We start from the raw sequence: 57,671 nt of genomic DNA on the forward strand, positions 1-57,671 counted from the left end.
AGCTCATGCCCTAAATAAGCAGCATCGGCAACAAATTGCTGAGCTGTGTTTTGCTGCTTTTGATGAAGATCCTTGGAGTCAATATACTTTCATGCAAAATGCTGTTCATATAGTAGGCATATTGGATGATAACATTGTGTCACATGCTTTATGGACAGATCGAATTTTCACCTTAAAAGATGGTATTACTGTAAAAACTGCTTATATAGAATATGTGACTACTGATTTCAAGATGCGTGGGAAAGGTCTCGCATCTAAATTATTAAGATATTTAACTGATGTTTTAACTACTGTAGGCTATGAACTAGCGGCATTACAGCCTGAAGATGAGACATTCTATAAAAAATTAGATTGGATTTCGTGGTGGGGAGATTTATACATCAAGCATGAAACTTCTACTTATCTGACCGATGATTATGAAATTATGTTATTTCCGTTGAGCACTAAGCTGAAGGAGCGACTAACTCATAAGTTAGAAGATGATACTATTTGTGCCGATTGGAGAGAAGGTGAACTTTGGTAATTCTAATTACATAAAATATTGAACAAACATTAGCTTTAATGTTCAATAAGAAGATTAGAGTAGTCTTAATAATGTGAAACATATAGCCAGAGTTCATATTATTTCTTGTGTGGCTTATGGATAAACAAACAAATTTTTCCAATCTAATGTTTTGATTTTTAAGTAATTATTTATTAAAAATAAATCTATAACAAGAGACACTGTCCACTTGAGAACTCAGGTATTACTTAGCTTTTATACTTTCCTGTTTATTATAGAAGCTTATAATGATTCAGAATCATTCCAAATCTAATAAGGATATAACATGTCTACCGACCAGCAATTTCCAACACCCAATAATTTAGGAATAGCAGTTTATTCAAATAATGCAGAAGCTATTGGTAATACTCCTTTAGTTCGCATTAACCGTTTGATTAAAACTGGTGCAACCGTATTAGCAAAAGTGGAAAGCCGTAACCCTGCATTCTCTGTGAAATGTCGTATTGGAGCGGCACTAATTGCAGATGCAGAAAAGCGCGGCGTGTTAAAAGAAGGCATGCATATTATTGAACCAACCAGCGGTAACACGGGGATTGCACTAGCTTTTGTTGCAGCTGCTAAGGGTTATCCAATTACTTTAACTATGCCTGCAAGTATGAGCATAGAGCGCAGAAAAGTACTGAAAGCTTTAGGCGCTAATTTGGTTTTAACTGAACCTGCGAAAGGGATGAAAGGTGCAGTTGATGAAGCTATACGATTAGCATCTGAACAGCCAGAAGTTTATTTCTTACCTCAGCAATTTGAAAATCCAGCCAATCCACAAATCCATGTAGATACAACTGGTCCTGAAATTTGGCAAGCAACTGGTGGACAAGTGGATATTTTGGTTGCGGGTGTAGGTACTGGCGGCACAATTACTGGTATTTCTCGTTATTTCGAACAAGTTCAAAATAAACCTTTGTATTCTGTAGCCGTTGAACCTGCTGAGTCTCCAATTATTACTCAAACTAGAAATGGAGAGAACATTACACCTGCGCCACATAAAATTCAGGGAATTGGTGCGAACTTTATTCCAAAGAATCTTGATTTGGATCTTGTGGATGAAGTCTTACCAGTGACTAGCGAAGAAGCAATTCAGTGGGCAAGAAACTGTGCAACCCAAGAAGGTATTCTAGTGGGTATTTCAAGTGGAGCAGCTTTGGCTGCGGCGGCAAAAATTGCACAACGCCCTGAAAATGCTGGTAAAACGATTGTTGTTATTCTTCCAGACAGTGGCGAGCGTTATTTATCTTCTGTTCTGTTTGACGGTTTATTTGACGAATAAAATTAACCGCATAAAAAAGCCCATCTATTGATGGGCTTTTATTTAAGCTTATTTATAAAGCGCTTTTTAAAGCTTTTTGATGACGTTTAACAGACCGAGCATATTTTTTAGCTTTGTGCCGTGTCCAGAAGCTTCGCTCATATCCAGTTGGGCCAACATTATAATAAGCCGTAGCCTTAAACCAACTATCCGCTGATTGATAGTAATGATTTAAAATATATGCGCCACATTGAATATTTGTAGATTCATCATACAAATTACCAGCACAAGTTTGTTGCCAATAGCTGGGAATAATTTGAGTTAAACCTACTGCACCCGTAGGCGAGAGAGCATTGGTATTGTAACTCGATTCTTGTCTTATGACCGCGGCAAGTAAAAGAGGCGGCACATTATATTGGTCAGCACTTTGAATAATAAGTGGAGATAACCGATTCGCTGTGCTTTGTGGAACAGAATAGGCTTTTTGTAGACCTGATGAGAGCTTATTTGAACGCCATGAAAATGAACCACTATTCGGGCCTAAGCTGGTACACCCCGTCATTATTGTCATTAAAGCAATTACGAAAAATTTGAGACTCAAAATGTTTATTTGAGTCGGTTTAAAATAATTGTTAGATAAAGATGAGGTAAGCAAAATAGAAAACCGATAATCAAATTTCAAATGAAATCATGGTATTCAGCCATACTCATCGGATCAATATAAGTTCTGTTGCTCAGCACAAGCAAATAGTGAGAATTTTGTATAATTAAAATGAAAAAACCCCGACATCCTGTCGAGGTTTTTTCGTATTCAGCTTATGTAGCTAACTCCTGTCAACTACCGCTTCCTGCGTTCTTATTCTTCTTCAATGAGACATCCTGTCTCTCTATGTTTCATATATTATGAAAAAATACTAAAGTTGAATATCCGCAAATCGCTGCAAGTTTTGTACGTTTTAACTTACAGATCAACTTACTTAAATACGATGTCGACTAGTTTTTGTGCTATGGAAGCACAAATCAATACACTTGGAAAAGCCAATAGCCATGCAACAATCCAGGCGGATACCCACAATGAAAGGAAATGATGATTTAGTCCCACTACTTTCAAAGTTGAAATACCTGAAATTATAAAAGACATCATCCCTGATAAAATTAAGAGGAATAAAAGTTTCTGTGCTTTCATGGTCTTATATTCCTTGATAAGCATTTAAGGTCAATGCAAAATTTTCTCCAAATTGTTGAGCAGTTTTAATATCTCCTTCATCAAACTTATCGGCATTACTACCGTGTTCAGCCTGAGCCATTAAGCCTGACCATGAACCGAGACGGTTGGCTGCTTGAGTATAAGGAATACCTTGGTGTTGCTCAGGCATAATTGGGTTTCCAACCCATAACATGCCGTGTTGCATGCAAAAGGTAAAAAGTGAAATTAGTGTCGATTGTTTATCACCTGCGGGAAGGGAAGATACGGTAAAGCCAGCCGCTAGCTTTCCTTTAAATTTCTGTTTTTTCCATAATGGGCCTGTTGCATCCATGAGTTGTTTTAATTTGGAAGATACACCACCTAAATACGTAGGAGATCCCCAAATTAAGCCGTCATATTGAATTAGGGTTTCTGGGTTTTCGACAAGATCTTCGGCATTGAGTAAATCTACTTCAATATTTCCTTGGTTCAAGATGCCAGTTTGAATGTGCTGAGCAATAAATTGGGTGTGACCTTGGCGACTATAGTAAATAATGGCAACGGTTTTCATGGGCAGTTTCCTCTTTATTTAAATTTGAAATAGTTTTGCAGTGAGATATAAGCCACAACCAAAAACACTATGGTTTAGCAAACTTTTTAGACAGTTCAAAAAAGGATGAGGTGTTTTTGATGAAGCAAAGCCACTACCCATCGCAGGTTGCATAATAAAAAAAGGAATGAGAACGGTGACTACACCAAACAGTAGTGCTGAGTAAAACCGAGGATGGGCGAGCCAAGTTGACCCAACAATGAAAATAAAACTGAATGCGAAGATAATGCCGACACTATAGTGAGCAACCCAACCTAATAAATATTCACCTTTAATTTGAGAGCTTTTAGCAATAGATGGATGGATGAGTTTCCCTTGAAATATCGAGCCGACCCAGCGTCCGAGGAAGGCAAAGTTTAAGGTCGGGATTTTAAATATCTTTAGTATTAACAGCCATATATCCATAACTATTGTTGCGCCGATACCAAGATATAAAGTTTGAAAGAGTAAAGTAAGTGTCTTCATTTTTGCACCTTGCTTTTATACGTATGAAACGTGATAAATTTATTGTGCAAGTTCAAGTCAACTTGAAGTCAAGAGGGTATTATGGATATTGGTGAAGTTGCTAAGAAGGCAAAAGTTACAACTGCAACGCTACGTTTTTATGAAGAGAAGGGATTAATTAAGTCGATAGGGCGGCAAGGTTTACGTCGGCAATATGGGAAACAAGTGCTTGATCAGCTGGCACTCATTGCTTTAGGTCGTGCCGCAGGTTTTTCTTTAAATGAAATCGCCACAATGTTTGGACAAGATGGTAAACCAGATCTTGATCGGCAAAAATTAAAAGATAAAGCTGAACAATTAGAGCAAATGGCAAAGCGATTACATTTTATTAGTCAGGGATTAGAACATGCTGCTGTGTGTCCTGCTGAAAATCATATGGAATGTCCTACTTTTCAGAACTTTTTGAAAGCAGCAATTGCTGGAGAATATCCGCCAACCAAACTTTAACTAGTTTTTAATAAGAAGTTTAATTTTGTATTGAACAGCTAGGCTTGTCATATTTTCGCCATAAAGGTTTCATCTTTTTGAAACCAAAACTTCATGTAAGCTTGATTAAATTTGCTTAATTTTTTACCGACTGTATAAAACCATGAGCAAAAAAACTTTAGTCGCATTATTATGCTGTGCCAGTTTAGGATTGACTGCATGTAACGATGATAACGATCAAGAACAAACCTCACCCACTGAAAATGTTACTGAACCGACCTTAATTTCTTTTGCAAAGTTACCCGTAGAAACCTATGCTGCTGGACCAGATTCTGGAGCATATGTGAAAGGTGCAAACGGAATTTATCCTCCATTTAAAGGCCAACCTGTACAGGGCTTTTCTGCCGCATTAAAAAATGAAGACGGCAGTTATATGGCAATGGCCGATAACGGTTTTGGGACTCAAGATAATTCATCAGACTTTTTACTTCGTATCTATAAACTAAAGCCTGATTTCAAAACTAAAACTAAAACTAAAACTAAAGCTAAAGGCACGGGACAAGTTACTGTGCAAAGCTTTATCCAACTGCGTGATCCAAACAAGTTAATTCCATTTAATATCGTCAATGCTAATACAGCTGAGCGTTTATTAACGGGTGCTGATTTTGACCCAGAGTCGATGCAACGCACTAATGATGGTACTTACTGGATTGGGGATGAGTTTGGCCCTTATTTACTTCATTTTTCAGCAGATGGTGTGTTGCTAGATGCTCCAATTGCTCTGCCAAATCCATTAAATCCGACTCAAGAATTACGTTCACCACAAAATCAGTTTAATAAAGCGCAAATTAATTTTGTAGAGCCTTTGGTTCAGCAAAGTGGCGGTTTTGAAGGCATGGCAATTTCACCGGATGGCCAGTATCTCTATCCTCTTGTAGAGAAACCGCTTAAATCAATTCGAGAAACGGAACGACAATTGCTGATTTCTCAATTTGATGTGAAGAAAAAAGCGTATACAGGAAAATATTATTGGTTCCAGTTAGACAGTAAGGCAACCAATATTGGTGACTTCCAACTCTTTAATAATAATGAAGGCATTATTATTGAGCGTGATGCGACTCAGAATAATTTAGGCGGATATAAAAAATTAATCCGTATTAAATTAAATGATTCAGGTCAACCCGTCAGCCGTGAAGATTTAGTTGATTTAATTAAAATTGCCAATCCAAATTTACTTTATGGCACAGCAAGAGCAGGGGATATTGGGACAGAACAAGTTTTCGCTTTCCCATTTGAAACTATTGAAGATGTCATCATTGAAAATAGCACAACGTTGACTGTTCTAAATGATAATAACTTCCCTGGATCAACTGGGCGTAATGCTAAGCTGGCCGACGATAACGAAATTATTCAAATCCGCTTACCAAAAGCTTTATTCTAAGTTATATAAATAAATGGGTTAAAACTGCGGTGGGTTTTATTCTGCCGCATTTATTATAAGAATAAAATGTTGAATAAACTTTAATCAAATTAATTTCTATATGGTTGTTTTCGCATGTTTTATAAACAGGGAAAATGAATGAAATTCATGTTAAAATGATCGGCTTTCATCTTTAGATGTCTCTCCTCCATTTGCTAGCCGAGATTCGCAAGCCATGTCTACCGCTTATACTATGCAAACTGCGCCAAAAGCGCTGTTTGATTACGACAAATATTGGGCCTCGTGTTTTGAACCAGCACCATTTTTGCCGATGTCACGAGAAGAAATGGACCAACTCGGCTGGGATGCATGTGACTTTATTTTAGTATGTGGCGATGCTTATATTGACCATCCTTCGTTTGTGTCAGGCGTTATTGGCCGTGTTCTTGAAGCTCAAGGTTACCGTGTCGGAATTATTGCACAGCCAGACTGGACCAATGCTGAAAGCTTCCGAGTTTTAGGTAAGCCAACCATTGCTTGGGGTGTGACAGCAGGTAATATGGATTCGATGATCAACCGTTATACGGCAGATCGTAAAATCCGTTCGGATGATGCTTATTCACCGAACAATGAACCGAACAAGCGTCCTGACCGCGCAGCAACGGTATATTGCCAACGTTGTCGTGAAGCATTCCCAGACGTACCTGTGTTATTAGGTGGGATTGAAGGCAGTTTACGTCGTATTGCGCACTACGATTATTGGTCAGATAAAGTTCGTCGTTCAATTTTGATGGATTCTAAAGCCGATTTGCTTATGTATGGTAATGGTGAGCGTGCCATTATTGATGTGATGCACCGTTTGGCTAAAGGTGAAAAAATCCACGAGATTACAGATGTTCGTGGTACAGCTTTTATTATTAATAAACATAACAAAGCATCAAAAGCAAAGTTTGTTGAAGTTGCAAGTAATGATGTAGATACGATTGGACGTGTTGATCCAATTATTAACCCTTATGTTATGACAGAAGATATTGATGGCTGTGAAGTTGAAAAAGAAAAAGGCAACTCTTTAGCTCAATATCAAGACTTCCAAAAAGAAATCGTTGCAAATCCGATTATTCGTGAAGGCGACAAACTAGACGACGATACTCAAATCGTTCAATTAAAGCCAGCACCGTCAAAAGCTATTAAACATAAATTGCCTCCACGCGAGTTGGCGGTCATTCGTTTACCTTCTTTTGAAGAAGTGTCAAATGATCACGTGCTTTATGCACATGCAAACCGTATTTTGCATCTTGAAACCAATCCGGGTAATGCTCGTGCATTGGTTCAACGCCATGGTGAGCGTGATGTATGGATTAATCCACCTCCAATTCCTCTAACCACTGAGGAAATGGACTATGTATTTGATTTACCTTATGCACGTTTGCCTCACCCGACATATGGCAATGCACGTTTCCCTGCGTTTGATATGATCAAATTCTCGGTCAATATTATGCGTGGCTGTTTTGGTGGTTGTACTTTCTGTTCGATTACTGAACATGAAGGTCGTATTATTCAAAACCGTTCGGAAGACTCGATTTTACGTGAAATTGAGAAAATCCGTGACACAGCACCAAACTTTACCGGAATTATTTCAGACTTAGGCGGTCCAACAGCAAACATGTACCGTTTGCACTGTAAAGACCCTGAAATTGAAAAGAACTGCCGTAAACCTTCTTGTGTATATCCGGGTGTTTGTCAAAACTTGCATACCGATCATGCGCCTTTAGTACAGCTTTATCGTAAAGCTCGTGCAATTAAAGGTGTGAAGAAGATTCTGATTGGTTCAGGTTTACGTTATGACCTTGCGGTATTGAACCCTGAATATGTGAAAGAACTGGTACAACATCACGTTGGTGGTTATTTAAAAATTGCACCAGAGCATACCGAAAATGGCCCGTTGTCTAAGATGATGAAGCCGGGTATTGGTACGTATGATCGTTTTAAGCAAATGTTTGACCGCTTTAGTAAAGAAGCAGGAAAAGAGCAATACTTAATTCCTTACTTTATTGCCGCACATCCAGGTACTTCAGACTATGACATGATGCATCTTGCAATCTGGCTTAAGAAGAATGGTTTCCGTGCCGATCAGGTACAGACGTTCTATCCATCACCGATGGCAACCGCAACGACCATGTACTATTCAGGTAAAAACCCACTTGCTAAAGTAGCTCGCTATACTGAAAAGGTTGATATTGTAAAAGGTGAGAAGCGTCGTCGTTTGCACAAAGCATTCTTACGCTATCATGATCCAAACAACTGGCCATTACTTCGTGAAGCCTTAAAAGAAATGGGCCGTGTAGATTTGATTGGTAATTCAAAACAGCATTTGATTCCAACCTATCAGCCACAAGGTACTGCCGAAGGTGAATATAAGTCTGCACGTAAGAAGAACTCGTCTGTGGCGGGAGATTCAGCAAAACGTGGTCAGGGGCAATCTCACTCGGCAGCAGGGCAAAAACGTCCACAAAAAGGACAGGTTCTAACCCAGCATACAGGTTTGCCTCCTCGTGAAACAGGTGAGAAAAGACCGTTTGGTGGGAAAAGTAAACCACGATCTAAAGCACGCGGTTAATGATAAAACAGGCTCTTAAACGGAGCCTGTTTTGTTTTCAGAGTATATATTTAAATCGCATAGTGAGATTTTTGAGGTTTTAAGGTACAAAAAGAGTAACGAAAAATGATAATTTCCATAAATCTGACGAGCTGCACTTGATTGTTGTTGACTCTATGATTATAAATAATGTGAGGGTGGCTAAATTTAAGCCAAGCTTGATAACTACAAGTGAAATTACTAAGTGAAGCTTTTAAAAAACGGCTGTGTCGTTATCAATTAAAACAAAGTGTGATCTAGCAAAATCATTATAAAAAACTTAAAGGATTAGGCCCATGTATTATCTAATTACGATTTTATTATTATTTTTAGCTGTTGTGATGGCAGTGAAAAGTCTTTCGCGAAGGCATCAACACGATAGTGCCTTGAAGCGCCGTGCAGTATTAACCAGTCATGAGCAAATGACATTAAATAGACTACAAACAGTTTTGCCTAAATTTACCGTGCTAGCACATGTATCCTTTGATGCGTTATTAACTACAAAATATGCGCATACGCGTCGAAAATATCAAAATATGGCGGCTGATTTTGTTGTACTTGATCAAAATTATCAGGTTGTTGTAGTTGTTGTTCTTGGAGAAAGTGGTTTGCGTCGAGCACATCAACAATATGAACGTCGTCTATTACAATTGGCTGGTTATCGCGTGCTGCATTACAGTGAGGTGCCTGATTATGACGATCTGAGAAGAGATTTATTGACTTCAGAAGCAGAGATGGCAACTTTACATGCAACGCCTCAGCTAGAACGAATGTCAAATGCTTTTGTAAAGTCTTAAAAATTAGAGACTATAACAATTGTTGGGAGAACTCATTAAAGAAGATCTAGATAACATGCTGACATTAAAAATACTAAAAAATTGAGCAATATAACTAGAGATATTGCTCAATTTAATGTCGTTTTATGTTTATAAAAATTATGGAAGTACGGCAACAACTGTCATTTCTACAAGTACGTCCGGTGCATAAAGTTTAGACTCTACACAAGTCCGCGCTGGCGGATGTCCTTCACTAATCCATGCATCCCAAACAGCATTCATTGCTGCATAATCTTTGTCGATATCTTTTAGAAAAATTATGACAGAAAGAATGTGGGTTTTATCTGTTCCGGCTTCTGCCAGTAGACGGTCAATATTATCTAAAGTTTGTTGAGTCTGTGCTGTGACATCTACGCTCGTATCATCTGCGAGTTGTCCAGCTAAGTGTACTAAATTACCTGAAATCGCAACTTCGCAGTAGCGTGAAGTCACGTGTAAACGCTTTACCGTCATAAAAATGCTCTAGAGTGGCTTTATTTAATAGTATTGATTTTATGAAGAGTTGCTATGCGGGTGCAAGCGAGTAGAAAAGAATTTCAGTAGATTATTGTGATGAGGAAATCAGATCAACCATGTATCGGAAGTGCCCTGTAATATTCGGATTTGGTCGTCACGCCAATCACAGGACGATATGCCGAAAGTAAAGGTTGCTTTTGGCATGGCGCAAATACATGGATAATGAATATGCGCTGATTAGGTTACTCTAAACTTGGAGTAAAAGGGAATAGCTTTTGTTCAAAAGTTACTCTTCTGAGTGAAAATTAGACAATCACCAAAGGTTAAGTTGGAAGTCATCTGCTTGAGTTTGTAATTGATAAACTCCTATACCAATTAAGCGAAACTGGAAATGTTCAGGAATCTGCATTTCATTTAATAATAAAAATAAAACTTGGATTAAGTCTTGTAGCGACTGGATAGGTCTCTTAAAGCTTTTACTATGTTGTAAAGTCTGAAAATTCTTGAGTTTAAGCTTAATATTTACACCACGTGCATTGAGCTGTTTTTTCTCTAAGCTTTGCCATACTTTTTCGGCTAATCCCTGCCAGTAGGGCTGACATTGAACTAAAGTAAAATCACTATCGAAAGTGGTCTCTTTCGAAATTTGTTGACGCGCTCTTTCGGCTTGAACAGGCCTATGATCAATTCCTTGTGCATATAGGTAGAGCTGTTGTCCATATTTACCAAAGTGGTGAACTAAAACTGCTTCTTCAATTTTCTGTAAATCACCCAAAGTATGTAATTGAAGTTGTTGTAATTTTTCTTGAGTGACTTTGCCGACGCCAGGGATTTTTTTTAGTGGAAGGTCTTGAATGAAATTGGCAACCTGCGAAGGTTTGATTACACATAAACCATTAGGTTTGTTCCAGTCCGAAGCAATTTTTGCCAAAAATTTATTAGGGGCTACACCTGCCGATGCAGTCAGTCCAGTTAACCGAAAAATATCTTCCCGAATGTGCATGGCAACTTCTGTCGCACTTGTAATTTGTTTTAAATTTTCAGTGACATCTAAATAAGCTTCATCTAAAGATAAAGGTTCAATAAGCAGAGTATATTGCTGAAAGATTGAGTGAATTTGAGTGGAGACTGTACGATATTTTTCAAAATTTGGCTCAATAATAACGACTTGAGGGCATAGTTTTCTTGCCTGAGTCATCGACATGGCTGAATGTAAACCAAATTCGCGGGCAGGATAAGATGCAGCAGCAATCACAGCTCGCGGATGATGAGATGAAATAACAACGGGTAAATGCTTTAATTCAGGATGTTCCCGTAGCTCGACTGATGCATAAAAGGCATCCATATCGATATGAATGATTTTGCGCATATTATTGTGCTTTCATGATGCCTTGCTGCTGTAAGAATTGGTGCCACTCTTTGACTGAACCATCATAAACATTTAAGTCTACTGGCTTTACCATCCCTTCAATTTTACCCTGATTACTATGCTGCCAGAAGAGCCATTTTCTCTTGTCTTTAAGTTCAGGTTTTTCTTCGTAATCTCTGACCCAAAGTGGTGTATTAGGAAAACTACCGATTAACACAATGTGGTAAAAAGTTTTAGAAATATAAAAGATAGGCTGTTTGCCATAATGCTGTTTTAGGCGATCATGCATGATGCCTATTTCTTTAAGTAATTGTTCTTTGGTATGTGAATTAATACAGTTACCGTCATATTCCAGATCAATGACAGGTGGAAGCGCATCTGATTTTTTAGGTACCGTCGCAATAAAGTTATCTGCTTGTGTTTTACCATCACGACATAGACGATAAAAGTGATAAGCCCCTACATGTAGCCCATGTTCGCGAGCTTTGAGCCAGTTTTCTTGAAATTTTGAATCTTTGTAATCGCCGCCTTCAGTTGCTTTTAAATAGACGAATTGGAATTTTTCCGGCGATATTTTTTTCCAGTCAATATTACCTTGATGGTGAGAGACATCGAACCCTTGAACTGGATAATCTTGTGCAACGGCTTTTTGCTGATAGAACAGACCAAAATAAGCCAGAACTCCCATAACACATCCCAAGCCAATTCCGATAAAGGTATTGTACCGTGCTGTGAAAAAGGTTTTAGCCAGTTTGGTCATGCAAAACTCATTAAAGATTTGAAGCCGACATCATAACGTGATTTAAGAGCGAGAAACCACGCTAAAAATGCAACGACTTATACGGGGGTATTTTTTGGAATTTGCCAGAAAATAAGCGCTGTAATGACATTGATACAGCCGAGGCAAATTAAAGTGACATGGAATGCAGTGGTCACATGGTCAGCTCCATAATAACTAGTAAATACATTAATGAGTGTACCTGCCAGTGCCACGCCAATACTCATTGATAGCATCATGATCATCGATAAAAAGCTATTACCGCTACTTGCATCTTGTTGAGGCAAATCTTTTAAGGTGAGTGTATTCATACCTACAAATTGCAGTGAGTTTAATGTGCCAAATAAGAAAAAGTGCAAGGCTCTAAACCAAGTTGGAGTATCAACTGTCATGATGGCAAAAGAGGCGATACATAGTCCGACCAGCGTTGTATTGATGAGTAAAAAACGTCGATAGCCAATTTTTTGAATAATGGGTCTGACAATTGGCTTTGAAAATAATGAGCCTAAGACCAAAGGAATCATCATTAAACCAGCAATAAAAGGCTCAAAACCAAAAGCGACTTGTAGCATGAGTGGTAAAACAAAAGGTAAGGCATTACCACCAAAACGAGCAAAGAAATTACCTAAAATACCAATCGCATAAATTTTGTTTCTAAAGAGTCGACTGCGGAATAATGCATTTTGATGAGTGTGGGAGTGATAGGCATACCAAAGTGTTGCAATTATGCCGACGACTAAAAGTGAAATGCTGAACCAGTTTGAATATTCAGGTGAGGCTAGATGTTCGATACCCAAAGACCATCCAATCATTGCCACTACTAATAAGATGAAGCCGCCTAAATCAAATGTTTTGACCGAAGGTTCTTTTAAATTAGGCATGACTTTTAATGTCATTAAGATGCCTAAGATACCCATGGGAATATTGATGAGGAAAATCCAGTGCCAAGTTGCAACTTCAACTAACCAGCCACCTAAAGTTGGACCAGCCAAAGGCCCCAGTAAACCTGCAAGACTCATTAAGCTCATTGCGGCTAAGAACTGAGTTCGGGGAATAATCTTTAAAAGTGATAGTCTGCCAACAGGAAGTAGCAAGGCTCCGCCTACGCCTTGGATGACTCGGAAAAATAAGAGTTCGTTAAGGCTCTGAGAAAGGCCACAACCCAAAGAGGCTAGAGTAAAAATAACGATTGCCGATAAGAAAATATTTCTAACACCAAAGCGGTCTGCTAACCAGCCACTTAACGGAATGCAGGCGGCTACTGATAAAACATAGGCCACCACTACACTATGCATGCGTAGAGGGTCTTCATTTAAATGGTGAGCCATTGCAGGAATAGCTGTATTTACAATCGTTGTGTCCAAAGCCTGCATAAAAAAGCCAATGGAAACCAAAAGTACGAGTAAGCGATATTCAGGTTGCAAGGCTTGGTGAGTCGGCGTGGCATTCATAACATTTGAAAGTTAACGTTTTGGTCTAGTGTAAAACAAATTGAAAGTAAAAAAAGTAAGACAATGTTGATTACCCCTTTACTAAATCTAAGTGCTTTTGAAGAGGGCGGTAAAAATAGTTAAAACAAAAAAAGCGGCAGAACCGCTTTTTTATGGAGAGTAGGTAGATAACTAAACAACAAATCTTTTCGGCATTTTTAAATTTTTAATGACGTTATAAATTTGATTAACATCATCACATACAATTAATTTAGCACGGTGCTGAAGTGGGAGAAAACCTTCTTGAACCGCATGATCTAACTGCGCAATCAATGCATTATAAAAGCCATTTACGTTATATAAAATCATGGGTTTTTGATGTTGGTTGAGTTGGCCCCAAGTGGCTATTTCCAATATTTCTTCGAATGTTCCTAAACCGCCAGGTAATGCAATAAATGCACTTGCACGCTCTGCCATCATGGCTTTGCGCTCGTGCATGGTTTCTACAACATGTAATTCGGTTAAGCCTGCATGGGCTACTTCATAATCGAGCATAAATTCAGGAATGACACCGACAGCTTCTCCGCCATTTGCAAGAACGCTTTCAGCAACTTGTCCCATTAAACCAATACTGGCGCCGCCATAGACTAAACCGAAACCTTGGTCAGCAATTCCATGAGCGAGTTCAATTGCCTTTTCTCGGTAGATTGGATTATTTCCTGCACGTGAACCACAATATAATGCAATAAGAGGTTGTTTTGTTTTTACAGCTGTTATTGGTGAATCATTTACTGCCATTGTTAATACGCTATTCATTGCTTTATTTTTACCTTATCACGTTCATATTTCTTGTCTACACTAAGCAAAAGATATGACAACTTTATAAGCAGATTTATAGTAAAGACTTATGTTTTGTATGGGTTTGGTGAATGCCTGTCATGAACAAATAAAAATGATGAATTTATGTTAAATCTTGCCTATACTAAAAATTCGTTTAACAACATATGAACAAATATGGGTAGTGGTTGTAGTCGCTCCGTTTTAATTTCTTGTCCTAAAAAAACATTTTCCCTCCTTTGTATGGGCATGCCTGCTGTGTTGCCAAATAAAGATAAAATCCAGTCAGCACAGGAGCAGGATCGATGATCTTTGAATGGATGTCTGATCCCTCTGCTTGGGTGGGTTTAGCAACTTTAATCGTTCTTGAAATTGTATTGGGGATTGATAACCTCGTTTTCATCGCTATTTTGGCCGAAAAACTGCCACCAGAGCAGCGAGGCAAGGCTCGAAAACTGGGATTATTATTGGCCTTGGGCATGCGTATGCTCTTGTTGGCTGCTATTGCTTGGGTCGTAACACTTACTCATCCACTCTTCCATATTTTTGATCATCCATTTTCTGGTCGTGATTTGATCCTGCTGTTTGGTGGTGTGTTCTTGCTCTTTAAAGGCACCATGGAATTGCATGAGCGACTGGAAGGCAAACAACTCCAAAAAGAAGATAATCCAGTTCATGCTGCGTTTTGGATGGTTATTGTCCAGATTGTTGTGCTTGATGCGGTCTTCTCGTTAGATAGCGTGATTACAGCTGTAGGGATGGTCAAAGACAAGAGTGTCATGATGCTGGCAATGATTGTTGCTGTCGGAATCATGTTGTGGGCATCAAGACCACTCATGGACTTTGTGAATAAGCATCCAACGGTGGTTATTCTGTGTCTTGGCTTCTTGATGATGATTGGTTTTTCTTTGGTGGTGGAAGGTTTTGGTTTCCATATTCCGAAGGGCTACTTATATGCTGCAATTGGCTTCTCAATTTTGGTGGAAATTATCAACCAGAGCATGCGCCGCAATCAGGAAAAGATGGTTACAACCACAGACTTGCGTTACCGTACTGCCTCTGCCGTTTTACGTATGTTAGGAAGCAAAAGCAGTGGTTCTAGCTCAGATACGCAATCTTCTGATAAAGAAGATGTATTGGCTACACAAGCTTTTGCAGATGAAGTGTTTGATGAAGATAATGGCGTTTATCACAGTGTGTTAGTGCAAGGTGTTCTCGGTTTATCTGAACGTCCTGTAAAGTCTGTTATGACCCCAAGGCCTGAGCTTGAATGGATTGATTTAGACGATGAACCAGAAGTTTTAAAAGAACGTTTAATGTCAATGACACACTCTCGTTTGATTGTTGCACGTGGTGAACTTGATAATATTGAGGGTATTGCACTCACTCATAAAGTTCTAAATGGCTTTATTGAAACAGGTGTGGTCGATTTCCAAAAGCATTTACGTGAACCTGTTATTGTGCATGAAAATGCTCAAGTACTTATGGTGATGGAGCAATTACGTCAAGCACCGTTACAAATGGCAATCGTTTTAAATGAATACGGTTCAATTGAAGGTATTGCAACGCCAATTGATATTTTAGAAGCCATTGCGGGTGAATTCCCTGATGAAGATGAGCTAGATGCAGCCGCTGAGAGTTTGGCAGATGGTTCATTAATACTTGAAGGTTCAACAGACATTCGCCACGTATCCCTTTTATTAGGTCGTGATTTGGTTGATGAAAGTGAACAGTATTCAACTTTGTCGGGTTATTTGTTATTCCATTTAGGCCGCTTACCAGAAAATGGTGAAGCTGTTGAAGCAGATGGTTATCGCTTTGAAGTGATTACAATGGAAGGTCATAAAATCGAGAAAGTTCATATTGTTTCTATCGAACAAGATGAATCAAAAGATTAAATGACATTTTAAGTCTAGAAACATCATAAAATAGCTCAACTCTGAGCTATTTTTTATTTGAGAAACACAAAATGACTCAACACACTTGTCCATGTGGAAAAGGCAGCTATGCAGAATGTTGTGAGCCTTTACATTTAGGCATATCAAAAGCCCTGACAGCAGAGCAGCTGATGCGTTCGCGTTATAGTGCTTTTGCATTACAGCAAATTGATTATATTGTTCAAACAACCGCTTTAGGTCAGCAAACTGCGCTTGATAAAGATGCTATTGCAGACTGGAGTAAACAAAATCAATGGTTGGGTTTAGAGGTCGTTAATACCAAAGAAAAACTAGATAAAACCCATGCACAGGTTGAATTCAAGGCACATTATCATGATGGACAAAAAGCTCAGGTTCATCATGAAGTTTCACATTTTGTATATCAGCAACAACAATGGTTTTTTCTTGATCCCACTGTAGATATGCATGTCACTATGAAACAACCTTGTGTATGTGGCTCTGGAAAAAAATTTAAACAATGCTGTGCACAATTCATATAACTTTACCTTAAAATACGCGCACCGTTTGGCCTGAGGGAAAGGGCGATGTTACTCACCGTTATTTATATTATTGCGATTACTGCTGAAGCGATGACAGGCGCATTGTCTGCTGGGCGACGGAGTATGGACTGGTTCGGTGTCGTACTGATTGCCTGTGTGACTGCTTTAGGGGGCGGGTCGGTACGTGATGTATTACTCGGCCATTATCCTTTAACTTGGGTAAAACACCCTGAATATTTGGTTCTGACTTGTTGTGCTGCATTTGTCACAATTATTATCGCCAAATGGATGCGTCACTTACATAACATCTTTTTGGTGCTCGATGCCTTAGGCCTAATCGGCTTTACTATTATTGGTTGTCAGATTGCCTTGCAAATGGGGCATGGTTTTGTGGTATCGGCTGTAGCAGGGGTGTTAACTGGGGTTTCTGGCGGTATTTTACGTGACATTTTATGTAACGATGTCCCATTCGTTTTCCGTCGCGAACTTTATGCGAGTATTGCTTTTGTAGCAGTCATTTGCTACTGGGTATGCTTAGATTTGGGATTCAGTTTAGAGTTAACTGTTGTTTCAACCTTAATTTTCGGTTTTACCCTGCGTCTGATTGCGATCTATTTCGGCTTAGAAATGCCTAAGTTTATTTATAAAGATGACGATGCAGAATCAGCTTCATCAACCGATGAACATTAATTATGCAGAATGCGATGTGAGCATGCTATAACAATTAAATATTGTATTGCTCACTTATTCTTTCCAGTAGAGTTTTCTTATGGATCTGGTTTCACGTATACAAAATCTTCCAATTGGCAAATTCCACTACACATTATTGTGGGTGGTTGGGTTAGGTTGGATGTTTGATGCGATGGACACCGGTATCATTGCTTTTATCATGACAACGCTTGTTAAAGACTGGGCATTAACACCAGCCCAAAGCGGTTGGATTGTCAGTATTGGCTTTGTAGGAATGGCTATTGGAGCAGTTTGCTCGGGGGCTTTAGCCGATCGTTTTGGTCGAAAGACAATATTTGCCACGACCATGGCAATTTATAGTATCGCGACTGCCTTATGTGCCTTTGCTCCAGATTTAAAATGGTTATTGATTTTCCGTTTTATTGTTGGACTTGGACTTGGTGGGCAGTTACCTGTTGCGGTGACATTAGTGAGTGAATACATACCCTCACATGTACGTGGTCGTTTTATTGTATTACTTGAAAGTTTTTGGGGTTTAGGCTGGTTAGTGGCGGCGTTAATTTCTTATTTTATTATTCCTAAATTTGGCTGGCATATTGCATTTCTAATGGGTGGCTTCCCTCTAATTTATATTCTAGTGATTTGGAAAAAATTGCCCGAATCGATACCGTACCTGATTAACCGTGGTCGTATCGAAGAAGCGCATGCTTTAGTACAAAAACTAGAAGCTCAGGCGGGTGTCCAAATCGTTCATCACATTGAAGTTGTGCCTGTAGCCATACAACAAAAGGTCTCTTTTAAACAACTTTGGAGTGGCCCTTTTGCACGCCGTAGTTTAATGCTTTGGCTCATCTGGTTTGGAATTGTGTATTCCTACTACGGCATCTTTACGTGGTTGCCAAGCTTATTGGTGAAACAGGGCTATGACATTGTTAAATCTTTTGAATATGTTTTGCTGATGATTTTGGCACAGCTACCAGGTTACTTGGCAGCGGCATGGTTTGTAGAACGATTGGGTAGAAAAATTACACTCGCTTCATTTATCGGGTTTTGTGCACTGTCTGCATATTTCTTTGGACAAGCTGACAGCATAAACAGCATTATGTTTTGGGGCTGCCTCATGTCGTTCTTTAATTTAGGGGCATGGGGAGTGTTATACACCTATACGCCAGAACAATATCCAGCCAATATTCGAGCTTTTGGTTCGGGTTGGGCATCGGCAATGGGGCGTTTGGGCGGAATTTTAGCGCCAATCGTTGTTACCCATATGATGGTTGCAAAGCATGGGTTTAGCCATGTTTTCATGATGTTTACTGTTGTTTTACTTTTGGTCGCAGCCGTAATTTTAATACTAGGTGAAGAAACCCAAGGGAAAAGACTAGAGTCGATAGGCATGTAGTTTTGTCTAACTTTATAGCAAGTAACTAAAAATATAGAGAGATGAGACATAATTTGACGCTCAGGTGACAGACTCCCTCTTGTGTCTGTAACATAGCCCACTTAGCATAAGACTCATTTAAAATAACGACTGATTTGGAAGATAAGCTGACTATGACCAGCCTTGCGCATCAAGCGACAGAAAACCGCTCTGTAGCCGAATTTACTGAACAGGCTTACCTGAATTATGCCATGTACGTCATTATGGACCGTGCATTGCCGCATATCAGTGATGGCTTAAAGCCTGTACAGCGCCGTATTGTCTTTGCCATGAGCGAACTAGGCTTAAAAAATAGCGGCAAGCCAAAAAAATCAGCGCGTACAGTAGGTGATGTACTTGGTAAATACCATCCTCATGGTGACTCAGCATGTTATGAAGCGATGGTATTGATGGCTCAGCCGTTTAGTTATCGCTATCCTTTAATTGAAGGGCAGGGTAACTGGGGTGCACCAGATGATCCTAAGTCATTTGCTGCGATGCGTTATACAGAAGCAAAACTTTCTGCCTACAGTGAATTATTGTTAAATGAGTTAGGTCAGGGCACAACTGACTGGCAAGATAACTTTGATGGTTCATTAAAAGAACCTATTACGTTGCCAGCGCGTATTCCTAATATTCTACTCAACGGCACAACCGGTATTGCAGTTGGTATGGCGACAGATATTCCGCCACATAATTTACGTGAAGTGATTAAAGGAACGATTGCCTTAATTCGTAACCCGCAAACTTCAGATGAAAAATTGGCTGAATATATTCCAGCGCCAGATTTACCAACAAAAGCTGAAATTATTACTCCGCCAGAAGAATTACTCAAAATCCAGACTACTGGTCGTGGCAGTTACCGCATGCGAGCGGTTTATACCATCGAAAAAAATGAAATCGTGATTACGGAATTGCCTTATCAAGTATCGGGCTCTAAGGTGATTACTCAAATTGCCGACCAAATGCAGGCCAAAAAGCTACCATTAGTCGTTGATATTCGTGACGAGTCGGATCATGTAAACCCAACACGACTAGTAATTGTTCTTCGTTCTAACCGCATCGATGCTGAAGCGGTGATGAGTCACTTATTTGCCACTACTGATTTAGAGTCGAGCTACCGTGTTAATTTAAACATGATTGGTGAGGATGGTCGTCCTCAGGTTAAATCGATTCGTCGTATCTTGCTTGAATGGATTGAAATCCGTAAAAAAACGGTAACTCGCCGTTTAGAATATCATTTAAACCGAATTGAAAAACGCCTGCATATTTTGGCAGGTCTTTTAATTGCTTATCTTGATATTGATACAGTGATTCGTATTATTCGTGAAGAAGATCAGCCTAAACCTGTATTAATGGAACATTTCAATATTGATGAGATACAGGCAGAAGCAATTTTAGAACTCAAGTTACGTCATTTAGCAAAACTTGAAGAGATGGAAATCCGTCAAGAGCAGGATGAACTCGCAGCAAAAGCGGCCATTATTCGTGAGCAATTAGAAAACCCAGAATCTTTAAAAAATCTGATTATTGGTGAATTAAAAGAAGACGCGAAAAAGTTTGGTGATGAACGCCGCTCTCCAATCGTGGTACGTGCCGAAGCTATTCAGATTAAAGAACAGGATTTAATGCCAGCTGAACCAGTAACGGTGGTTTTATCTGAAGCGGGATGGATTCGTGCTGCAAAAGGTGCGGATGTTGATGCAGAAAAATTAAACTATCGTGCGGGTGACCAATATTTAAGTCACGCTGTGGGTAAAACCAATCAACGGATCTATTTCCTTGATGAGACAGGGCGTAGTTATGCCTTACCTATTAGTAGTTTGCCATCAGCAAGAGGTTTGGGTGAGCCATTAAGTTCTAAACTTGCTCCTGCAAGTGGCGTGTCGTTTATTCAGGTTTATCTAGAAGATGACGAGTCTGAACTTATTGCTGCGAGTACCTCTGGTTATGGGTTTAAAACGCAAGCTAAACAATTAGATACCAATGCCAAGGCAGGTAAGACATTCTTGTCTGTTCCTGAAAAATCAAAAGCTTTACCATTGATATCTGCCCAAAATATGACGCATTTGGCGGTGCTCAGCTCAGCAGGTCGACTCTTGATTATTGATTTGGCAGAACTACCAAATCTAAATAAGGGTAAAGGTAATAAGTTGATACAACTTGATGCGAAAGAGCAAATTTTATCCATGACAACCCTGAACTTAGATGAAATAATTCAGGTGGTTGCAGGTCAGCAACATCTAAAATTAAAAGGTGATGATCTACAAAAATATATGGGTAAACGAGCTTCAAAAGGTCAGCTCTTACCACGTGGATATCAAAAAGCAAATAAACTGTTGATTCAGAGATAAAGCTAGCGTCTGGCAACATAAATACGCTATATATGGCAACATGTTCAAGCAATGAACTGAACTTGTTGGTATTGAATAACGATTAAAAGGACAGCAATTTGGAGTACGTAATTTGTACTCCATGCAAAAAATTTGGCAGGGTTAAATTGTCAAAACTTCTGTCTCATAATCTTGTTCGAAGTGTCATGAATGTGCCAATAAGTTTTAAATATGTTCTGGCACCAAGAAGCTAAAGAATAGCTGGGGCATTGAATAACAGTTATTACTAAGGATTACGAATCGGAGATAATGGCATTATGGAAAAAATTTGGTTTGCAGAATACCAAAAAACAGGGATTCCAGAAACAGTAGCATTGCCTGCGGAAAATACCTCACTTGTTGATATTTTTGAGAGTAATTTCCAAAAATTTGGTTCTCGCGATGCCTTTATCTTTATGGATAAAGCGATGTCATTTAATGAGTTAGAGCTTGCAAGCCGCAAGTTCGCGACCTATTTGCAAAATTTGGGGTTAGCAAAAGGAACTCGTGTGGCAGTGATGATGCCGAATGTATTGCAGTATCCTGTAGTTGCATTAGCTGTTTTACGTGCAGGCTTGGTGTTAGTGAACGTTAACCCACTTTATACTGCGCGTGAACTTGAGCATCAATTAAATGACTCAGGTGCAGAAGTCCTTGTGATTATCGAAAACTTTGCCAGTGTTTACCAAAGCATTTTAGGTAAAACTCCAGTGAAGCATGTGGTAGTTGCATCAGTTGGAGATATGCTCGGTACACTCAAAGGTACTCTGGTGAACTTTGTATTGCGTAAAGTACGTAAGCAAATTCCAGCTTGGAATATTCCAGGACACATTAAATTTAACTCAGCATTAAATAAAGAAAATGCGAGTAATTATAAGCGCCCAACTTTAACTTTAAGTGATACTGCTGTACTTCAATACACTGGTGGTACCACAGGCGTTTCAAAAGGTGCAGAGCTTACTCATCGTAATCTGGTAGCAAACTTACTCCAGTGTGACGGTATTTTCCAAAGTAAGTTTGGAGCAAATGATGGCGCTAAAGGCGACCGTATTGTTTGTGCATTGCCGCTTTATCATATTTTTGCGTTCATGGTTTGCGCGATGTACGGTATGTATAAAGGTCAAGCAAATATCTTGATTCCGAACCCTCGTGATTTACCGGCTGTTATTAACGAATTACGTAAATATCAACCATCATTCTTCCCAGCGGTAAACACATTGTTTAATGCTTTAGTGAATAATGAAGAATTCCGCCAACTTGATCATAGCAAGCTAAAAATGGCGATGGGTGGTGGTATGGCCGTTTTACCTTCTACAGCAGAAGCTTGGAAGAAAATTACTGGCACAACCATTATTGAAGGTTATGGCTTGTCAGAAACCTCACCAGTAGCAACTGCAAATCCGCCTGCTTCTACTGAATTTAGTGGCACCATTGGTATTCCATTACCTTTGACTGAAGTTGCTATTTTAGATGATGACGGTAAAGAAGTTGCTTTAGGTGAGCAAGGTGAAATCTCGATTCGCGGTCCTCAAGTGATGAAAGGCTACTGGAACCGCGCTGATGAGACAGCTAAAGTCATGACAGCAGATGGTTTCTTCCGTACTGGCGACATCGGTGTGATGGATAGCCGTGGATATACAAAAATTGTAGACCGTAAAAAGGATATGATTTTGGTTTCTGGCTTTAACGTTTATCCAAGTGAAATCGAAGAAGTTATTGCTAAACATCCAAAAGTATTGGAAGTTGCAGCCATTGGTGTTCCAGATGAAAAATCAGGTGAAGTGCCAAAACTCTTTATTGTGAAAAAAGATCAAAGCTTAACGACTGAAGAAGTTTTGAGCTTCGCTAAAGAAAACTTAACAGGCTACAAGCGCCCTCGTTATGTTGAGTTTATGGATGAATTACCAAAATCAAATGTAGGCAAAATTTTACGTAAAGACTTACGTAAACCAGCCTAATGAGTTAATAAAAAAGCGCCTTAGGGCGCTTTTTTATTTTAGATTTTATGGCTTTTTATAAACCAGCGGTCGATATAAGGACGTCCAATTCCGACCATCCCAACAAAAACAAGCATTGTGCCGAGTTGCAGGCGTAAGTGAGTTAAATCAAGCTGACCATAACTTAAATAATTATCTGCTAAGCAATATACCGTAATCACAATGAGCCAATGCCACAAAGGAAGTCGTTTAATACCCACTGCAATAAAGGTAATTGTTAAAATAACAAAGGTACCAAGCGTCGATTGCCAATTCAAATTTGCACAAATCACACTAAGTAAAAAAGCCATAATAGGGAGTACGATCTTTAATATGCGATCTATCTGAAGTTGATTCTGTTTTTGCTTATCCAAGACTTCAAACAATTCTTTTTGATCAGGTTGTTGCATACATGGCCCTATTAAACAGTGATGACAAGTGATTGCATAAAATTTCAGGTAAAAACGCAATGTTATGATAGCATGATCAACAGTATTTTCAGTGATGGATGGCACTATGCAGGGCATCAGCGGCATTATCTATATTATTTTAGTGGCATGTTTACTGCCATATGCATTTACCGCAATTGCAAAAATTACGGGTGGTTTTCAGCCTGCCGACAATCAAAACCCGAGAGCTTTTTTTGCCAAAACAACTGGTCTGGCTGCTCGCGCTAATGCCGTACAACAAAATAGTTTTGAAAGCCTACCTTTATTCTTAACGGCTATTTTAATGGCTGAATATATGGTCGTTCCGGAATATTTTATTCTGAGATTAGGTTGGGCATATATTATTTTAAGAGTCATTTATGGGATTTGCTATTTAAGTAACTGGGCAACTTTACGCTCGATTGTTTGGTTCTTATCTATATTGTGTCCAATCTTCTTATTAGTGGTCACGATTAAACTGACTTGAGTGTCATTCTGTCATCATTCATATCAACTTTCGCGTGTGCGCATTGTATAATCGGCATCATTTTGATGATATCCACGCTATAATCGAGTGGATTTTACATCTGACTTCATAACGAAAGAGTATTGATATGAGTTACAGCGATATCCCTGCAGGTAAAGATGCCCCAAATGACATCTATGTCATCATTGAAATTCCTGCAAATGCAGCACCAATTAAATATGAAATCGACAAAGATTCTGATGCATTGTTTGTAGACCGTTTCATGGGTACAGCAATGTTCTATCCAGCGAACTATGGCTATGTTCCAAATACTTTGTCTGAAGATGGCGACCCGTTAGACGTACTTGTTGTAACTCCACATCCTGTTGCTGCTGGTTCTGTGATTCGTTGCCGTCCAGTAGGCAAATTAAAAATGGAAGATGACGGTGGTATCGATGCGAAATTAATCGCTGTTCCACACGAAAAATTGTCTCCATTGTATAAAGATGTTAAAGAATATACAGATCTTCCTCCGCTATTGATTAGCCAAGTTGAGCATTTCTTCAGTCACTATAAAGATTTAGAACCAGGTAAGTGGGTAAAAATCAGTGGTTGGGAAGGTGCTGATGTTGCTAAAGCTGAAGTATTAAAAGCAATTGAAGCTGCTAAATAAGCTTTAATTGATTAAGCTCAGAATGTCTCAATTGATATTCTGAGCTTAATAAAAAACCTACATCTGTTGCCAGACGTAGGTTTTTTTATGCTTGATAGATTTGTGAATTAGAATAATTTCACAGGAATATCAAGGAAGATACGCCATTCATTAGTGTCAGGCATATAGTCTGTAGTATAAGCGTTATCTGCACGGTAGATCGAATTACGTAAACGTAAGCTTGAACCTTTAGCAAAACCATTTTGAACTGTGTATTTTACTTGGTTAAAGAATTCGCTTTCGCTTGAATCATCTGCACCGTTAGATGTTTTGATATCCCAACCATACACATAAGCTGTAGTCCAGTTTAGACCTGGTAATACACCTAACTTGCCAAAGTCGAGGCTATATTGGATTTGTGCAGATTTTTCATCATTACCAATGAAGTCAGACAAATAAGAGTTTGGCAAATAGACACTTTGACCGCCGTCTTGGTTTGAACCATAGTTATAACCAATGTTACCGCTGTTTTGTTGGTACGCTAACATCACACTATGTGGGCCAGTCGCATAAGTTCCTGAAACTGCCCAAATATTATTGGTTTTGTCTTCACCAGCTGGGCCAGTTGCGTATGACAATGAAGCGTTTTTATCAAATTTAGTATGATAACCACTGAAGTCATAAGTAAGTGAGCTGTCATTAGCAAGGGGTTGCTTGTAGTTCACATTCACATAATGACGATCAAGTTTATCTTTTACATCAACACCATAGTAAGAACCATTGAGTTGATCATCAAACTTATATTTTGCACCCCAAACAATTGCGCTATCTAAACCATTTTGGTCAGTGGCAATTTGATCAGAATATTGGTTTTTAGTAAATTTACCAGCAACCACTTCTAAGTCTTTAATTTCATGGCTAGTTAACAAAGTACCAGTGAAATATTCAGGCACCAAACGTGCAGTGTTGCTTGCAAGAACAGGCAAATCAAGTACTTGTGTACCATAACGTACCGTTGTATTCGAGAAGCGAGCTTTTACGCTACCGCCACCACGTGTCCATTGATCGTACGGATTTTCACGTACATCATTGTAACGAGGAATCATTTGGTTGCCGTTATTGTTATTTGCACCGATTTTAAATGAAAAATCACCAACAGCACCTACACCGAAACCAACGACACCTTTAGTAAAACCGGAATCTAGTGTAACGATTGCTGTTTGAGCAAATGAACTGTCATCTTCAACGCCATTTTTCTTGTCACGTTGAATATAACCTGTACGGAAGAGAATAGAACCGTTCGCATCTTCAACAAATCCTTTTGCCTCACTTTGCTCACTTGCCTGAGCTGAGGAAATTATTGCCGCAGAAATGAGAACTGCTAATGTAAGTTTTTGTGCATTTAGCATATTTAAAGAACCTCATAAAAACGATAAATCCTGTGCCTTGTTATTATTCAGGGCCTAGGATTTGAATCAATTGTATAAGTAATCTATAAAAAAGATATATTTTTGTTGATTTTATTTTATATATGCTATGCAGAAATTGATTAATGTGTTACTGGTTGTTTACTAAATTTACTATTAACCTTTTATACTTAATGTATTGTTTAAAATAAAAAAAGTAATTTATTTTTTAGTGTATTTTTACCATTTATTTTATATTCCAAGCTCAAAATATAGTTGATTCTTCTGTTTGTTTTTTGATCTTTTTTGGTGGATATGTTTACTTTTTAATCTCATGCTAAGTTGCTTTTTTCGACGATTTATTTTAAATAGTTTTTAAAGTGTTACTTTATAACATTATTCTGAAGAGTAATGTACAAAAATGGATCACAATAATAAGCCAATCGAATTTAGTTGAGTTGATCAAATTTAGTGCGATATTTTGCGTGAATTTTGTGCATTACTCTTTTTTCTCATATGGCTGATGAAAAAAGACCCAAAATAGTTCATAAGTTTAAAAATAGAAAAAATAAAGAAATTTAATTAAATGAAATGCCCATTTTCAGACCATTAAACGCCCAGCTTTAAGAAATTTACGTAATTTTTATATTTATTATTTAAGGTTAAATAGAAATTTTACATTGAGTAAATGAATACTTCCTATCTCGGTTACTAGTTTCCGATAAGGGGTTTTCATATGTTTATTATTTCTAAACGCACAAGAATTTTATTTTATTTTATTGTTTTTTATAGGTATATTTTTATAAAAAATAAACAGGGGTTTTATTGTAAAACAAGTTTGATCTCAAAATTAATGAAGCGCGGTGATAGCAAATATGGAATTGGCACAGCAATTGCTAAAGCTTAAGTAACACAATGTGTTTTATATACATAAATCGTGCATTCATTATGGGGGAGATCAGAATGATGAAATTTGCACTTAAGACCTTAGGTCTTGGTATCTTTGCAGCAGGCTCAACTATGGTTATGGCTGAACCTGCACCATCTTTTTATGGCATCACCGCAACAGGAAATGTAGCGGCAACTACAGACTACCGTTTTCGCGGAGTTACTCAATCCTCAAATAACCCTGCAATTCAAGGTGGTTTTACTTTTTCTCATAAGTCTGGTGCTTATTTATCACTCTGGGGTTCAAGTGTTGATTTTGGAGTAACTGGCAACTCAACAGAAACTGATGTGGCTTTGGGTTATACCAATACTTTGAAATTAACGGATACGCTTGCGCCTACTTATGATGTTGGTGTAATTCATTATGGCTATATTGGTTCGGGCCATAGTTTTGACCGTAATGGTATTGGTTATGATGGTAAAAATGGATTAGATTTTAATGAGGTTTACGGTAAATTAACTTTTGCTGATTCTTTATTTAAAGGGGATGCACTTAGCGTAGGTGTGAACTATTCAGATGATTACTGGGCTCATTCTAAGCAGTTCTGGTATTTTAATGTCGGTTATTCAGCGCCAATTGCAGATACAGGATTTACTGGACTTGCATCAGTTGGCTATAACAAATTCAAAAATAAAGATGCTTTAGCCGTAGTTGCGGGTGGACCAGGTAAAGACGATAGCTATATCGATTATAAAGTGGGTGTAAACCGTAACGTTCTAGGCATTTTGGCTGAGCTAGATGTTGTTGGTACAGACATTAGCACTTCTGGTATGACTGATGCTCAGAAAAAACCTTATGACACAGGCTTAGTATTTAGTTTAACTAAAACATTCTAAGTTTGAGTTGTGAAAAAGCGGGTAAATAAACCCGCTTTTTTATTAGTTTTCTATTTCAAAAAGTAGTCGTTTTAACTGGTTAAGCTCAATATCCGCAGCTTTAGACAGTGGCTTACGTGGTGAACCCGCAGCAACACCTTTTAACTGTAAACCTGCTTTAATCGTTTTGGGTAAACCACCAGTTACAATAAAGCGTAATAGAGGAAGTTGCTGATAAAATGATTTTTGTGCCTGTTCTAATTCACCATTTTTTACATGTTCGATAAGTTGTTGAGGTCTTTGGCCTAACAGGTTTGGTGCTGCTGTACACCAACCGCTTGCTCCAGCACATAAAGCTTCTAAAGCTAGAGGATTACAACCGTTATAAAATGGGAGTTCTCCTTTTGAGAGTTCTTGAATTTTATGCATACGTTGAATGTCACCGCTGCTTTCTTTTACCATCGTAATATTTGCAATGTTGTTAAACATACGCACAATTAATTCTGGAGACATATCAACACCGCTAGTTGCAGGGTTGTTATAAATCATAATTGGCAAAGTCGTTGCTTGGGCAATTGCCTGATAATATTCAAAAATCTCTTGATCTGTTAGCTTCCAATAAGATACAGGAATCACCATAAGTGCATCTGCACCATAGCTTTGAGCAATCTGCGCTTTTTTAATGGCTTGATCAGTGGTGAGTTCTGAAATTCCAATAATGACAGGCACACGTTTATTGATGCTTTCAATTGACGTTTTAGCGACTAAGCACCACTCATCCCATTCAAGATAAGCGCTTTCGCCTGTACTACCCAAAGGTGCAATCGCATCACAGCCATTTTCAATAAGCAAATCGAGCATTTGTTTTAAAATAGGAAGGTTAATGGTGTTGTCATCAGAAAATGGGGTAACAGGGTAACCAATAATGCCGTTTAGTTTCATGGTCGAAATCTCTTTTTAAATACAGTCAGAATGTTTTTTCAAAGCTTTACGTGCGTAGTAAGCAAAGTTCACTTTGTTGCGTTTATCGGTAGACAACCAGTCATGAGCTTCTGTTGCTAAATCGTGTGGGATCGGCTGAATTTGCGCGGCCGACATGGCTAAAAGTTGCAGTTGAGCTGCGCGTTCAATTAAAAGCGCCAAGTTGCAGGCTTCTTCAATGGTTTTTCCTGTGACCAGTTGACCATGGTGAGACAACAAAACAGCACGGTTTTTACCCAGAGCAGAAGAAATCAAAATACCTTCTTCGTTACCTACAGGAACACCTGGCCAATGGCCTACAAAAGAGCAATCTTCATAGAGTGCACAAACATCCATTTGAGAAATCATGAGCGGAATTTGAAGCATCGACAATGCAGCTACATGAGTCGGATGCGTATGGATAATACAGTTCACCTCTGGGTGCTCTTTATAAATCCACGTATGAAAGCGGTTGGCTGGGTTTGCCATACCTTCTTGATTGATGGGTTCTAAGTCTTGATTCACCTCAAGCAAGTTTGAGTCAGTAATTTCATCAAAACCTAAACCAAAACGTTGGGTAATAAAGGAATCTTTATTTTCACTACGGCAAGTAATTTGGCCTGCTAAACCAGCATCATGGCCATGATCAAATAAAATACGACAAGTGAGTGCAAGCTTTTGGCGGTCAGTTAAATCTGAGTCACTAATCCACTTTTGCATGTCTTGCTGTGCATGTTGCATCAGGTCTTGTTTGTTTACAGAAGCAGTCTTCATCTCTTCTCCAGTCCAGTTGACCAAATTCAGTAGGTGAAGGCAGAATAGAAAATAACTGGATGAATCAATACATCCAGTTTTTATAAGTTATATGGTCCAGATGAGGCAAATATGCTAAGACCTTGGCAAGTGCATTTTCGTATCGATGAAAGAGAAGAAAAGACGGTTTTTTTAAAGCTTACCAACTTGATTAGTCAGGAAATTTTAAGTGGCCGTTTGGCGCAAGGTACTATGCTACCGGGGTCTCGTAGTTTGTCGAAAGAACTAGGGATTAATCGAAAAACGGTACAAGCAGTATATGAAGAATTAGAAGCGCAAGGCTGGCTTGTGACTCGCCCTCGAAAAGGCACATTTGTGGCAGATGTTTTGCCAGAAAAACAACTCCAAATAGAGTCGATATCGGAAAGAAAAGTTAATAATAAGCCAATAATCCAAGAAGTTATTCAACACCCACATAATGATGGAGTACCAGATCCACGGCTTATTCCCTACGAACTATTTTCACGCGCCTATCGGCATGCACTGATTAAAATTACTCAAAACCAGTATATGGGATATGGTGATCCGCAAGGTATGGTTGAGCTAAGACAAGCCTTACAACAAATGTTGTCGATGGAACGTTTTATGAATGTTGCCGAAGATGAGATTTGTATTGTACGTGGTAGCCAGATGGGAATTTTTGTTGCATCACGTGCATTAACTAATCGGCAGGGAGTAATTGTCGTTGAAGAATTGTATTATCCATCTGCTTTTAAAGCGTTCCAATCAAATGGTTTTCAGGTCGTTTCTGTCAAATTAGATGAACAAGGCATTGTCATTGAAGATTTAGAACGGATTTTAAAAGAACACTCGGTTGCTGCCATTTATACAACTCCGCATCATCAATATCCTACAACTGTTACCATGCCAATGAGTCGCCGTCTTCAACTCTTAGAGCTTTCAAAAAAATGGGGCTTTTATATTATTGAAGATGACTATGACCATGAATTCCATTATGACAGTCGGCCTATGCCACCCTTAGCGAGTTTGCCTCATTCTGAATTAGTCATTCATGTTGGTTCATTGTCTAAGATTTTTGCACCCGGGATTCGTTTAGGCTACATCGTGGCATCGTCACCCATCATTCAATCGATTACTGAAGATATTTTATTGATTGATCGGCAAGGTAATAATATTACTGAACTTGCCTTGGCAGATTTAATGCAGCGGGGTGAAATTAAAAGACACATCCGTAAAATGAAAAAAATATATCGACAACGCCGTGACCATGCGTTAACTGAGTTCCACCGAATTTTTGCAGAGAGTGTTCAGGTACAACCACCCGCGGGTGGAATGGCTTTATGGGTAAAATTCCAGAAACCATTTACTCAAGATCAGCTTATAAAAATAAAAGAACTCAACATTGATACAGAGCATAAATTTAAAAAAATCGAGTCTTCTAATCGCTGTATTCGCTTTGGTTTTGCAGCTTTATCAGAGAAAGAAATTACTTCTTTAATCGAGACCTTAAATCAAGTTCTTAACAAAGGAACAGAGGACTCATCATCCGCTGTTTCATTTTAAGAATGATTGCCTTGATAAGACAGCGCTGTTGTAAGGAGAGGACTTTGAATCACTTCACTTTGAGCTAAGTCGGCAATGATCTACACTACTTGTAAAACACGATGAAAAGTTCACTCTAATTGATCTTGATACTTTTGAATTTCTGAGACAAAGCTAAGTAGGAACGGTGTAATTTGTGACTTATATTCTTCAGTTTGTAGCATCTCAACAATTTGTTCAGGCGATTTGCTAAGAAGAGAGAAGCGTAAAAATAAATCTTCAAAAAAATTGCTACTGACTGTCGAAAGTACTCTTCTTAAAGAAACTAGCATATCGTCGCCGCGGCTAGATGCATGAACTAGAACGATAGGCTTGTCTATGATTTCAGTGCGTGAAACCATCCAGTCAATTGCATTTTTGAGACCGCCTGGAATACAACGGATATATTCAGGACTTGAGATGATAATGCCATCTGAGGCAGAAACAGATTTGATAAATTCTTCTACTACAGCAGGCGTTTTTTCTCCCTCATCATCCGAAGAAAAGATAGGCAAAGTATTAATTTGATCGAAAACTGAAAATTCAATACTGGACGGTGCTATATCTTTCATTGCTCGTAATAGCGCTGTATTTGTAGATGCCTCTCTTGCACTGCCGGATATAGCCAAAATTTTCATAGCGTCCTCTTTGCCTTTTTATATAGGCAGTAATAAATTCTTTAATTAACAACTCATATAAATATTAAAAAACAGCGGACTCACGATCCGCTGTTTAACTGATTTGTTAACTATTTCCTCGATAGGATAATGCTTCTGTAAGGTGAGAACTTTGAATCACTTCACTTTGAGCTAAATCGGCAATGGTCCGCGCTACTCGTAAAACACGATGATAAGCGCGGGCCGATAAATTTAAACGTTGTTGAGCCATTTCAATCATTCGTTGAGAAGTACTATCAAGTACAGCATGTTGTTCTAGCTGTTTCGGTGAAAGTGCCTGATTTAAACAATTTTGTCTTTGAATCTGTTGTTCATAGGCATAAATCACACGTTGTCGAACACTACTCGAATCTTCAACAGGCGTTGGATCTTGTAGCTCTTGGGCCTTTAACGGTGGTACATCAATATGTAAATCGATACGGTCAAGTAATGGCCCCGATATACGGTTTTGATAGCGCTTAATACTCTCGGGTGAACACTGACAACGGCTATCTTGATTAAATGCATAACCACATGGACATGGGTTCATCGCCGCAATCAATTGGAAGTTAGCCGGATAAGTAATTTGCCGAGCTGCTCGTGAAATAATGATTTCTTTTGACTCAAGCGGCTGGCGTAAGACTTCTAGTACTTTTCTATCAAACTCGGGGAGCTCATCTAAAAAAAGTACTCCTAAATGCGATAATGTAATTTCGCCCGGTTTAGGGTGAGAACCGCCCCCAACGAGTGCAATCGCTGATGCTGTATGATGGGGCGCTCGAAATGGTCGCTGACCAAAAGTATGTGATGTATTTGAAATAGAATAAATGCTAGCAACTTCAAGCGTTTCTTGATTAGTCAGAGGCGGTAAAATTGAAGGAAGCCTTGAGGCGAGTAAAGTTTTACCTGTGCCGGGTGGTCCTTTAAAAAGTAAGGAGTGCCCTCCAGCAGCAGCAATTTCGAGTGCACGGCGTGGGCGTAACTGACCTTTTACATCTGCAAGGTCAAATTTATAAGGCATTTGGTTTGAAGTGGTCGTAGGCTCAACCGAAGATAGAGATTTCGTGCCCAAAAAATGTTCACAGACTTCTTTTAAGTGGCTCACTGGATAACATTTAAAGTCAGGTAAGTGACTAATATCCTGACTATTATCAAGCGGAAAAAGCATTTTATGCTTGGCTTGTTGACATGCCATTGCCAAAGTTAAAGTACCTGACACCGGCCTTACATGACCATCAAGTGCTAACTCTCCAATAAATTCAAAATCTTTGGCACAGTTTTCTGGGAGCTGACCAGAGGCAATTAAAATACCTAAAGCAATTGGTAAATCTAGACGTGAACCATCTTTGGGCAAATCTGCTGGTGCAAGATTAATGGTCAGTCGTTTAGTCGGAAATTGAAATCCACTGTTAATAATCGCTGAGCGAACTCGGTCTTTACTTTCTCTTACTGCCGCTTCGGCTAGGCCTACAATGGTAAGAGAAGGTAAGCCTTGACTCACATGTACCTCTACTTCAATGAGAGGTGCATGTAAACCCAAAAGTCCCCGTGTATAAATTTTAGAAAAAGACATCTTATTGTTCCATTATGGTGCTTCATTTTTAATCGTTGTAAAGTATAAGTGCGCTACATTGGTGCTTATTTTTTATTCTTTAAAGTTTCTTCTAATAGTTCCACTTGTTTCTGTAGCTGTGCTAAACGTTGGTTGGCTGATTGAAGTGCAGTCTTTTGACGGTCAATCTCTTGTTTAGAAACAAGGTCTAACTTTTCGACTGCTTCATTTAATAATGCACGTAAATTTTTTTCCAAATCTTTTTTAGGCTCATCAATTTGTTCCAGAATGGCCTGTAATAAAGTTTCTAGCATGAAATATCCAAAGTGTTGTATTACCTTATGGTTTACAGTTTACCACTGCTTGAACGTGGGATATAGGTTTCAATTCTTTTAGTACAAATAGAACATTAAATAAGCACTCAACTATACTGAAAATTCATTTTATTTTTAATAGCTCATCTACATCTTGATCACTAAATAGGTTATAAAGAAAGTTCATGCAATAGATTCATTTCCCTCAACCTTTGAAATATTGGCATGAAAATTGAACATAAAACCTTACTGGTGAAAAGAAGCCGAAGGAAACAAACATGAAGCTTGTAACTGCAATTGTAAAACCGTTTAAATTGGATGACGTGCGTGAAGCGCTCTCTGACATTGGTGTACAAGGGATTACCGTAACTGAAGTTAAAGGTTTTGGTCGTCAAAAAGGACATACTGAACTCTACCGTGGCGCGGAGTATGTGGTTGATTTCTTACCTAAAGTAAAAATCGAAATTGCGATTAGTGATGAAATGGTTGACGCGGTAATTGAATCAATTACTCGTGTAGCAAGCACAGGAAAAATTGGCGATGGTAAGATTTTTGTGACTAACCTGGAACAAGTGATCCGTATCCGTACGGGTGAAACTGGACCAGATGCTGTCTAATTGGCACAAAGCTTGCTGAGTAGAAAATAACTCGCAAATGAGGTTGGGGGACACGAATGAAAAAAATGCTTATGGCGCTGAGTCTATCAGGCGCTCTTTTGGGTGGTACTGCCGTTTGGGCAGAAGAAGCTGTAACAACGCCTACATCGGAAGTTGCGGCTACATCAACATCTCAAGCTACTGCAACCACTGCAGAAGCACCAGTTGCTGAAACTCCGGCAGCTCCAGCACCAACACCAAAACTTGATACGGGTGACACCTCTTGGATTTTAGTCTCAACAGCTTTGGTACTGTTGATGACCATTCCTGGCTTGGCATTGTTCTACGGCGGTATGGTCCGTAAGAAAAACGTCTTAAGTACTATGATGTTCAGCCTTTCTGCTGCAATTTTGGTAAGTTTAATTTGGGTGATTGCTGGTTATTCACTCGCGTTCTCTGGCACAGGTGCATACTTTGGTGACTTGTCTAAAGCTATGCTAAACGGAGTCGCGTTTGATGCATTGAGTGGGACAATTCCTGAAAGTCTCTTTGTTATTTTCCAAATGACCTTTGCCATTATTACAGTTGCAATTCTAAGTGGTTCTATTGCGGACCGCATGAAGTATTCAGCTTTCATGGTGTTTATTGCAGTTTGGGTACTCGTAGTCTATGCACCAATTACTCACTGGGTTTGGGCGGCAGATGGCTGGTTATTTAAAGCAGGCGCATTAGATTTTGCTGGTGGTACAGTTGTACATATCAACTCAGGTGTTGCAGGTCTCGTTGCGGCTTATATGCTTGGAAAACGTATTGGTTTGGGCCGTGAATCTATGGCTCCGCATAACTTGACTCTAACTGTAGTCGGTGCAAGCTTACTTTGGGTGGGTTGGTTTGGCTTTAATGGTGGTAGTGCTTTAGGCGCTGGTGCTCGTGCAAGCATGGCGATTTTAGTGACTCAAGTTGCTGCTGCCGCTGCTGCATTATCATGGTTAGTTGTTGAACGTATGATTCGTGGTAAAGCCTCTGTATTAGGTGGTGCTTCTGGTGCTGTCGCTGGTTTGGTTGTGATTACACCAGCAGCAGGTTTCGTCGGTGTAGGTGGTGCTTTAGTCATGGGCCTTATCGGTGGCGTAGTGTGCTTCTGGGGTATTACTGCACTTAAACGCTTACTTAAAGCCGATGATGCTTTGGATGCGTTTGGTTTACATGCTGTAGGTGGTATTGTCGGTGCGATTTTAACTGGCGTATTTTACAGTGATGAAATTATCAAAGCAGCCAACGTTACCTTAGCACCAACATTCGCTGGTCAATTATGGGTACAAGTTGAAGGCGTATTGGCAACTATGATCTACAGTGGTGTTGCTACTTTTGTAATTCTTAAAGTGATTGATCTTGTGATTGGTATCCGTGTTAACGCCGATGATGAGCGCATGGGTCTGGATTTGAGCCAACATGGCGAACGTATTGAATAATTCGTAATATATTCCAATCAAAAAAACAGTCTTCGGACTGTTTTTTTGTCTTATAGAATGCTGGTTCTGTAAGTGTAGAAATTTTGCTACACTAGGTCAAAGTAATCGTCCCTATAAATCCGCTATGCATTGTCCATTTTGCAACGCCGCAGATAGTAAAGTCATCGATTCACGTTTAGCCGCCGAAGGCTGTCAGATTCGTCGACGTCGTGAGTGTGTAAGTTGCGGTGAACGTTTTACCACTTTTGAAAGCTATGAAGTGGTAATGCCTCGTGTGATCAAATCGAATGGAAAAAATGAACCTTTCGATGAGGCCAAGCTACGCCGTTCGTTAATGCATGCTTTGCAAAAACGTCCGGTCACTCAAGAACAGATCGAAACTGTTTTAAGTGATATTCAATTGCAGATTCGCCGTTTAGGTGAGCGTGACGTGAAGTCTCGAACAATTGGTGAAGTCGTTATGCAATCCCTATTTGCACTTGACCATGTCGCTTATGTCCGATTTGCTTCTGTTTATCAAGATTTTCAGGATGTTGAAGCTTTTCGCCGTCAAATTGAGCAAATGCAGCAACGTGAACAATAACTATTTGAGATTTTTATGTCTGAGTTGAAAAAAGATCAATATTGGATGCAGCAAGCTATTGAACTTGCCAAACGTGGTCTATATTCGACTAAGCCTAATCCAAATGTTGGTTGTGTCATTGTCAAAGATGATCAGTTAATAGGTGAAGGCTTTCATCCTAAAGCAGGTCAACCACATGCAGAGGTTTTTGCCTTACGTCAGGCAGCTGAGCAGGCTCAAGGTGCAACAGCGTATGTGACGCTTGAGCCATGTGCACATTATGGGCGAACACCTCCTTGTGCTGAAGCACTAGTTAAGGCACAGGTTAAAAAGGTGGTTGTGGCATGTCCTGATCCAAACCCGCTTGTAGCAGGTAAGGGTGTTCAGATTTTGAAAAATGCCGGCATTGAAGTAGAAGTTGGCATTTGTGAAGATTTAGCAGAAAAATTAAACCAAGGTTTTTTAAAGGCTATGTCTACAGGCATGCCTTATGTACGCTTAAAAGTAGCCTCAAGCCTAGATGGACGTACTGCAATGGCATCTGGTGAATCGAAGTGGATTACTGGTGCAGTTGCACGTCAAGATGTCCAGCATTGGCGTGCCATTTCAGGAGCAGTGATTACAGGAATTGAAACTGTGATTGCAGATGACTGTCAGCTTAATGTGCGCTCACTTAATCATGTTGAAATTGAGACAGTTGCTCAGCCAAAACGAGTTGTTTTAGATCGTCAGGGGCGTTTACCGCTCAATGCTAAAATTTTAGAAAACCCTGAAACTGTCATGGTAATGGGGCCATATCGTCAAGAACTTGCAGATTTAGGCGTGATACAATTAGAAATTCAGCCTTTAAAAATGCTGTTACAGGCCTTATCTAAGCAACATCAAATTTATGATGTATTGGTAGAAGCTGGTGCAACATTATCTACTGCCTTTTTACAAGAAGGTTTGGTCGATGAATTGATCAGTTATATTGCCCCGACATTATTGGGGAAAAGTGCAAGAGCCATGTTCAATGCAGAGTTTGAATATATGGCACAACAACTTCGTTTTACACTTCTTGATGTGACACAACTTGATCAAGATATACGCTTAAGGTTAATCCCTACGCAAGAGAAAGTATGAATCCAGAGCCTTCGGTTTATCACAAACGTCGTCATGCGGCCCGTACGACAGACGAATATCTTTTCCATCAGCTTGTTCCTTACTTGGGTAATAAGCGCCGATTGCTCCATCTAATTTTAGAAGCCCTTGAAATTACAGGGACGCTGAATAGCAAGAAAAAGAATCCTCCGATTTTTGCCGATTTCTTTGCCGGCAGTGGTGTCGTGTCTCGATTGGCGCGTCAAAATGGTTACCGAGTGATTGCAAATGACTGGGAACCTTATAGCCATGCTTTAAATCATGCGATTTTAGCGTGTACCGATGCGCCTGCTTTTAAAGAACTGGGTGGATATCAGAAAGCAATCGATTATTTAAATCGCTTACCTGAAGTTAAAGGCTGGGTAACCCATAACCTTTGCCCACGTAATGATGATATTTATGATCCAGCTCGTGACCGTTTGTTCTTTAAACGCCGTAATGGTATGCGTATTGATGCGATTCGCCAGCAGATTGCAACATGGCAATCTCAAGGCGCAATTAATGATGTAGAGATGAGTGCATTGCTCGCGCCATTGCTCTATTCAGCAAGTTTTGTCAGTAACACCAGCGGTGTATTTAAAAGCTTTCACCAAGGGTGGGGTGGTCGTACTCAAACTGCATTAGAACGAATTGAGTCATTACTTTGGTTAACACCAAGTCGTTTTTGCGAGATTGGTGACCGTAAGCGTCCTGCTGCTGAAATGTGGTGTGTAGATTCACAGCATCTAGCAAATCAAATGAGTGGTTTTGAAGTCGATGTTGCTTATCTCGATCCACCGTATAACCAACATGCATATAGTAGTAATTACCATGTTTTGAATGCATTAACTTTATGGGATCAGGTCGATTTACCATCACCAGATACTAAAGGTTATAAGAGTGGAATTGATAGAGCTTGGCGTAAAGAGCGTCCAAGCCCCTATAACTCTTCTAAATATGCGAAAGATGCGTATGAAAAACTACTTTCAACCATCAATGCCCGCTATATTCTGACCAGTTATTCAACTGATGGTAATATCGAGCCGAAAGATTTGCTTATGGCCAATCTGGAGCGGGGCAAAGTGACCTTGTTAACACAAGATGTTCCGCGCTATCGAGTAAGTAAACAGCGACAGTCTGAACGTGCACGCGTGCTTGAGTTTATTGTGATTACGGATACTCATGCCAAGTCAGGCCCCCCATTACGTCAGTTATTAGGCCAGCTTTACCACTTCGCCGAGCTAGGTGGTGTAGATACTTCAGGTAATAGTACACAGCTCGCACTTTGGTAAGCACTGTACTTTAAGCAGTGTAAAAAGATTTGGAGATTGAGCCATGTTTACAGGCATTATTGAAAGTTTAGGAAAAGTTGAAAGCCTGCAAAGCGTAGGCGGTGATGTGCGTTTACGTATTCAGACTGATCTGGATATGTCAGATGTACATTTGGGCGACTCGATTGCAACAAATGGCATTTGTCTCACCGTCATTGAATGGGGCGATAATTGGTACGCAGCTGATGTTTCTCGAGAGAGTTTAAACCGAACGACTTTGGGTAACTGGAAAGTTGGGCAACGTGTCAATGTTGAAAAGGCAATGTTACCAACGACACGCTTTGGTGGTCACATTGTAAGTGGTCATGTTGATGGCGTGGGTGAAATTACCGTAGTACGTGAAGATGCTCGCTCAATCTATTATGAAGTTACAGCACCCGCAGAACTTGCTAAATATTTAGCAGAAAAAGGTTCTGTGACTGTAGATGGTATTAGTTTAACGATTAACCACTTACGTGGAAATATTTTAAGCTTAAACTTAATTCCGCATACAGCAGAACGTACTAACATTGGAACGTGGCAAGTCGGCAGCAAGGTAAACCTTGAGGTCGATGTTTTAGCGCGTTATATCGAGCGTTTATTGCTAGGTGACAAGGCTGCTGAACAAAAAACAGAGTCAAATATTAGTATGGCTTTTTTAGCTGAAAATGGTTTTTTAAAATAAAAAGCTAGATCGTTAAAATAAAAAACCGGACATTTGTTCCGGTTTTTTATTTTGAAAATTTAGTGCTTGGTTAGAGTAACCGAGTGTGTGCCGACCCATGACTTGTTATGCTGAGTGCGGGTAATTGTAAAATCACCGTTTTCAGACTCACGTGTAAGTAAGATAGATAAAGAGTTAAAGTCGTTATGACTCATATAAAATTCTTGTGCTGAAAACGTCCATTGTTCACCCTGATCAAGCTGTTCAACTTGCTTTGAAATCTGATGCAGAATGTCCATCTCTTATCCTCATTAATTATCTTGAATAGCTACTTTTCATTCTTATAATCAATTGATCTATAAGAATAATATTTATGTCTATTTTGTGACATATAGGTGTCATTTTTATGACAAGAGAAATATTTAAAGGTTTACTTTTCTATTTTTTCATCAGAAAAGTTAGAATTTTTCAAAATATATTCTATTTCATCTTGGGCAGCAGTATGAAGTTTGGCGCGGAAAGCCGTTACAGAATGTTCAATTAAGCTCTCAGCTTCAAGTTCTAAACGAAGGCGTAGACTTTCAAGCTCAGATAAGATTTGATCATCGGTAATACTAAGTTTTACGCCAGCAGAGTAATTGACTACGGGTGTTTCAGGGTTTTTCTGATAACGCGCAGTTTGTTCTGCAACTTCTTGTTCTAAATGATTGCGTAATGTGTGTAATGTTTCAGTCTGTTCATTAAATTTACGAATTTCATCGGCTTGCAATTCCGCAGCGTAAGCAGCTTCTGAAGCACGTTTGTCGGCAAGCGCTTTTTCTAAAGCGAGCTGACGACGAATACGTGCTTGTTCAATGAGCTCCGCTTTGAGGTCTGCATAGGCTTGCTCAATTTTTTGCTGTGATTCTAACTGTGCTTTTTCGTCATTTAAAACCCAAAGCTGAATAGGCGTTTGCGGTTCGAGTAAATCACAAATACGCGCCAGATCCTGTTGATAGGCATGACGGACAGCTTCAGGCGCATTTAACCATCTTTTTTTAAAATCTTGCCCGACATTTAATGCCACCATGGTTCTCCTTAATCAACAGTATTACATTTTAGCGCGTTATAATTTAAAGGTTCGCGGTTCTATACCCAAACGGCGATACATTTTAAATTTTTCTCGACCAATTTGCTTGGCTGTTTCATTATTTTCAACAATTTCTATAATGTGGCTAAAATGATCAACTTGTTCAAGTGCATGATTGTTAAAATTAAATACTAACAGGCCTTGTTCAAGTGGTTGTTTAGCCGAAATACATACAGCCGCATCAGTCTGGTCAACACCATGCGCAATGAAACTGACAGGGTCAAATTCCCATAATCTTTCATCAAGAGTCTGTTGTAGTTGCCCATCTTGGCAATACCACCAGATTTTAGGATGCTTCTGTAATATTTTCCGACATAAACGGCAAGCACTATCGACTTGCCGTTCTTCACTGGTTTCAAACAGATAAAAACTAACTTTAGCCATTCGTATTTACACGATTTGCTAAAAATTGCATGAGAAGTGGTACTGGGCGACCAGTTGCACCTTTAGCTGCGCCTGAAAGCCATGCTGTTCCAGCGACATCTAAATGAGCCCAACGATATTCACGTGTAAAGCGCTCAAGGAAACATGCTGCGGTAATTGCACCGCCGTGTGGACCACCGATGTTCGCAATATCTGCAAATGGTGAATCAAGTAACTCTTGATAATCCTCAATCACTGGCATGCGCCATACACGGTCAAAAGATTGCTCGCCAGCTTGTTGGAGTTCGGCTGCCAAGGCATCATCTGGTGAGAACAGCCCACTCAGTACTTTGCCTAAAGCCACTACACAAGCACCTGTTAAGGTCGCAATATCAACCACTACAGCTGGATTGAAGCGTTTGATATAGGTCAATGTATCACACAGTACCAAACGGCCTTCTGCATCGGTGTTTAAAATTTCAACAGTTTGACCGCTCATGGTGGTCACAATGTCACCCGGACGAGTTGCTTTACCAGAAGGCATATTTTCTGCTGCTGCAATTGCACCTACCACATGAATAGGAAGGCGTGCTTCGCATAGTGCACGGATAGTACCAAGTACAGAGGCTGCACCGCACATATCGAATTTCATTTCATCCATGCCAAGGCCTGGTTTCAAAGAAATACCACCCGTATCAAAAGTTACGCCTTTACCGACTAGAACAACCGGAGCTTGCTCAAGCTGTGCTTGATATTCGAGCGTTACAATACGACCTGGACGCTCAGATCCTTTACTCACTGCAAGGAAAGCATACATGCCTAAATCAGCCATTTGCTGTTCATTTAAGACAGTGACTTTAAGTAAGTCTGGGAATTCTGCGGCTAAAGCTAGCGCCTGTTCTGCCAAATATTCTGGGAAACAAATATTACCCGGACGGTTGCCAAGGTCACGTGCATACGACTGACCAGATTGTACGGCATGTACTAAAGCCAATTGTTTTTCATCTAGGCTCGTAGTTGAGCTAATTAAATCAACCTGTTGTAACACAAATTCATTTTTTTTCGATTTAAACTCATCATAACCATAAGCTGCTTGAGTTAAGCTTAAAGCAAATAAATAATGGAGCTCGACAGGTAATGCAGCAATATCAATTGCGATATGTTTAAATTTATTTTGTGTCGATTTGATAATAGTTTGAGCAAGTTTAGCGAGCTTAACTGCCTGAAGTTCAGCTGTTTTTCCTAAGCCAAGTAATTGGCTGTGAGGCTGATTTGAAATCTGACCAAATAGTGGCAGAGTTTCATTGAAGTTGCCTTTAAATTGGGTAGCGTTCAGAACGCTTTCTAGGTTATTGATTTGATATGTGTTGACGTTGCTTTGTAGCTGTTCCGAATCAACTAAAATCCACAAAGATTCATTAGATGTCTGTTCGGGAAAAATTGTATAAGTTGTAAATTTCATGGCTGTCGTGATTGCCTATAGAAAGTTATGATGAATTAAAACATTGAAACACTTTCAAGCATAGCGTTGCAATGTGCGGTTTTATATTTTTAACATTCGGGTAAACTAGCATTCGTCCCGATTAGCCTTTTGGAAGTATTACTTTGATTATTCGGCGTTATCTCGTCAAGCAAGTTGTCTCTACCTCACTGGTGGTCATTTCCTTATTGACCTTAATCATGATGGGTGGTCGTCTGATCAAATACTTTGGTGTGGCGGCGCAGGGGCGTTTAGATGTCAGTATTTTATTTAGCATCGTTGGATACCGTTTACCTGAATTTCTAACACTCATTTTACCATTGGGTTTTTTCATTGGTTTAATGTTGGTGTTTGGTCGCTTATATGTTGATCATGAAATGGCAGTACTGAATAGTAGTGGTGTGAGTCGTCATCAATTGGCGCGATTACTTATTCCAATGACACTGGTTTATATGGTTTGTCAGTCTGTGCTTATGCTCTGGATGACGCCGTGGGGGCTACGTGAGTTTGAAAAATTAACCACCACTCAAGCGGTTCGCACAGGCTTTGATTTGGTTCGCCCAAGAGAATTTATTTCTTCTGGACCGTACACGATTTATGCAGGTTCGCTATCTGATGATCGAAAAAATCTAAAAGACATTTTCTTTTATCAACGCTCGACTAAAGAAGATAAGCCAGATGTCATGATCTTGGCAAAAGAAGCGACTCGTGTAGAAGTTGCAAATGACACAGCCAATGTCGTTGATCTGGTGCAAGGCCGCCGATATGAAATATTCCCGGGACAACCAAAATATACACAAGCCGAGTTTCAGTCTTATCGTCTACGTTTAGAAAATGACAAAGATGTTAAGTTTGAAAGTGGTGATGTAGAAGCATTATCAACGACTAAACTTTTTGCAAAAACGAATGATCCAGTCATAAGAAGTGAGTTGGGATGGCGTTTGTTTGGACCATTCACCATTTTTATTGCTTTAATGCTTTCTGTGGGATTGTCTGAGGTGAGCCCAAGACAAGGTCGTTATTATCGTCTTATTCCGGCGGTTTTTATATTTTCCAGTCTGATCGTATTAATGATTGCAATCAAGACTCGTATTAGTAAAGAAGAACTCGATATTTGGGCTTATCCTGCCGTGTTGGTTGTTTATGGCGTTGCAGCTGGCTTATTTTCACGTAAACAGAAGTTGGCACCAAAAATCAAGAAACAGATCAAGCGAGTGAAATTATAATGTTAGCACGTCGAATAGTCGCCAAATATGTGACGAAAACCACTGCGCTTGCAATGTTTGGCACCACAGTTGTTTTGTCGATTTTACAGATCTTATTTACGTACCTTGGCGAGTTGGGGGAGCTCAAACCAGACTATAACGCTTGGCAAGCTCTCATCTATGTGTTCTGGGGAGCACCTCGTTATCTATATGAAATTTTGCCTATTTCTGCCTTGATTGGTGCTGTAATTGGTTTAGGGTCGCTAGCAACTAGCAGTGAACTTATTGTCATGCGCTCCGCTGGTATTAGCTTATGGCGTATTGTCGGTTGGGTGATGCGCTCAGCTTTACTGCTTATTATTTTGTCGTTTGCCTTAAGTGAATGGGTTATTCCATATACGAATGAAAAAGCAGAAAGTGTTAAAAGTCACCGCTCTATAGCTGCATTAGGCGAAGTGAAAGGTTATTGGTCACGAGAAGGGCAGCGATTTATCTATATCGACTATGCTAACTCTCAGGGCAATTTAAAAGATATTCAAGTGGTCGATTTTGACCAGAACTATTACTTGCAATCATTAATCAATGCTCAGCAAGGACAGTTCGTAAAAGATGGTCAATGGGCTTTGAAGAAAGCAGAACAAATGGATATTTTGGCGGCAGGAAATGCCATCGAAACTAACCATGATGAGCAATCGCTTTCTTTAGCATTACAGCCTAAATATGTGCACATGGTGACTTTAGATCCTGAAGATTTATCACCAAGCCAGCTGATTAGTTTCATGCGCTATATGGATGAATATAGTCAGGTTCCAAAGACCTATCAATTGGCTTTCTGGCAAAAAGTTGCCTCACCATTTTCGTTGATCGCTTTGGTTCTCGTGGCATGTTCATTTATTTTTGGGCCATTACGCCAACAATCGATGGGTTTCCGCTTGGTAATCGCATTGTTTATTGGTTTGAGTTTCTACTATTTACAGGATTTCTTAGGTTATGCCAGCTTGGTTTATGCCCCATCTCCTGCATGGTTTGTACTCGTACCTATCTTGTTAATGTTTGGTGCCGGAAGTTATTTGCTTTACCGCGCTCGCTAGTAATAATTGATATTTATGCTTTTCATCAATCGTAGATATTGATGAAAGCCATAGGAAAAAATAGAGTCTTGACCGAAAATTCGGTAAGATATTGTGACGAAATTGTAGACAAAAGAGAAATAGATTATGACGGATGCAACTGCTGGCAAGATCCCTCACGTTCTGGTCATTATGGATGGTGTTGGACACCGTGAAGCGACTGAAGATAATGCTTTTCTTGCAGCAAAAACACCGAATTTAGCGGCAATGACCGCAAAGCATCCAAATAGTCTAATTTCTGGTTCTGGTGAAGATGTTGGCTTACCTGATGGGCAAATGGGTAACTCTGAAGTTGGCCATATGAACCTTGGTGCTGGTCGTGTCTTGTATCAAGACTTTACCCGTATTACTAAAGATATTCGTACTGGCGACTTTTTTAAACATGAAGTGTTGATCGACGCTGTTGAAAAAGCTAAAGCTGCTGGTGGTGCCGTTCATATTATGGGACTGCTCTCAGACGGTGGTGTTCACTCCCATGAAGACCATATTGTGGCGATGTGTGAGCTTGCATTAAAACGTGGTGCAAAAGTTTATTTACATGCTTTCCTTGATGGTCGTGATACACCTCCACGTAGTGCTCAATCGTCTTTAGAAAAACTAGATGCATTATTTGCTCAATACCAAGGTCAAGGTCGTATCGCAACTATGATTGGTCGCTACTTTGCAATGGACCGTGACAACCGTTGGGATCGCGTTGAGCAAGCTTATCGCTTGTTGACTGAAGGTGAGGCACTTCGTACTGCGCAAACAGCAGTGGAAGGGTTAGAGTTAGCTTATGCAGCCAATGAAAACGATGAGTTTGTAAAAGCGACTCGTATTGGTGATGTTGCTAAAGTACAAGATGGCGATAGCGTTGTATTTATGAATTTCCGTGCTGACCGAGCTCGTGAAATTACTCGCGCATTTGTAGAGAAAGATTTTGCTGGCTTTGAGCGTAAAGTTGTACCAAATCTTTCTAAATTTGTGATGCTTACGCGTTATCAGGCTAGCATTGATGCGCCAGTTGCATACATGCCAGAAGCTCTCAAAAATTCATTGGGTGAATATCTATCTTCTCTTGGAAAGACTCAGTTGCGTATTGCCGAAACTGAAAAATATGCGCATGTAACGTTCTTCTTTAGTGGTGGGCGTGAAGATGAATATCCGGGTGAGAAACGTATTTTAATTCCATCTCCAAACGTTGCGACATATGATCTTAAGCCTGAAATGAGTGCTTATGAAGTAACTGATGAATTGGTTAAAGCCATTAATTCTGGTGAATACGATTTATTGGTTGTGAACTATGCCAATGGTGATATGGTAGGGCATACAGGTATTTTTGATGCGGCTGTTAAAGCAGTTGAAGCAGTTGACCTTTGCCTAGGACGTGTCTATGAAGCGGTCATGGCAAAGAAAGGCCATATGTTGATTACTGCTGACCATGGTAACGTTGAACAAATGCAAGACTACGTGAGTGGTCAAGTTCATACTCAACATACAACGGAACTTGTACCGTTTATTTATGTTGGCCCAACACAAGCAACAATTGCAGAAGGTGGTGTGCTTGCCGATGTAGCACCAACGATTCTCAATTTAATGCAGATTCCTGTTCCTGCTGAAATGCAAGGACGTAACCTGATTACATTATCTGCATAAACCAAAGGTGATTGGATGCTGCAACACATTAAATATAAAAAACTTATTGTAAGTATGTTGCTGTGTTGCAGCCAATTTGCTTTTGCAGCGCCAGTTGTAAAAGAGAAATTGTCACCTTTGCATTCTGATTCGGAAGAACCGGAACATAGTTATGCAGAGGTGCCGATCGAATCGATTCAACAGTTTGTTCAAATCTATGGAATTGTTCGAGATAACTATGTCGACGTGAAGTCTGACGATGCCTTATTTCAACAAGCCATTAAAGGGCTAGTGAGTGGGCTAGATCGTTATTCACGTTATTTGTCGGCAGAAGAATATCGTCAACTCATTCAATATACCGAAGGTGACCTTGCCTCGGTTGATTTTGCTTTAAGCCCTGAATTGCATCTCCATAAGTGGATGATTCGTGATCTTAAAACGGGTTCAGATTCATACAAGTTAGGTTTGAGAAATGGTCAGACAATTCTCAAGATTGATAACCAAGATTTAAAAAATTTAAACCAAGATCAGGTGCTCGGGCTACTTTATGGCTCTATCGGAAGTACGCTTCAAGTACAAGCAGAAGAGTTAAGTGGAAACATTAACTTAGTTCGTAATAAAAAAATAGAAACCGATATCGAACCTGTAATGCTACATAATCAGGTTTTAGTACTCAAAATTAGAGTATTCCAGCAAGACACGGCAAATGAAATTAAACGGTTAATTGAAGAAAATAGTTCACCACGTTTAAAAGCTGTTTTAATCGATTTACGAAACAATCCGGGGGGATTGTTATCAGCAGCAGTCGAGTCGGCAGATTTATTTCTAAATAGTGGGATTATCGTTTCAACTAAAAGCCGTTCTGAAGGTAATCAGCAATTTCAGGCTCTGCCAGGCAATGAATTTCAGAATATAAAATTAGGTATATTGATTAATCATCGTTCTGCATCGGCAGCAGAAGTTTTTACCGCGGCCATGAAAGAACACCAGCGTGCATGGGTAATCGGTGAAAAAAGTTATGGGAAAGGCGTAGTGCAGAAACTATTTCCTTTGCCAAGTGGTGCGGCACTACAAATGACAGTCTCACACTATTACACGCCAAATGGCAATATGATTGAAGGGCAAGGTATTCAGCCTAACCAGACCTATCCTTTGCCCCCAGAAATGAAAGAAGACGTATATTTAGATCGTGTTGCAGACTTATTTCTAAAGAAAAAATAGTCTTTTATACTTCCTCTCCTAATTCGGTATCTAAGCCAAACTTTTTCAATCGATAGCGTAAAGAACGGAAGGTCATTCCTAACTTTTTAGCTGCTAAGGTCCGGTTCCAATGTGTCATGTCCAACGCGTTCAGTAGAATATCTTTTTCAATATTTTCTAAGTAGCGTTCTAAGCCTTCCATTGGTAATTTTGGCCGAGTCTGAGTAATCGCTGTTGATATTTGATTCACTTGTTTAGTTATGATTTGCGAGTTAACGCTGCTGCTTCTAATAGGAGGTGCTAAATGTGTTAAATCAATACATTCATCATCACTTAAGGTAATGGCTCGTTCAATCATATTTCTTAATTCACGAACATTACCTGGAAAATCTTGCTGCAATAAATAAGTTTCAGCAGTAGTAGTTAATTGTTTGCTTGAAATTCCCCATTCCATACAAACCTTTTGAATAAAATGATTGGCTAATAACAAAATATCTCCACCGCGCTCACGCAGTGGCGGCAACATGATATCCATCACATGAATACGGAAAAATAAATCCTGACGGAATTTGCCTTGTCGGACTAATAACTCTAAATCTTGGTGGCTGGCGCTAATCACCCGAAAATCAACATCGATTTCCTGATCGGAACCTACTGGACGAATTTTTTTCTCTTGTACCGCCCGAAGTAATTTGACTTGCATACTTAAAGGCAATTCGGCAATTTCATCTAAAAACAAGCTGCCGCCATGAGCGGATAAAATAAGGCCTTGTTTGTCTTGGGTGGCTCCAGTAAAGCTACCTTTTTTATGTCCAAAAAGTTCACTTTCCATGAGCTCAGTTGGAATTGCTCCACAGTTAATCGCAATAAATGGACCTTCGCTGCGATTACTCAAGCGGTGAATAAGATTAGCAACAACCTCTTTACCTGTACCAGACTCGCCTGTAACAAACACTGGAGCTTGAGAGCGGGCTATTTTTTTAATAGCTGTTCGTAAGTTTTGTATTGGAGGAGAACGACCAATTAATAGGTCATTTTCCAAAGTTATTTCACCGAACTCATGCTCTGGTTTTGGCTGATTTAACGCTTTTTTTAATAACTGATCTAAATGAATTTGGTTAATAGGTTTACTTACAAAGTCAAAAGCTCCTGCCTTTAACGCTGCAATTGCAATATCCATATTGCCGTATGCAGTTAAAACTGCAATTGGTGTGTGTGGGTAAGTTTGAGAAACGTGTTTAACCAATTCTAAACCGCTACCGTCGGGTAGGTTCAAATCGGTTAAACATGCATCGTAATGAAACTGAGTAAAGAGTTGTTTGGCCTGTTCAACCCGATAAGCAAGATGTGTTTTAATCCCCATTCGCGCAAGAGTCATTTGCATTAAAAGGCACAAATCTTCTTCATCGTCTACAAGCAAAACTAGTGGTTGCTGTTCTGCCATTTCCCCAAAAACCTAATAAAAAAATCAATATATTATTGGGCATTCCATTTGGAAGCATGCCCCTTGTTTTTGCTCTACATAAGTGAGCTTTGCATGGTTTGCCTCACAAAAACTATGAGACAAATATAATCCTAAACCAGTTCCATTAATTTCGGTACTAAAAAATGGTTTAAATAATTGAGATATATCACGTTTTGAAACCCCTTCGCCGTAATCGATCACATCAATATAAATTTTATTTGTTTGTGAGTGAATGTTGATCAGAACATGGGGTGAATCGGGGGCATTATGTCGTAAAGCATTCCTGACAAGGTTAATCAGCACTTGTCTGAGTTGTTTCTCGTCAAATAATAATTTTAAGGATGAATCAGAGATTTTAAGCTGTATAGAATGTTTAACATCCGATAGATCTTCGTCTAATAACGTCTTTATGAAGTCATTTAATTCAATCTGGATTGGATGAGTTCTTTCGCTGCTGGCAAGTCCTAAGGTGTCTTGAACAATACTATCGATGCGTTTTGTTTGCTTACCAATCATACGGCGTAAAGTATTTTGCTGCTCTAAATCACTATCTTTAAGTAATTCATTTGCTTGAACAATTGCTGCCAGAGGATTACGGATTTCATGTGCAATACTGGCTGAAAGTTGCCCTAAAGCAGCAAGTTTGAGTTGTTGAGCTTGCTGATTAATGTGTTGTGCATCTTGTAAAATAAGCAGCGTCAATGCTTGTTGCGGCACCACAAGATGCTGCACTTTAATGTTAATAGAGTAAGCCGACAGCCGAGACTCAAAAATAAATCGATCACCTTCTTGTAGGTTATCAAACTTAAGAATTTCAAATAAATCGGGGTGCCATTTAGCTAAAGGATATTTTTCACTGGCAAATTGTGGCGGAATGCCTAACAGAGAGCAGGCAGCCGGATTACTTAGAACTATGTCATAGTTTTCATCTAGAACAAGATAGCCTTCTTCAATTTGTTCCAGAATATAGCGGTTAATATTTTGTAGTTGATAGAGTTCTATTGATTGGTGGAAAGTTAGCGTCTCAAGTAATTTAAAGCGCTGAACAGCAATTTGCCCGATGCCATGCACCACAAAAAATAAGAAGGCTAATAAGGCACTATTACCAATTGTATTTAGATTATTGTAGTCAAATAAACTACCGACAAAGCGTTGATAAATAATGGCAATGACCGCAAGTAATGTAATGAGTAAAGACATTCTTGCGCTGAGTAAAATTGCCGAGGTGAATATAGTAATAACATACAGCAAGCTGAGTTGTAGATTTGGTTCACCTACAGAAAATGTAAGTAAACTCAGGCAGATAACATCAACTACAAAAAATAAAATAAGCTGCTTTGTTGCCTGAGTTGCAACAAACTTAAAACACAAAAGCTGAAGAAGGCTTAATATGGAATAGCCAAGCAGTGTGTAAGAATATAAAGCGGGTTGTTGTAGACTATTGTCTATTTGAGCATCGGTTAAAACCAAAATAATATTGAGGCTAACCGCAATAATAAGACGATATAAACCATACCACGTGCCCAAACGAAAAATCGTATTGGACAACGATGAGTTTAAGGGAAATTGCATATAAGTTTGATTATGGTTTGATCAGACCATACCGAATCGCAAGATGAGTTAGTTTAACATCACTATCGATGGCGAGTTTTTCAAAAATACGGTAGCGGTAAGTATTTACTGTTTTGACACTTACAAAAAGTTTGTCCGCAATTTCTTGAGCGCTAATACAATTTACAACCATCATTGCAACTTGCATTTCTCGTTCGGATAGAGCGTCAAAAGGTGATTGTTGTGTGTCTGATAGATAGGAACTCGCTAACTGCTCAGCAATATCGGCACTGAAGTATTTACCACCTTGCATGACTTTGTTGATTGCTCGAACCATCTCTGTAATTGGAGCACCTTTCGTGATGTAGCCTTTAGCTCCTGCTTTAAGCAAAAGAGAAGGGTAAGGTTCTTCTGATAAGCCACTTACAGCAATAACTTTTGTATCTGGTGCGGTTTGTAGTAAACGACGCGTTGTTTCTACGCCCCCGATGCCTGGCATGTTGACATCAAGTAGCACAACTTGAGGATGTTTCTGACGAACAATAGCAATTGCTTCTTCACCCGATTCGGCTTGTCCAATGACCTCTACATCGGCATGATCTTCTAACATACGGCAAATGCCTGTACGTACAAGTTCATGGTCATCCACAACTAAAACTGTAATCAAGAAGACCTCCTTTCTTTCAAAAAACAAGTTTTTTGTTACATAAAGCAAAATTAGCTTGCAATGGAATGACAAAATTAGCAATCCTATTCTTATATAGTGAGCGAATAGTTGTGCACAATTGTGTCGGTAAAAGCGTTATACCTTATACCTCAAATGTAAGGCATAATTATAGTAAGCGCAAATGTGTATCACCCTGAGTCGAGTATTGTGCCGTGAAAAATTCTAAAAAGTCTTTAATACATGTGCTGAGCATGTCTATTTTGCTTAGTTTGAGTTCAACAAGCTTTGCAGAACTCGTCAATAACCCGTCCTCAGGGAGTGGTGGGAGTGCAAGTTTAAATTGGTCTTCAGCTGACGCTAGCCAACTTTTGAATGATGAAGATGATGAGCCAACTATACAAGGGTCAACATCTGTAACTACAACTTTACGTGGTGGTAATGCACCCAAAGTTGTGGCATCTGCACCAAAATTTGCTCAAATCCGCGATACCTCTGGTTACAATGCTCAGCCGAGTGTAAGTGCTCGCGCTGCGTTAGTGATGGATGCGCAAACTGGTGAAGTATTATTTAGTAAAAATACAAATGCTTCTGTGCCAATTGCATCTATTACCAAGTTAATGACAGCAGTGGTAACAGCAGATGCTCGTTTAAACATGTCAGAAGAAATTATGCTTGAGCAAATTGATTTTGCGGGGGCAAACGGTAAAAATTCAAGTTCAACACTCCGTGTTGGTGACAAGATGAACCGTGCAGAAGTGTTATTGTTTGCTTTAATGAAGTCCGAAAATCCGGCAGCAGCGGCTTTAGCACGTACTTATCCGGGTGGTCGTCCTGCATTCGTTGCTGCAATGAACTCTAAAGCACGTGCTTTAGGTATGAACGCAACTCATTATTATGAATCTACAGGCTTAGATCCACGTAATGTATCTTCTGCGCGTGACTTAGGGATTTTGGCGAGTACAGCATCTCAGTATGGTTTAATTCGTCAATTTTCAACCACACCAACTTATGATTTTAACTTGGGTTATCGCGTGTTGAAATCTAACAATACCAATGCTCTAGTGCGTAATGGTGGTTGGAATATTAACTTGTCTAAAACGGGTTATATTAATGAAGCAGGTCGCTGTGTTGTCATGCATACGACTGTAAACTCGCGTCCAGCCGTGATTGTATTGCTTGGTGAGCCAAGTTCACAAGCACGTAACAATGATGCAACTAACCTATTGAGTTGGTTAAGTAATTTACCAAAACGTATTTAATTTAATTATTCTAAAAACGCTTCTATCAAGAAGCGTTTTTTTATACCTATTAAAAAGACATAAAAAAACGGCTGTGTTGAACAGCCGTTTTTTATGAAAACTCAGATTTTACATGTTAGATAAAATCGAATCTTTTACTTGGCTCATTGTTGCATCAATTGACAACATCACTGCATCAGCACATTGTTTGATTGCAGTATCTGGGTCTTTCAAGCCATTACCAGTCACTGTACATACAATTACAGAACCTTCAGCAATTTTACCTGCTTTAATGTCACGAATCGCACCACCGATAGAAGCAGCAGATGCTGGCTCAACAAATACACCTTCATACATAGAAAGTAAGCGCTGAGCTTCTAAAATCTCGCTGTCTTGAAGTTCATCAAACCAGCCTTTAGAGTCGCGTACTACCGCTTTAGCATGGTTCCAGCTTTGTGGATTACCAATACGGATTGCAGTTGCAACTGTTTCTGGGTTTTCAACTGGAGCGCCACGTAAGAATGGAGCTGCGCCAGAAGCCTGATAACCTACCATTGTTGGTAAACCTTCAGGTTTTGGACCAGTAAACTGATCTGTTGCTGCGTCATAAATAACTTGTTCAAACTGATCAGCAGGTTGATTTGCTACTGCTTCAGTATAGCCCATCCAGTGAGCTGTGATGTTACCTGCGTTACCTACAGGTAAGCAGTGATAATCAGGTGCACGGCCTAAAGCTTCAACGATCTCATAAGCAATGGTTTTTTGGCCTTGCAAACGGTAAGGGTTGATTGAGTTTACAATCGTTACAGGCGCTTGATCAGCAACTTCTTTTACAAGACGCATACCATCATCGAAGTTACCACGGATTTGCATAGTGATCGCACCATACATCATCGCTTGCGCCATTTTACCCATCGCAATTTTGCCTTCTGGAATCAAAACAAACGCTTTGATACCTGCACGTGCAGCATAAGCAGCAGCAGCAGCAGAAGTGTTACCAGTAGATGCACAGATAATCGCTTTAGAGCCTTCTTCAACCGCTTTGGTTACAGCCATGGTCATACCACGGTCTTTAAATGAACCAGTTGGGTTTAAACCCTCATATTTCACATAAATTTCAACATCTTTGCCAATAATACGTGGAATATTCTCTAGTTTAATGAGTGGGGTGTTGCCTTCACCCAAAGAGATAGCACGAGTAGTTGCCGAAACTGGCAAACGGTCACGATAACGATCTACAAGACCAGTATAACGATTGGCATTAGACATGATGGTGTTCCAATTAGAGATGAAGCGGGAGAGGGAATCTTTCCCTCAACCTGATTAACTATCGAGCGATTCTAAACGAATTCTTACGATTTCGCCACGAATTGCAGGTAAGGCTTGAATTTGTGCAAGTGCCTCATCCATTTTAGATTCGACGATTGGATCGGTGAGAATCACGATTGGAATAAGGTCTTTTAAACGGGATTGTTGCATGATGGCATCAATACTAATTCCAGCACGGCTTAAAATTGTAGTGACATCTGCAAGTACGCCAGTTTGATCTTCTGCATTTAAGCGGATGTAATAACCTGTGGTCATTTCTTCACGGCTTAAAATTGGCACATTTGTTAATGCTTCAAAAGCAAGTTGAGGAATAGTTCCAGCACCATCTTCGGTATAAGAAATATCACGGACAATATCAATTACATCGGCAACAACAGCAGAAGCAGTTGGACCAGCACCAGCACCAGCGCCGTAATAGAGTGTAGGGCCTACAGCATGCGCTTGAACTAAAACCGCATTTTTAACACCATTTACATTCGCAATAAGCTGCTCATCTGGAATGAGTGTTGGGTGAACACGTAGTTCAATACCCTTTTCAGCGCGACGCGCAATTCCTAGGTGTTTAATGCGGAAACCGAGATCTTCGGCATATTTCACATCTTGTGCGGTAATTTTGCTAATACCTTCGGTATAGACTTTATCGAACTGAAGCGGAATACCAAACGCACAAGACGCTAAAATTGTAAGTTTGTGCGCAGCATCGATACCTTCAACGTCAAAAGTTGGATCTGCTTCTGCATAGCCAAGTTCTTGAGCTTCTTTTAATACATCATCAAATGCACGACCTTTCTCACGCATTTCGGTCAGAATAAAGTTGCCTGTGCCGTTAATGATACCTGCCAACCATTGAATATGGTTTGCAGCAAGACCTTCACGGATGACTTTAATAATTGGAATACCGCCAGCAACGGCTGCTTCATAAGCGATTTGTACAGCATTATCTTCAGCTGCTTTAAATAGTTCGTTGCCATGTTCAGCGAGTAAAGCTTTATTTGCAGTAACGACTTGTTTGCCGTGTTTGATCGCTTCCATGATGACTTCGTAAGCAGGGTGTATACCACCCATCACTTCAACAACCATATCAACATCTGGTTGACGAACGATATCAAGTAAATCTGCGCTTTGTTTAATCCCTTCTAATTCGAGATCTGGACGAGGGCGGCGTGTTCCAACGTGAGTAATTTGAATTTCTCGACCGGTGCGACGTTTAATTTCAGCGGCATTTTCTTGTAGTAGTTTAAGGGCTCCTCCACCTACGGTTCCTAGACCGAGTATTGCCAGGCGAACTGGTTTCACGTCACACTCCATTCATCATTTAATCATTTAGTTGAAGCTAGATCATAGCTAAAAAAAACGCCAGACTCTAGCGCTTTTAGTGCCTGTTCAATGAATTAGAGTGCGATGTTTGGAAAAGAAGAGTAGATCAGTCTTTAAACACAGGTGGATAAAGTATTAATTAGTGAAAAAACAAAGCGCTGCAATAAGAGCAGCGCTTTTCTTAAGAGATAGATGATTAATCATTCATCAACTTTAAGTGGATTATTTATCCAGACGTTTAATTAATTCATCTGGTGTTAGATATCCACCCAAGTACTCGCCATCAGCATTGTAAATAGCAGGTGTACCATTTACACCCATATTCAAGCCAAGCTGATATTGTTCTCGAACAGGGTTTTTACATTGAGCTGGTGGAATGTTAATACCTTGTACTGCTTGATTAAAGGCAGCTTTACGATCTGCACTACACCATACAGCTTCCATGGTCGGCATAAATTGTTCGCCGCGTGGCCAAGCAATATAACGTACCTCAATACCCTTTTCATTAATTTCGGGTATGTGCTCATGTAGCTTATGGCAATAAGGACAGCTTGCATCAGTAAACACATAGATCACGTGCTTAGCCTTGCCTTTTGCAGGGTAGACAATAAGATCTTCATTTTTTAAAGCGGCAAGATGCTTTTTATTTTCTGATGCTTGAAGTGAGTCACCAATATTATGAAGCTCTTTGCCTCCTAAGCGGATTACATCACCCTGAATTAAATATTTACCATCACTTGTTGTATAAACTGATGTCATCCCTTCAAGATTCACCCAATATAAATTTGGAACTTCAGTCGGTTTGATATCTAAAATTTTGGCGCTGATATTTGCATTCTTAAATTGTTTTTGCAAAGTTTCGATCAAACGCTGCTTGGCATTACGCTCGATAATGGTTGAAGCTTCCCCTGTAGCAGGTGCAGTCGCTGTGAGCGCATCTTCTTTTTGTGGTTTGTTTTCTTTAGAACAAGCACTGAACAAAAGGCTAGATGCCAGAGTACAGGCAAGAAAAATTTGAGAGCGGGTAAAAGACATAGATAACCCTTATTTCATCAGTATTTATAGTCAGAAGCTGCTAAGCATACCAAAAAATCTAACGTGTATTGTTAAAACTTTCTTAACCTTTGTGAACGAAATCAAACGATTGATCTGAAATACTTGCGTGGAGCTTGAAAGCTTTATCATCCTCTAGGGTGATGTTTTTCATGTAGTTGTTGCATTCTTACTTGTGCAACATGTGTATAGATTTGAGTCGTAGATAAATCGCTATGACCCAGTAACATTTGCACGACGCGTAGGTCTGCGCCGTGATTGAGCAGATGCGTTGCGAATGCATGGCGCAAGGTATGAGGTGATAGTTCAGCTTGAATATTGGCTTGTAGCGCATAGCGTTTAATGGCATACCAAAAGTTTTGTCGACTCATAATCCCGCCATGTTGGGTTAAAAAGAGATAGTCAGTCGAGCTTTTATAGAGTTGAGGCCGAGCATTATTCAAATAACGTTCTACCCACTCACAGGCAAATTGTCCTAACGGCACCAAACGCTCTTTATTGCCTTTACCTGTAACACGTAAATAGCCTTGTTTTAAATTAATGAGTTCCAGACGCAAGTTAAGTAATTCTGAAACACGCAAACCACATGCATAAAGCACTTCAAACATTGCTCGGTCACGTAAGCCAAGTGCTGTATTGATATCTGGTGCTTGAATTAGTGATTCGACATCTTCTTCAGATAGATCTTTGGGTAATGCTCGTCCAATTTTTGGAGAGTGGTGGGTCGCAACCGGATTGTCACTACGTAACTTCTGTTCACGTAAAAATTTGTAAAATTGACGTAGGGCAGATAAGCAGCGGGCAATTGAGCGAGGGCTTTTTCCTGCTTTGGTCAGTTCAATAAGAACATCGGCGATGTCATCACTTGTCCACTGTGGAAGAGCTGTTTTTTTATGAAGTTCGCTGCATTGAATGAGGTCTGATAAATAAGCATTTCGTGTATGAGGACTTACTGTCTGTGCAACTAAATAGTCGCGGAAACCTTGTAAAAAGCTTAAATGTTCAGGAATTTGAACAGGGCTTGGAATACGCGGTTTCTTATTTAACATACACTAGATCCTCTAAACCTCTGTACTGTAAAAGAAACTTTAAGGTTTGTCGATTAAACTCAATAAGAAGTGAAATTTAACCTTATTTGGTAATTATTCTCATTTATATGTATACTAGAAAAAAAGGTTTAGGATCGGATGCGGTGCGTTTATCAGCTTTAAAAGTGAAGCAAGCGGCGACCATCACCAAAGTGAATCGGATATCAATAGAGTCCGAGCAGCAAGATTTGGTCGCAATTCGTTTGGAGAGTCTGGGCTTTGTGCCAGGCACACGAGTGGAAGTGATTACCAAGGGTATTTTTGGTGGTGATCCGATCTTGATCCAAATTGGCTTTACTCGTTTCGCTTTACGTAAAGCAGAAGCGGACAAAATCGAAATTCAAGTAGAAGAAGGAGTACCCGCATGAGTGATGCGTTACGT

57 protein-coding genes and 1 pseudogene (1 of these 58 running past the window's edge) are annotated in these 57,671 nt (G+C 39.6%); 30 read left to right on the forward strand and 28 right to left on the reverse strand.

What is annotated here, in order from left to right; all coding sequences use genetic code 11:
* Nucleotides 1-523: GNAT family N-acetyltransferase (locus tag FY048_RS16905; RefSeq protein ID WP_446091901.1), on the forward strand; the 523-nt coding region annotated here is incomplete at its 5' end.
* Nucleotides 524-827: 304 nt separating this feature from the next.
* Nucleotides 828-1,826, forward strand: coding sequence for a cysteine synthase A (gene cysK / locus FY048_RS16910; RefSeq protein WP_446091902.1), 999 nt, complete (start codon nt 828-830; stop codon nt 1,824-1,826).
* 52 nt (nt 1,827-1,878) lie between these two features.
* Here cysK and FY048_RS16915 read toward each other — a convergent pair whose 3' ends face one another.
* The 4 genes from FY048_RS16915 to FY048_RS16930 all read right to left on the reverse strand — a co-directional run bounded on the left by FY048_RS16915 (nt 1,879) and on the right by FY048_RS16930 (nt 4,066).
* Nucleotides 1,879-2,487, reverse strand: coding sequence for a lytic transglycosylase domain-containing protein (locus FY048_RS16915; protein WP_080645622.1), 609 nt, complete (start codon nt 2,485-2,487; stop codon nt 1,879-1,881).
* Nucleotides 2,488-2,778: 291 nt separating this feature from the next.
* Nucleotides 2,779-2,991: a DUF2798 domain-containing protein gene (locus tag FY048_RS16920; protein ID WP_446091903.1), complete on the reverse strand. Its 213-nt coding sequence runs from the start codon at nt 2,989-2,991 to the stop codon at nt 2,779-2,781.
* A gap of 4 nt (nt 2,992-2,995) precedes the next feature.
* Complete coding sequence (locus tag FY048_RS16925) at nt 2,996-3,562, reverse strand: flavodoxin family protein (protein ID WP_446091904.1); 567 nt, start codon at nt 3,560-3,562, stop codon at nt 2,996-2,998.
* Nucleotides 3,563-3,580: 18 nt separating this feature from the next.
* On the reverse strand, nt 3,581-4,066 hold the full coding sequence (locus FY048_RS16930) for a DUF2938 domain-containing protein (RefSeq protein WP_446091905.1): 486 nt from the start codon (nt 4,064-4,066) through the stop codon (nt 3,581-3,583).
* An 81-nt stretch (nt 4,067-4,147) separates the two neighbouring features.
* Here FY048_RS16930 and FY048_RS16935 point away from each other — a divergent pair, with 81 nt between their 5' ends.
* The 4 genes from FY048_RS16935 (at nt 4,148) to FY048_RS16950 (ending at nt 9,383) form a co-directional block, all read left to right on the forward strand.
* Complete coding sequence (locus FY048_RS16935; RefSeq protein WP_446091906.1) at nt 4,148-4,552, forward strand: helix-turn-helix domain-containing protein; 405 nt, start codon at nt 4,148-4,150, stop codon at nt 4,550-4,552.
* Between the two features lie 142 nt (nt 4,553-4,694).
* Nucleotides 4,695-5,972, forward strand: coding sequence for an esterase-like activity of phytase family protein (locus FY048_RS16940; RefSeq protein WP_446091907.1), 1,278 nt, complete (start codon nt 4,695-4,697; stop codon nt 5,970-5,972).
* Between the two features lie 214 nt (nt 5,973-6,186).
* Nucleotides 6,187-8,568 carry a YgiQ family radical SAM protein gene (locus FY048_RS16945; protein WP_446091908.1) on the forward strand — a complete coding sequence of 794 codons (2,382 nt, stop codon included), beginning with the start codon at nt 6,187-6,189 and terminating at the stop codon, nt 8,566-8,568.
* Between the two features lie 314 nt (nt 8,569-8,882).
* Nucleotides 8,883-9,383: a DUF2726 domain-containing protein gene (locus FY048_RS16950; RefSeq protein ID WP_042894260.1), complete on the forward strand. Its 501-nt coding sequence runs from the start codon at nt 8,883-8,885 to the stop codon at nt 9,381-9,383.
* 138 nt (nt 9,384-9,521) lie between these two features.
* Here FY048_RS16950 and FY048_RS16955 read toward each other — a convergent pair whose 3' ends face one another.
* From FY048_RS16955 to FY048_RS16975, 5 genes are all read right to left on the reverse strand, one after another.
* Nucleotides 9,522-9,875, reverse strand: coding sequence for a RidA family protein (locus FY048_RS16955; RefSeq protein WP_446091909.1), 354 nt, complete (start codon nt 9,873-9,875; stop codon nt 9,522-9,524).
* A 316-nt stretch (nt 9,876-10,191) separates the two neighbouring features.
* Entirely contained in the window at nt 10,192-11,247 is a 1,056-nt protein-coding gene (gene dinB, locus FY048_RS16960) for a DNA polymerase IV (RefSeq protein WP_446091910.1), read from the reverse strand.
* A gap of 1 nt (nt 11,248) precedes the next feature.
* Nucleotides 11,249-12,007 carry a glycoside hydrolase family 25 protein gene (locus FY048_RS16965; protein ID WP_446091911.1) on the reverse strand — a complete coding sequence of 253 codons (759 nt, stop codon included), beginning with the start codon at nt 12,005-12,007 and terminating at the stop codon, nt 11,249-11,251.
* 77 nt (nt 12,008-12,084) lie between these two features.
* Nucleotides 12,085-13,476, reverse strand: coding sequence for a multidrug transporter subunit MdtD (gene mdtD, locus FY048_RS16970; protein ID WP_446091912.1), 1,392 nt, complete (start codon nt 13,474-13,476; stop codon nt 12,085-12,087).
* A 171-nt stretch (nt 13,477-13,647) separates the two neighbouring features.
* Nucleotides 13,648-14,271: an LOG family protein gene (locus tag FY048_RS16975; RefSeq protein WP_016139544.1), complete on the reverse strand. Its 624-nt coding sequence runs from the start codon at nt 14,269-14,271 to the stop codon at nt 13,648-13,650.
* Between the two features lie 326 nt (nt 14,272-14,597).
* Here FY048_RS16975 and FY048_RS16980 point away from each other — a divergent pair, with 326 nt between their 5' ends.
* The 6 genes from FY048_RS16980 (at nt 14,598) to FY048_RS17005 (ending at nt 23,166) form a co-directional block, all read left to right on the forward strand.
* A complete protein-coding gene (locus FY048_RS16980) occupies nt 14,598-16,190 on the forward strand; it encodes a TerC family protein (protein ID WP_446091913.1) in 1,593 nt (530 codons plus the stop codon).
* A 71-nt stretch (nt 16,191-16,261) separates the two neighbouring features.
* A complete protein-coding gene (locus tag FY048_RS16985; RefSeq protein WP_446091914.1) occupies nt 16,262-16,729 on the forward strand; it encodes a YchJ family protein in 468 nt (155 codons plus the stop codon).
* 45 nt (nt 16,730-16,774) lie between these two features.
* The gene (locus tag FY048_RS16990; RefSeq protein ID WP_016139541.1) at nt 16,775-17,419 is read left to right on the forward strand and encodes a trimeric intracellular cation channel family protein; all 645 of its coding nucleotides are present in this window, start codon (nt 16,775-16,777) and stop codon (nt 17,417-17,419) included.
* A 79-nt stretch (nt 17,420-17,498) separates the two neighbouring features.
* Nucleotides 17,499-18,818 carry a niacin transporter NiaP gene (niaP, locus tag FY048_RS16995; protein ID WP_446091915.1) on the forward strand — a complete coding sequence of 440 codons (1,320 nt, stop codon included), beginning with the start codon at nt 17,499-17,501 and terminating at the stop codon, nt 18,816-18,818.
* 152 nt (nt 18,819-18,970) lie between these two features.
* Nucleotides 18,971-21,190 (forward strand): DNA topoisomerase IV subunit A, encoded by a 2,220-nt coding sequence (gene parC, locus FY048_RS17000; protein WP_446091916.1) that lies wholly within the window; start codon nt 18,971-18,973, stop codon nt 21,188-21,190.
* Between the two features lie 296 nt (nt 21,191-21,486).
* Nucleotides 21,487-23,166, forward strand: coding sequence for a long-chain-fatty-acid--CoA ligase (locus FY048_RS17005; RefSeq protein WP_446091917.1), 1,680 nt, complete (start codon nt 21,487-21,489; stop codon nt 23,164-23,166).
* Between the two features lie 38 nt (nt 23,167-23,204).
* On the opposite strand, the gene FY048_RS17010 is transcribed toward FY048_RS17005, so the two are convergent.
* Entirely contained in the window at nt 23,205-23,594 is a 390-nt protein-coding gene (locus tag FY048_RS17010) for a hypothetical protein (protein ID WP_446091918.1), read from the reverse strand.
* A gap of 106 nt (nt 23,595-23,700) precedes the next feature.
* On the opposite strand from FY048_RS17010, the gene FY048_RS17015 reads away from it, so the two are divergent.
* Both FY048_RS17015 and ppa read left to right on the forward strand, forming a co-directional pair.
* Nucleotides 23,701-24,099 (forward strand): MAPEG family protein, encoded by a 399-nt coding sequence (locus FY048_RS17015; protein ID WP_003654397.1) that lies wholly within the window; start codon nt 23,701-23,703, stop codon nt 24,097-24,099.
* Nucleotides 24,100-24,226: 127 nt separating this feature from the next.
* Nucleotides 24,227-24,751, forward strand: a complete 525-nt coding sequence (gene ppa / locus FY048_RS17020) for an inorganic diphosphatase (RefSeq protein ID WP_003654399.1) — start codon at nt 24,227-24,229, stop codon at nt 24,749-24,751.
* A 107-nt stretch (nt 24,752-24,858) separates the two neighbouring features.
* Here the strand turns inward: ppa and FY048_RS17025 are convergent, their stop codons facing one another.
* Entirely contained in the window at nt 24,859-26,139 is a 1,281-nt protein-coding gene (locus FY048_RS17025) for an OprD family outer membrane porin (RefSeq protein WP_446091919.1), read from the reverse strand.
* Nucleotides 26,140-26,872: 733 nt separating this feature from the next.
* Between FY048_RS17025 and FY048_RS17030 the strand changes: the two genes are divergently transcribed.
* Complete coding sequence (locus tag FY048_RS17030) at nt 26,873-27,043, forward strand: hypothetical protein (RefSeq protein ID WP_446091920.1); 171 nt, start codon at nt 26,873-26,875, stop codon at nt 27,041-27,043.
* A 56-nt stretch (nt 27,044-27,099) separates the two neighbouring features.
* Nucleotides 27,100-27,921, forward strand: a complete 822-nt coding sequence (locus tag FY048_RS17035) for a TorF family putative porin (RefSeq protein ID WP_446091921.1) — start codon at nt 27,100-27,102, stop codon at nt 27,919-27,921.
* 42 nt (nt 27,922-27,963) lie between these two features.
* On the opposite strand, the gene FY048_RS17040 is transcribed toward FY048_RS17035, so the two are convergent.
* Nucleotides 27,964-28,842 carry a dihydrodipicolinate synthase family protein gene (locus FY048_RS17040; protein ID WP_446091922.1) on the reverse strand — a complete coding sequence of 293 codons (879 nt, stop codon included), beginning with the start codon at nt 28,840-28,842 and terminating at the stop codon, nt 27,964-27,966.
* Between the two features lie 15 nt (nt 28,843-28,857).
* Complete coding sequence (locus tag FY048_RS17045; protein WP_446091923.1) at nt 28,858-29,634, reverse strand: aldolase; 777 nt, start codon at nt 29,632-29,634, stop codon at nt 28,858-28,860.
* Between the two features lie 111 nt (nt 29,635-29,745).
* Between FY048_RS17045 and pdxR the strand changes: the two genes are divergently transcribed.
* Complete coding sequence (gene pdxR, locus FY048_RS17050; protein WP_446091924.1) at nt 29,746-31,197, forward strand: MocR-like pyridoxine biosynthesis transcription factor PdxR; 1,452 nt, start codon at nt 29,746-29,748, stop codon at nt 31,195-31,197.
* Here pdxR and FY048_RS17055 read toward each other — a convergent pair.
* From FY048_RS17055 to FY048_RS17070, 4 genes and pseudogenes are all read right to left on the reverse strand, one after another.
* Nucleotides 31,194-31,304 (reverse strand): annotated as a pseudogene (locus tag FY048_RS17055) (hypothetical protein); the annotation flags it as partial. The gene pdxR and the pseudogene FY048_RS17055 sit on opposite strands and share 4 nt — an antisense overlap.
* A gap of 3 nt (nt 31,305-31,307) precedes the next feature.
* Nucleotides 31,308-31,853, reverse strand: coding sequence for an NADPH-dependent FMN reductase (locus FY048_RS17060; RefSeq protein WP_446091925.1), 546 nt, complete (start codon nt 31,851-31,853; stop codon nt 31,308-31,310).
* A 106-nt stretch (nt 31,854-31,959) separates the two neighbouring features.
* A complete protein-coding gene (locus tag FY048_RS17065) occupies nt 31,960-33,444 on the reverse strand; it encodes a YifB family Mg chelatase-like AAA ATPase (protein ID WP_446091926.1) in 1,485 nt (494 codons plus the stop codon).
* A gap of 65 nt (nt 33,445-33,509) precedes the next feature.
* Nucleotides 33,510-33,737 (reverse strand): accessory factor UbiK family protein, encoded by a 228-nt coding sequence (locus FY048_RS17070; protein ID WP_446091927.1) that lies wholly within the window; start codon nt 33,735-33,737, stop codon nt 33,510-33,512.
* 278 nt (nt 33,738-34,015) lie between these two features.
* Here FY048_RS17070 and glnK point away from each other — a divergent pair, with 278 nt between their 5' ends.
* The 6 genes from glnK (at nt 34,016) to FY048_RS17100 (ending at nt 39,481) form a co-directional block, all read left to right on the forward strand.
* Nucleotides 34,016-34,354: a P-II family nitrogen regulator gene (gene glnK / locus FY048_RS17075; protein WP_000780326.1), complete on the forward strand. Its 339-nt coding sequence runs from the start codon at nt 34,016-34,018 to the stop codon at nt 34,352-34,354.
* Between the two features lie 56 nt (nt 34,355-34,410).
* Nucleotides 34,411-35,805: an ammonium transporter gene (locus FY048_RS17080; protein WP_446091928.1), complete on the forward strand. Its 1,395-nt coding sequence runs from the start codon at nt 34,411-34,413 to the stop codon at nt 35,803-35,805.
* A 124-nt stretch (nt 35,806-35,929) separates the two neighbouring features.
* A complete protein-coding gene (gene nrdR, locus FY048_RS17085; protein ID WP_003654416.1) occupies nt 35,930-36,388 on the forward strand; it encodes a transcriptional regulator NrdR in 459 nt (152 codons plus the stop codon).
* Nucleotides 36,389-36,403: 15 nt separating this feature from the next.
* Nucleotides 36,404-37,489 carry a bifunctional diaminohydroxyphosphoribosylaminopyrimidine deaminase/5-amino-6-(5-phosphoribosylamino)uracil reductase RibD gene (ribD, locus tag FY048_RS17090; RefSeq protein ID WP_446091929.1) on the forward strand — a complete coding sequence of 362 codons (1,086 nt, stop codon included), beginning with the start codon at nt 36,404-36,406 and terminating at the stop codon, nt 37,487-37,489.
* Nucleotides 37,486-38,778: a DNA adenine methylase gene (locus FY048_RS17095; RefSeq protein WP_446091930.1), complete on the forward strand. Its 1,293-nt coding sequence runs from the start codon at nt 37,486-37,488 to the stop codon at nt 38,776-38,778. Before ribD ends, FY048_RS17095 begins: the two co-directional genes overlap by 4 nt.
* Nucleotides 38,779-38,821: 43 nt before the next feature.
* Nucleotides 38,822-39,481 carry a riboflavin synthase gene (locus FY048_RS17100; protein WP_005301612.1) on the forward strand — a complete coding sequence of 220 codons (660 nt, stop codon included), beginning with the start codon at nt 38,822-38,824 and terminating at the stop codon, nt 39,479-39,481.
* Nucleotides 39,482-39,540: 59 nt separating this feature from the next.
* Here the strand turns inward: FY048_RS17100 and FY048_RS17105 are convergent, their stop codons facing one another.
* The 4 genes from FY048_RS17105 to FY048_RS17120 form a co-directional block, all read right to left on the reverse strand.
* Nucleotides 39,541-39,759 (reverse strand): hypothetical protein, encoded by a 219-nt coding sequence (locus FY048_RS17105; protein WP_446091931.1) that lies wholly within the window; start codon nt 39,757-39,759, stop codon nt 39,541-39,543.
* A gap of 131 nt (nt 39,760-39,890) precedes the next feature.
* Nucleotides 39,891-40,529 carry a cell division protein BlhA gene (blhA, locus tag FY048_RS17110; RefSeq protein WP_446091932.1) on the reverse strand — a complete coding sequence of 213 codons (639 nt, stop codon included), beginning with the start codon at nt 40,527-40,529 and terminating at the stop codon, nt 39,891-39,893.
* 36 nt (nt 40,530-40,565) lie between these two features.
* Entirely contained in the window at nt 40,566-40,973 is a 408-nt protein-coding gene (locus FY048_RS17115) for a DNA polymerase III subunit chi (protein ID WP_446091933.1), read from the reverse strand.
* On the reverse strand, nt 40,966-42,414 hold the full coding sequence (locus FY048_RS17120; protein ID WP_446091934.1) for a leucyl aminopeptidase: 1,449 nt from the start codon (nt 42,412-42,414) through the stop codon (nt 40,966-40,968). Before FY048_RS17120 ends, FY048_RS17115 begins: the two co-directional genes overlap by 8 nt.
* A 143-nt stretch (nt 42,415-42,557) precedes the next feature.
* On the opposite strand from FY048_RS17120, the gene lptF reads away from it, so the two are divergent.
* The 4 genes from lptF (at nt 42,558) to FY048_RS17140 (ending at nt 47,602) form a co-directional block, all read left to right on the forward strand.
* Nucleotides 42,558-43,658, forward strand: a complete 1,101-nt coding sequence (lptF, locus tag FY048_RS17125; protein ID WP_446091935.1) for an LPS export ABC transporter permease LptF — start codon at nt 42,558-42,560, stop codon at nt 43,656-43,658.
* On the forward strand, nt 43,658-44,728 hold the full coding sequence (lptG, locus tag FY048_RS17130; RefSeq protein WP_446091936.1) for an LPS export ABC transporter permease LptG: 1,071 nt from the start codon (nt 43,658-43,660) through the stop codon (nt 44,726-44,728). Before lptF ends, lptG begins: the two co-directional genes overlap by 1 nt.
* Nucleotides 44,729-44,854: 126 nt before the next feature.
* Nucleotides 44,855-46,402, forward strand: a complete 1,548-nt coding sequence (gene gpmI / locus FY048_RS17135) for a 2,3-bisphosphoglycerate-independent phosphoglycerate mutase (protein ID WP_446091937.1) — start codon at nt 44,855-44,857, stop codon at nt 46,400-46,402.
* A 15-nt stretch (nt 46,403-46,417) separates the two neighbouring features.
* Entirely contained in the window at nt 46,418-47,602 is a 1,185-nt protein-coding gene (locus tag FY048_RS17140) for a S41 family peptidase (RefSeq protein ID WP_446091938.1), read from the forward strand.
* A 4-nt stretch (nt 47,603-47,606) separates the two neighbouring features.
* Here the strand turns inward: FY048_RS17140 and FY048_RS17145 are convergent, their stop codons facing one another.
* From FY048_RS17145 to gacA, 3 genes are read right to left on the reverse strand one after another with little or no spacing between them, the layout of a single operon-like run.
* Nucleotides 47,607-49,025: a sigma-54-dependent transcriptional regulator gene (locus tag FY048_RS17145; protein ID WP_446091939.1), complete on the reverse strand. Its 1,419-nt coding sequence runs from the start codon at nt 49,023-49,025 to the stop codon at nt 47,607-47,609.
* 24 nt (nt 49,026-49,049) lie between these two features.
* Nucleotides 49,050-50,618, reverse strand: coding sequence for a sensor histidine kinase (locus FY048_RS17150; protein WP_446091940.1), 1,569 nt, complete (start codon nt 50,616-50,618; stop codon nt 49,050-49,052).
* 10 nt (nt 50,619-50,628) lie between these two features.
* A complete protein-coding gene (gene gacA, locus FY048_RS17155; RefSeq protein WP_003654436.1) occupies nt 50,629-51,264 on the reverse strand; it encodes a response regulator transcription factor GacA in 636 nt (211 codons plus the stop codon).
* A gap of 212 nt (nt 51,265-51,476) precedes the next feature.
* On the opposite strand from gacA, the gene pbpG reads away from it, so the two are divergent.
* Nucleotides 51,477-52,523 (forward strand): D-alanyl-D-alanine endopeptidase PBP7/8, encoded by a 1,047-nt coding sequence (gene pbpG / locus FY048_RS17160; protein WP_003654437.1) that lies wholly within the window; start codon nt 51,477-51,479, stop codon nt 52,521-52,523.
* 108 nt (nt 52,524-52,631) lie between these two features.
* Here the strand turns inward: pbpG and thrC are convergent, their stop codons facing one another.
* The 4 genes from thrC to xerD form a co-directional block, all read right to left on the reverse strand.
* The gene (thrC, locus tag FY048_RS17165; protein WP_003654438.1) at nt 52,632-53,771 is read right to left on the reverse strand and encodes a threonine synthase; all 1,140 of its coding nucleotides are present in this window, start codon (nt 53,769-53,771) and stop codon (nt 52,632-52,634) included.
* A gap of 54 nt (nt 53,772-53,825) precedes the next feature.
* Nucleotides 53,826-55,127: a homoserine dehydrogenase gene (locus FY048_RS17170; RefSeq protein ID WP_004640662.1), complete on the reverse strand. Its 1,302-nt coding sequence runs from the start codon at nt 55,125-55,127 to the stop codon at nt 53,826-53,828.
* Nucleotides 55,128-55,370: 243 nt separating this feature from the next.
* The gene (locus tag FY048_RS17175) at nt 55,371-56,183 is read right to left on the reverse strand and encodes a DsbC family protein (RefSeq protein WP_056484281.1); all 813 of its coding nucleotides are present in this window, start codon (nt 56,181-56,183) and stop codon (nt 55,371-55,373) included.
* Between the two features lie 146 nt (nt 56,184-56,329).
* Complete coding sequence (gene xerD / locus FY048_RS17180; RefSeq protein WP_446091941.1) at nt 56,330-57,250, reverse strand: site-specific tyrosine recombinase XerD; 921 nt, start codon at nt 57,248-57,250, stop codon at nt 56,330-56,332.
* Nucleotides 57,251-57,393: 143 nt separating this feature from the next.
* Between xerD and FY048_RS17185 the strand changes: the two genes are divergently transcribed.
* Complete coding sequence (locus FY048_RS17185; protein ID WP_446091942.1) at nt 57,394-57,657, forward strand: FeoA family protein; 264 nt, start codon at nt 57,394-57,396, stop codon at nt 57,655-57,657.
* Nucleotides 57,654-57,671 carry the start of a ferrous iron transporter B gene (gene feoB, locus FY048_RS17190; RefSeq protein WP_205470001.1) on the forward strand. It continues 1,836 nt past the right edge of the window, so the window shows 18 of its 1,854 coding nt (coding positions 1-18); the start codon lies at nt 57,654-57,656; the stop codon falls past the right edge of the window. The genes FY048_RS17185 and feoB overlap by 4 nt, the downstream gene beginning before the upstream one ends.

This window comes from Acinetobacter sp. 1124_18A (assembly GCF_052824995.1).

Coding starts and splice junctions, on each gene's coding strand:
- cysK (WP_446091902.1), top strand. CDS start 828: ATGTCTACCGACCAGCAATTTCCAACACCCAATAATTTAGGAATAGCA.
- FY048_RS16920 (WP_446091903.1), bottom strand. CDS start 2,991: ATGAAAGCACAGAAACTTTTATTCCTCTTAATTTTATCAGGGATGATG.
- FY048_RS16925 (WP_446091904.1), bottom strand. CDS start 3,562: ATGAAAACCGTTGCCATTATTTACTATAGTCGCCAAGGTCACACCCAA.
- FY048_RS16930 (WP_446091905.1), bottom strand. CDS start 4,066: ATGAAGACACTTACTTTACTCTTTCAAACTTTATATCTTGGTATCGGC.
- FY048_RS16935 (WP_446091906.1), top strand. CDS start 4,148: ATGGATATTGGTGAAGTTGCTAAGAAGGCAAAAGTTACAACTGCAACG.
- FY048_RS16940 (WP_446091907.1), top strand. CDS start 4,695: ATGAGCAAAAAAACTTTAGTCGCATTATTATGCTGTGCCAGTTTAGGA.
- FY048_RS16945 (WP_446091908.1), top strand. CDS start 6,187: ATGTCTACCGCTTATACTATGCAAACTGCGCCAAAAGCGCTGTTTGAT.
- FY048_RS16950 (WP_042894260.1), top strand. CDS start 8,883: ATGTATTATCTAATTACGATTTTATTATTATTTTTAGCTGTTGTGATG.
- FY048_RS16955 (WP_446091909.1), bottom strand. CDS start 9,875: ATGACGGTAAAGCGTTTACACGTGACTTCACGCTACTGCGAAGTTGCG.
- dinB (WP_446091910.1), bottom strand. CDS start 11,247: ATGCGCAAAATCATTCATATCGATATGGATGCCTTTTATGCATCAGTC.
- FY048_RS16965 (WP_446091911.1), bottom strand. CDS start 12,007: ATGACCAAACTGGCTAAAACCTTTTTCACAGCACGGTACAATACCTTT.
- mdtD (WP_446091912.1), bottom strand. CDS start 13,476: ATGAATGCCACGCCGACTCACCAAGCCTTGCAACCTGAATATCGCTTA.
- FY048_RS16975 (WP_016139544.1), bottom strand. CDS start 14,271: ATGAATAGCGTATTAACAATGGCAGTAAATGATTCACCAATAACAGCT.
- FY048_RS16980 (WP_446091913.1), top strand. CDS start 14,598: ATGATCTTTGAATGGATGTCTGATCCCTCTGCTTGGGTGGGTTTAGCA.
- FY048_RS16985 (WP_446091914.1), top strand. CDS start 16,262: ATGACTCAACACACTTGTCCATGTGGAAAAGGCAGCTATGCAGAATGT.
- FY048_RS16990 (WP_016139541.1), top strand. CDS start 16,775: ATGTTACTCACCGTTATTTATATTATTGCGATTACTGCTGAAGCGATG.
- niaP (WP_446091915.1), top strand. CDS start 17,499: ATGGATCTGGTTTCACGTATACAAAATCTTCCAATTGGCAAATTCCAC.
- parC (WP_446091916.1), top strand. CDS start 18,971: ATGACCAGCCTTGCGCATCAAGCGACAGAAAACCGCTCTGTAGCCGAA.
- FY048_RS17005 (WP_446091917.1), top strand. CDS start 21,487: ATGGAAAAAATTTGGTTTGCAGAATACCAAAAAACAGGGATTCCAGAA.
- FY048_RS17010 (WP_446091918.1), bottom strand. CDS start 23,594: ATGCAACAACCTGATCAAAAAGAATTGTTTGAAGTCTTGGATAAGCAA.
- FY048_RS17015 (WP_003654397.1), top strand. CDS start 23,701: ATGCAGGGCATCAGCGGCATTATCTATATTATTTTAGTGGCATGTTTA.
- ppa (WP_003654399.1), top strand. CDS start 24,227: ATGAGTTACAGCGATATCCCTGCAGGTAAAGATGCCCCAAATGACATC.
- FY048_RS17025 (WP_446091919.1), bottom strand. CDS start 26,139: ATGCTAAATGCACAAAAACTTACATTAGCAGTTCTCATTTCTGCGGCA.
- FY048_RS17030 (WP_446091920.1), top strand. CDS start 26,873: ATGTTTATTATTTCTAAACGCACAAGAATTTTATTTTATTTTATTGTT.
- FY048_RS17035 (WP_446091921.1), top strand. CDS start 27,100: ATGATGAAATTTGCACTTAAGACCTTAGGTCTTGGTATCTTTGCAGCA.
- FY048_RS17040 (WP_446091922.1), bottom strand. CDS start 28,842: ATGAAACTAAACGGCATTATTGGTTACCCTGTTACCCCATTTTCTGAT.
- FY048_RS17045 (WP_446091923.1), bottom strand. CDS start 29,634: ATGAAGACTGCTTCTGTAAACAAACAAGACCTGATGCAACATGCACAG.
- pdxR (WP_446091924.1), top strand. CDS start 29,746: ATGCTAAGACCTTGGCAAGTGCATTTTCGTATCGATGAAAGAGAAGAA.
- FY048_RS17060 (WP_446091925.1), bottom strand. CDS start 31,853: ATGAAAATTTTGGCTATATCCGGCAGTGCAAGAGAGGCATCTACAAAT.
- FY048_RS17065 (WP_446091926.1), bottom strand. CDS start 33,444: ATGTCTTTTTCTAAAATTTATACACGGGGACTTTTGGGTTTACATGCA.
- FY048_RS17070 (WP_446091927.1), bottom strand. CDS start 33,737: ATGCTAGAAACTTTATTACAGGCCATTCTGGAACAAATTGATGAGCCT.
- glnK (WP_000780326.1), top strand. CDS start 34,016: ATGAAGCTTGTAACTGCAATTGTAAAACCGTTTAAATTGGATGACGTG.
- FY048_RS17080 (WP_446091928.1), top strand. CDS start 34,411: ATGAAAAAAATGCTTATGGCGCTGAGTCTATCAGGCGCTCTTTTGGGT.
- nrdR (WP_003654416.1), top strand. CDS start 35,930: ATGCATTGTCCATTTTGCAACGCCGCAGATAGTAAAGTCATCGATTCA.
- ribD (WP_446091929.1), top strand. CDS start 36,404: ATGTCTGAGTTGAAAAAAGATCAATATTGGATGCAGCAAGCTATTGAA.
- FY048_RS17095 (WP_446091930.1), top strand. CDS start 37,486: ATGAATCCAGAGCCTTCGGTTTATCACAAACGTCGTCATGCGGCCCGT.
- FY048_RS17100 (WP_005301612.1), top strand. CDS start 38,822: ATGTTTACAGGCATTATTGAAAGTTTAGGAAAAGTTGAAAGCCTGCAA.
- FY048_RS17105 (WP_446091931.1), bottom strand. CDS start 39,759: ATGGACATTCTGCATCAGATTTCAAAGCAAGTTGAACAGCTTGATCAG.
- blhA (WP_446091932.1), bottom strand. CDS start 40,529: ATGGTGGCATTAAATGTCGGGCAAGATTTTAAAAAAAGATGGTTAAAT.
- FY048_RS17115 (WP_446091933.1), bottom strand. CDS start 40,973: ATGGCTAAAGTTAGTTTTTATCTGTTTGAAACCAGTGAAGAACGGCAA.
- FY048_RS17120 (WP_446091934.1), bottom strand. CDS start 42,414: ATGAAATTTACAACTTATACAATTTTTCCCGAACAGACATCTAATGAA.
- lptG (WP_446091936.1), top strand. CDS start 43,658: ATGTTAGCACGTCGAATAGTCGCCAAATATGTGACGAAAACCACTGCG.
- gpmI (WP_446091937.1), top strand. CDS start 44,855: ATGACGGATGCAACTGCTGGCAAGATCCCTCACGTTCTGGTCATTATG.
- FY048_RS17140 (WP_446091938.1), top strand. CDS start 46,418: ATGCTGCAACACATTAAATATAAAAAACTTATTGTAAGTATGTTGCTG.
- FY048_RS17145 (WP_446091939.1), bottom strand. CDS start 49,025: ATGGCAGAACAGCAACCACTAGTTTTGCTTGTAGACGATGAAGAAGAT.
- FY048_RS17150 (WP_446091940.1), bottom strand. CDS start 50,618: ATGCAATTTCCCTTAAACTCATCGTTGTCCAATACGATTTTTCGTTTG.
- thrC (WP_003654438.1), bottom strand. CDS start 53,771: ATGTCTAATGCCAATCGTTATACTGGTCTTGTAGATCGTTATCGTGAC.
- FY048_RS17175 (WP_056484281.1), bottom strand. CDS start 56,183: ATGTCTTTTACCCGCTCTCAAATTTTTCTTGCCTGTACTCTGGCATCT.
- xerD (WP_446091941.1), bottom strand. CDS start 57,250: ATGTTAAATAAGAAACCGCGTATTCCAAGCCCTGTTCAAATTCCTGAA.